The organism is Pseudomonas sp. YuFO8 (assembly GCF_035065025.1).
Classification (GTDB): domain Bacteria; phylum Pseudomonadota; class Gammaproteobacteria; order Pseudomonadales; family Pseudomonadaceae; genus Aquipseudomonas; species Aquipseudomonas putida_AE.
On the sequence record NZ_JAXDEQ010000024.1, the window covers coordinates 1 to 56,330 of the forward strand.

Sequence of the window (56,330 nt, forward strand, 5' to 3'; positions counted from 1 at the left end):
AATCGGTGGCCGCCGCGGACCTGTAGGAGCCCGGCTTGCCGGCGAAGGCGTCCTCCTACAGTTAGGCGCCGCTCAATCCCTTGATCACCAGATCCACATCCCCTTCCAGTTCGGCCACCGGATCAGCAGCATCGACACTCAACACCACCAACCGACTTCCACCCTCGGTGACCGCCGCTTTCACCGCGTCCGACGGCTGCCGATGATGCAACACCACCGCCACGTCGTTGTCCTTGAGCGTCGCCGTCAAGGTCTTCAGTGCCTCAGGTGTCCACTCGGCATCCGGTCGTGCATCCAGCCCTACCAACTCCAGATTGAGCCCGCCAATCAGGTAGCCAAAGTGATCGCTCAAACTCATCACGCTGAGGTTGTCGGCGGCCGCTAGGCGCGCTTCGCTGGCGGCGCTGAGCTTGAGCAAACGCTGTTTCAGCGCCGCCAGGTTCGCCTCGATCGCAGGCTTGGCCGTGGGGGCCAGGCGCACCAGGTCCGCCGCCATCACGTCGGCCATGCGTCCCATGTTGTTGCTGGCCAGCCACGGCTGACTGTTCAAGCCATCGACCTGATTGCCCGGCTGCACGGCAATGCCGGGCAGGGCACCATCCACCGGTCGGGCGGCGTCGACTTCGATGATGCGGATGTTGCTGCGCCGGGAGATCGGGTACAGCGGATCGTCCGGCCACAGTGAACGCAAGCCGATCACCGCATCGGCGTCGGTCGCCAATTTAGCCAGCGCCGGGGCACCACGGCCGGTGAAGTAGGCGGTCTGGCGACTGCCCGGCAGGTTGGCGGGCGCCGCGCGTTCAAGGCTGACGTCAGTGCCTTTGAGCAACACTTCGCCCAGGCCGTAGGTGATGGGCAACGAGGCCAGCACCCGCAGCGGTTTGCTGCCGTCAGCGCCGAAGGTTGTGGTGGCGAGCCCGCACAGGGCGAGGGCCAGGGTCAGTTGTCGCAGAGAAAATGACATTTATCCAAGGTTCCCTTTGAGGCTGGGGACGACGCCGCGCGCGATGGCGGCCAGGGCGAAGGCGATACCGGCCACGAGGATGATCGCGGCACCGGACGGGATCGGCAGGTCGAAGACGATCGGCGCGAGAATCCCGCACAGCGTGCTCACCGTGGCGATCAGCACCGAGCACCAGAAGAAGCCCTTGAGTGACTGGCTGAGCAAGCGTGCGGCCGCGGCCGGTATCACCAACAGCGCGCCGACCAGGATGGCGCCAATGACTTTCACGGCGGCGACGGTGATCAGCGTCACCAGGATCACGAACAGGTAATCCAGGGACTTCACCGCCACCCCGCGCACCGCCGCCAGTTGCGGATTGAAGCTGGCGAGCATGATGCGGTTGTACAGCGGCAAGGCCAGGGCCATGACCAGCGAACCGACGATGGCCAGCACCAGCAGGTCATTGCCGTTGACCGTCAGCACCGAACCGAACAGCACGTTTTCGAGGATGTGCACGTTGATCTTGCCGGCCAGGAGCAGCAGCAAACTGGCACCCAGCGCCAACGACACCGACAGGAACACGCCGATCAAGGTATCCGGCGCCAGGCCCGTGCGGTTGCGCAGGTAGTTGAGCAGGATGCCGAACAACAGGCAGTAGCCGAACAGGCTGCCGTAAGGCCCGGTGTAGGGTTCGCCCAGCAGGATGCCGATGGCCACGCCGGTCAGCGCCGCGTGACCCACCGCTTCGGAGAAAAACGCGAAGCGCTTGACCACCACCAGGGTGCCCAAACCACCCAGCACCGGGCCGATCAGCAAGCCGGCGAGCAGCGCGTTGACCACAAATCCATAGGCCAGCGCCTCAGGCAGATAACCCGACGAGGCCCAGCCCTGGACCATCAAGCGAAAGGCTTCGTAACTCATCAGGCAAGGCTCCGTGGATGGGTCGAAAACAGCGTCAGCAGGCGATCCGGGGTCAGCGCCTGTTGCGGCGTGGCGTCGAACAGCACCCGGCGGTTGAGCCCGGTGACGTGATCGGCCAGGCGCCCGACCGCTTCCAGGTCGTGCTCGATCCACAGCACGGTGATGCCCGCCGCCCGCCAGTCGCCCAGCAAACGTTCGAATACGCGGATGCCGGCTTCATCGAGGGCTGACATCGGTTCGTCCAGCACCAACAGCTGCGGCGCTGGAATCAACCCTTGCGCCAACAACACCCGCTGACGTTCGCCGCCCGACAGCGCACCCATGCGCCGCTTGCGCTTGTCCTGCATGCCGACCCGCTCCAGCGCCTCACCAATCGCCGTTGCGTAATGCTTGCTCAAACCGAGGAACGCCGGACGCCGCTGGCACATCGCAGCCATGAAATCGTCCACGGTCATCGGCAGGCCACGATCGAATTCCAGCGCCTGGGGCACGTAGCCGATCGTCCCCGGCTCGCCCGGCCATTGCAGGCTCAAACGGCCCTGGTGCGGCATCTGCCCGAGCAGGGTCTTGATCAGCGAACTCTTGCCGCCACCGTTGGGGCCGACCAGCGCATGCACGCTACCGGGGCGGACCTGAAAGGTGACTTTGTCGAGGATCGTCGTGCGCCCGAGGGTCAGGCTGACGTCGGCGAAATCCAGGGTCGGCCCCGAAACCTGTGGGAGCGAGCCTGCTCGCGATTGCGCTGTGTCATTCAATGAAGATGTCGCCAGACTGGACGCCTTCGCGAGCAGGCTCGCTCCCACAGGGGATTGCGCATCGGCCAGGAGGGTTTCTTTCGATGTCATGCCCCGGACTCCTGAATCGCCCTCACCACGGTGTTGAGGTTGCCGGTCATTTCCTTTTCATACTTGTCGGCGGTGTATTCGCCGTAGGAAATGTGCGACAGCGGGTACAGCTTCACCCCGGATTCGCGCTGGATGGTGTCGACGTAGGTGGAAGGGAAGTCCATCTCCGAGAAGATCACCTTCACGTCCAGCTCACGCAGCTGGTCGATGGTCTTTTTCAGCTGACTCGGGCTTGGTTCGATGCCGTGTGCCGGCTCAACCACCGCCGTCACCTCCAGGCCGAATTCGCGTAGCAGGTAATCGTAGGCGGCGTGAACCGTGGCCACGCGCAATTCGGCGTTCGGCGCCTCGGTCAACTTGGCCAGGGCGTCGGCGCGCATCTTGCGCAGGCGCTTGCCGTAGGCTCGGGCGTTCTCGGTGTAGGTCTTGGCATTGGCCGGGTCGAGTTTTCCCAGTTCCCGGGCAATATTGTTGACCTGGGCAATCGAGGCGCTGATCGACAGGAAGGTGTGCGGGTTGACCACCTTGCCGGCGCCGCGTGCGGCAACGCCGGTAGCGGCCAGCAGCGGCACGTTTTCGTTGGCCTCGATCACCGGCACGTTCGGCGTTTCACTGGCAGCGATCATGCGGTCGGCGAAATCGTCATGGCCGACGCCATTGAGCACGATCACGTCGAGCCCGCTGATGCGCTTGATGTCCTCGGCCCGTGGTTCGTAGGCGTGGGGGTTGAAGCCGGCGGGAATCAGCGGCACCACTTCGGCCTTGTCGCCGACGATGTTGGCCACGTAGCTGTAATAAGGGTGCAGGGTGATGCCGATGCGCAGGCGCTTGGCCTGGTCGGCGCTGGCCAGGGGTGTCAGCAGGCAGGCCAGCAGGCCGACCAGTGACAGGCGCAGGAAAGAACGTAGCGATGAAGTAGGCATGGGAAAGCGGTCTTCTCTCGGAGGAAGGCGAGGGTTCAGTGTCGGTGCTGGCGGGTCACGCCGGCATCGAATTGCGCGACGATCTGCTGCCAGCCGGCGCCTTCGAGCGTGGCATCGCTGAGGTCGGCGGGGGCCTTGAGGTCGGTGGCGCGGTTGAGCCAGATGTCCGGCGCGTCGTCGTCAGCGCTCAGGCGCATCAGGAACGAGCCGGCCACTGTGGTGCTCTGGCTCTGTCCGAAGTACGCCCTGGCGTCGAGCAACTGCCAGGCATGACCACCGCGGCTGACCGAACTGGCGTCTTGGGCAAAGGGGGCAAAGCCTTCATCGGCGAGGGTTTCAGGTGTCGGCAGGGTCTGTTGTTCCTGGCGCAGCAAGTGAATCTCGTCGAGGGTCACGCGCAGATCGGCGTAGATGCCTTGTTCGGAGGCGCTCAGGTCGCGGCGGGCATCCAGTTGATGACTGTTGACGCTGCTCACCTGCTGCGACTCACCACGCCAGGCGACCACGGAACCTGCCACCGCCAGGATCATCAGGCACAACAGCAATACGTAGAGGGTTTCGTGGCCGGCACCGGCCGGGCGGACGACTTGGGTGGTTGGCGTACTCATGGGCTTTCGATGTCCGCCTGGTCGATTTCGACCACATGGCCCGGGCCCGCGTCGAACAGCACATAGAACTCGGCCCCGGGTTTCTTGAAGGTCAGGGTCGAGTCGGCCCCGAGCTTGCCTGGCACCAGAATGGTTTCGTCGTAGCCGATCACGTCCAGGGTCACGCCCGGTGCGCCACTGCCGTCGGAAAAACCGCCGGTGCACTTGATCTGCTCGGCGTCGATGGCCTTGCATTCGCACATCGGGTTGTGGGCCAGGGCGCTTGCGCTGAAGCCGGCGCAGAGCACCAGCAGCGCGGCGCGCAAAGGACGAAGAGGGTTGATCATGGTTTGCCTCCTTGGGTGGACAGCCAGGCGAGGGTGGCGGGGGAAGCCTGGCTCAGAGGAATGGATGCCTGGTGCATGGAGCCGTCCCAGCCTTCCATGGTGATCCACAGTTCGGCGTCGGCTTTGGTTTTTTCCGGGATCGGCAGCATGGCGCCCATGCGGTACGGGGTGCCGAAGAAAATCACCCCGGCGGCGCGCAGGCTGCGTGGCTTGCCGATGCGCAGGTATGTCGCCTTGACCTGCTCGCGGCAGCTGTCGCACAGCGCGGCGTTGAAGCTTTTCATGTGGCCGGCCGGGCCATCGGGCCGTGGTGCTTCGTTGCGCAGTTCGGCCAGGCGCAGGCTCCAGGGTCCGACCTGGACTTCGCCAATTTCCCGCTCGCCCAGACCCGTGTCACCGCGAAACAGCGCAGCATCGGCGAAGTATTTGGGCATGAAGCCCAGCGGCACCAGCAACAGCAGGACGTTGATGTGGAAACGCCATTTGTGCCAGAGGCGGCTCAGGGTCGAACGGGGTGCTTGAGTGGCGACCTGGCTCATGGGCTGACCTCCGTGGTTTCACGGCTGTTGGCCGTAGCAGGCTCGTTGCGCGGGCGTTTGTTGCTGCGCTTGAGGGCGTTGGCCGTGGCCAGGGCGGTGCGTTTGGTCCAGATCAGCAGGCCGCTGAGCACCATCATGCTCAACAGCAGGCCGAAGAAGCACCAGATCAGCTTGATCCAGATACCGCCGAAATCACCGGTGTGCAGCGGACGCATGGATTCGGTGACGAACTCCAGGCCCGAGCGGTCCGACAGCAGGCGCGTGGCGGCGACTTCGCCGGTGTAGGGGTTGATGTCAGCGGTCTGGAACATCAGCGGGTACCAACTGCGCCCACCCACCGACAGGTAGCTGTAGGCATTGGCCGGCATGCTGACGAAACTCTCGTCGAGCCCCGGGATACGTGCCTTGGCCTCGCGGATCGCCGCTTCCAGGCTGATCATCGGCGTGGGCGACCCATCGGCGGTGAGCGGCACGCTTTCCCGCGGGACCACGGCAGCCACCGGCGCGGTGGAGATGGAAATCTGGTTGTCGAACATGAACGCCTCGATCAGGAACCAGGTACTGGTGACGGAAATCACCGCGATGAACCAGATCGACCAGATGCCGCTGAGACGGTGGAAATCCCCCCAGAAAATCCGCGCGCCATGGCGAATGCGCAGGGTCGGACGCAAAAAACCTTTCCAGAACCGCTTGTACACCACCAGCCCGGTCACCAGGGACGCCAGCATCGGCAGGCTGAGGAACGACACCAGGTACCAGCCCCAGCTGTAGCCGTTGGTGAACGGCACCAGCCACCAGCCATGCAGGGCACGGGTGAAGGCCTGGAAGTTGAACTGCGGCGCGGGGCCCTGGATGGCACCGGTGTAGGGGTTGACGTACACCGTCAGCGCCCGCCCGTCGGGGTAGGTGACGCCGACGTCCAGGGCGAAGTGCGATTCGTCGGGGCGGCTGATGCTGTCGACGATGATGTCGGGCTCGGCCTGCCTGATCGCGGCGACGATCTGGTCGTAATTGAGCCGCGGCGCATCGTCCGCAGGCGCGCTGGCGCGCATTTGCGGGTTGGCCAGCCAGACGATCTCCTGGCTGACCACCGCCAACGTGCCGGTCACGCAGACGATCAGGACGAAAAACCAGATGGGCAGTGCCAGCCAGCTATGGACCAGGAACCAGAGTTTGGAGCGGGATTTCTTCGACATGATCAGGGCGTCTTATATCGATGAAAGGCCTCTGCTACGGGCTTCGCAGCGATGAGGTCAATGGAAGGTCCGGTCGTGGCTTTTGCCTACGCGACAGGACTGCATCTATATAGGACGGATGAGCACCCTAAATCAGGAAGGGAGATATGAAAGAAAATGTTTCGTGTTTCGCCAGGCCATCGTCGCCAGGGGCAAGCCCACTCCCACCGGTTCACAGAAGATCCCCTGTGGGAGCGAGCTTGCTCGCGAAGAGGGCCGCTCAGGCACCGCATATTTCATCCTTGCTGGAACATCTCCTTCGCCCGCTGCTCGATCTGCTCCTGGGTCAGGTCCTCTTTACGCGTGGCCAGGAACCACATATGCCCATAGGGATCCTTCAAGGTCCCGGAGCGGTCACCGTAAAACTGATCCTTGACCTCGGAAACCACGGTGCCGCCAGCGTCGATCGCCTGTTTGTAGGACTTGTCCACATCGGTCACGTACAGGTGCAGGCCCACCGACGGCGAGTTGTCGGGATTGCTCAGCGGCCCTTGATCGCACGGAGTGCCGAGCATGATCGGGCAATCGCCAATGCGCAGTTCGGCGTGGCCGATGCCGCCGTCGGGCATGGACAGGCGCATGACCTCGATGGCGCCGAAGGCCTTTTTGTAGAAATCGATGGCTTCGGCTGCTTTTTGAATGCCCAGGTACGGGGTGATGCTGTGATAACCCTCTGGAATCGGTTTAACGCTCATGATGGGTTCTCCCTTTTCTTGTTGTGGATTGAAGATCGCTCTCCAGCCGAACAATTGTAGGAGCTGCAGGAGGCTGCGATCCTTTGATTTTGATCTTCGGAATGTTTCAAGTTCACAAAAAGATGCTCGCGATGGCCGCGCCGCTATCTCGGCTCAACCCCCGATTCCAGCAACTGCGCCCCTGGCCCACGCTCCCCCAGCACATCGCCAAAATTACGCAACGGACACGCCTCCATCGACAAACACCCGCAACCAATGCAGCCATTCAACTTGTCCCGCAACAAGGTCAACTGATTGATCCGCTCATCCAGCTCCCGGCTCCACTGCGCCGACATCACCTGCCAGTCCGCCGCCGTCGGTGCGCGATTGTCCGGCAGGGCCTTGAGCGCCTCGCCGATCTCCGCCAACGGAATGCCCAGGCGCTGGGCCACCTTGATCAACGCCACCCGCCGCAACATCTCCCGTGGATAACGGCGCTGGTTGCCCTGGTTCCGGTTGCTCTTGATCAATCCCTTGGTTTCATAAAAGTGCAGCGCCGTGACCGCGACGCCGCTGCGGGCCGCCAGTTGGCCGACGCTGAGCTCCTTATGGGAGTTTTGCGAGGTAATCATTTAAAAAATGCCCCTTGACCTTGACTTAACTGGAGGTTTTACCCTGCACGTCTTCGGATCGCAAGATTCGCTTTGCACCTGAGTGGGGACTATCCATGAACGCGCCAGCCAAACATCGCAGCTTCACCCAACTGATCGAATTCGAAATCGAACCGCATCAACAATTGGCGCTGGTGTCGGCGCTGTCGCAGCAGACCGAGCGTCTGGCCCAGCACCACAGCGGCTTTCTGAGTGCCAGCATCCAGGCCAGCGAGGACGGTCGGCGGGTGCTCAATTACCTGCAATGGCAAACCCGTGAGGCGGGGGAGGCGGCGTTTCAGGCGTTTGAAAGCGGCGAACAGGATTTCTGGCAGCTGATCCGCGCCCATCAGGCGAAGGCCGTGACCTTCGGCTCGTTCCAGGTGCTGCACAGCCTGGAACGCAGCCACGATCAGGCGCTGCACTGCAATCTGCCGGGTTAGATCGACAGTTGCTCGGCTAATTGCGCCAGCAGAGCCTGGGACAGCACCAGGGTGCGCGAAGGGCGCCAGGTACCGCCGGAGAGGGCAATGACTTTCAATGGACGCTACATCATATGAAGCCTGCATTGGAAAATCCCGATAGCCACTATCGAGAGCGTTGATTTCTGCTCGGATAAAGGCGCGAGTAGCCTGTGTTCATTGCCCCGAACCTGATGCCAGGACGCCGAAAATGAAACCTCTAATCGCCACTTTCTTGCTGCTCGCGGTCTCCGTACTCGCTGGATGTGCCAGCCATGTTTCCCCGGAATTGCGCCCCTACACCGCTGAAGAAACCCGGGAACTGGCGCTGGAGGCGCTGAATCGTCGCGGCTTGTCCTTCGACGAATACCACGCGAAGAAAGCCGAACTGCTCGGCCAGCCACAGAAGACATTTGGCTTCGACAAACAGGGCGAGATGAACGCCGAGCGAGCTGTACAGCTGCACGGTCGCCCGAGCTGAGCCAAGACTGTACTGCTCGAACTTTCGCCTAACTGTCCATGGGTTTCCCCCAAGGTTCGCGATAGGGTCAATACCTGACTGACCCCGATGGACTGCCACCCATGACACTCTCGTTCGATCTGCTGCTGGGCTTTGCCCTGTTTGCCCTCGTCACCTCGATCACGCCCGGTCCGAACAACACCATGTTGCTGGCCTCCGGGGTGAACTTCGGCTTTCAACGGACCATTCCCCACATGCTGGGCATCACCTGCGGATTCTTCGTGCTGGTCGTGGCAGTAGGGTTCGGGCTGGGCGCGGTGTTCCAGGCTTATCCCGTGCTGTACACGGTGCTGCGTTACGTCGGTGCGGCATACTTGCTGTACCTGGCGTGGAAAATCGCCCATTCCGGCCCCGTCTCCGACAGCGCGAAAGGCGAGGCCAAGCCGATCAGCTACCTGGGCGCCGCCGCTTTCCAGTGGGTCAACCCCAAGGCCTGGATCATGGCGATCGGTGCCATCAGCACCTACACACCCATGCAGGGCTACTTCACCAACGTGATCGTGATTGCGGCGGTGTTCGCCCTGATCAACCTGCCGAGCGTCGGCGTCTGGGCCGCTTGCGGCACGCTGTTGCGCAACGTGCTCAAGGATCGGCGCTGGTTGCGCCTGTTCAACTGGGGCATGGCCGCGCTGCTGGTGGCGTCGCTGTATCCGATCTTGCTCGAAAGCTTTAGCTGACGCATTGCTTCAACCGCTTGCCCGATGCCTGTTAAGCTGGCTTTTCAGGAGCGTTCCGACGCATTTTTAAATGAAGTTGTTCTTCTTTAACGGCATCCGATCAGGTATTGGTAACCTTCTGAAAACCGCACGCAGCTCATGAGGCTGCGTCTTGCCGTTTGCAGTCATGAGCTTCCTGATCCCGGAACACGCTCTGCGAGTCTTTTATGAATAAACGTCCGCTGTATTTCGACTACGCCGCCACCACGCCGGTGGATGAGCGCGTCATCAAGATCATGGTCGAGTGCCTGGGCTTTGAAGGCAACTTCGGCAATCCGGCCTCCAGCTCCCATGCTTTTGGCCAACAGGCCCGGCAAACGGTCGAGCAGGCGCGGCGCCAGGTCGCCGAACTGGTTGGCGCCACGCCCGAACAGATCGTCTGGACCTCGGGCGCCACCGAATCCAACAACCTGGCCCTCAAGGGTGTTGCCCAGGCCCGCGGCGTATCCGGCGGCCACATCATCACCAGCCAGATCGAACACAAGGCCATCCTCGACACCGCGAAACAGTTGCAGGACAGCGGGGTGGCGGTGACGTACCTGGTGCCGGACGCCGATGGCCTGATCAGCGCGCAAGCGGTGCGCGAAGCCATGCGCGAGGATACCTTCCTGGTGTCGCTGATGCTGGTCAACAATGAACTGGGCACGGTCAACGACATCCCGGCCATCGGCCAGGTGGTGCGCGGGCGCAATGCGTTGTTTCATGTCGACGCGGCGCAAGGCGCGGGCAAGGTAGCGATCGACCTGGCGCAGTGGCCGGTGGACCTGATGTCCTTCTCGGCGCACAAGCTCTATGGTCCCAAAGGCATCGGCGCGCTGTATGTCGGCCCGCGTGCGCAGCAGCGCCTGCTGGCGCAGATCCACGGCGGCGGTCACGAAGGCGGCCTGCGTTCCGGTACCCTGGCGACCCACCAGATTGCCGCGATGGGCGCGGCCTTTGCCCTGGCGGCAGCCTCGTTCGATGAAGAAAAAGCCTCGATCGTGCATCTGCGCGAACGCCTGCTCGAGCAATTGCTGAGCATTCCCGGCGTGCGGCTCAATGGCAGCCTGACTCAACGCATCCCGCATACCTTGAGCCTGACCTTCAGTGAAGGCGAGTTCAACTCGGCGGTGTTGCTCGCCTCGATGGCGTTCTCCGCGACCTCGGCCTGTAATTCCGCGAGCAATGCGCCCTCCCATGTGCTGCTGGCCCTGGGGCATGATGCCCGTACGGCGAGTCGCACCATTCGCTTGAGCCTGGGGCGTTTCACCACCGAACAGGATATCGACCAAGCGGTACAGCTGATTAGAACCGCCTGCGCCAGTGCTCCGGCCTTCTGGCAATAGGGTAACAAAGTGCCGACCTTGATCGGCACCGAACAATAATGACGAGTGGTTAGCAGGAGTCACGATGAATACGCAGTTTACGATCACCGGGTCAGTGCCCCAGCGCCTGGCGCAAACCCGCGAGCTGATGAGCCGGGAGGGCATCCATGCCCTGCTGGTGCCGTCCGCCGATCCCCACCTGTCCGAATACCTGCCGGGTTACTGGCAAGGGCGCCAATGGTTGTCGGGTTTCCACGGTTCGGTCGGCACCCTGATCGTTACCGCGGATTTCGCCGGCGTCTGGGCCGACAGCCGTTATTGGGAACAGGCGAGCAAGGAACTCAAGGGCAGCGGCATCGAGCTGGTCAAGCTGCAACCGGGACAACCCGGGCCGCTGGATTGGCTGGCCGAGCAGACCCCGCAAGGCGGCGTGGTCGCGGTCGATGGCGCGGTGATGGCGGTGGCTTCCGCGCGCACATTGGGCAGCAAGCTGGAAGAGCGGGGCGCACGCCTGCGCACCGACATCGACCTGTTGAGCGAAGTCTGGAGCGATCGCCCGAGCCTGCCGAACGAGCCGATCTATCAGCACTTGCCGCCACAGGCTACCGTCAGCCGTGGCGAAAAACTCGCCAAGCTGCGCGAAACCCTGCAGGCACGGGGTGCCGACTGGCATTTCATCGCCACTCTCGATGACATTGCCTGGCTGTTCAACCTGCGCGGCGGCGATGTGTCTTTCAACCCGGTGTTCGTTTCCTTCGCCTTGATCAGCCAGCAGCAGGCAACACTGTTCGTGGCGCTGAGCAAGGTCGATGCGCCGTTGCGTGCGGCCCTGGAACAGGACGGCGTGACCTTGCGCGATTACAGCGAAGTGGCCGAGGCCCTGCGCGCTGTGCCGGCGGGGGCGAGCCTGCTGGTCGACCCGGCGCGGGTCACGGCTGGCCTGCTGGGTAACCTCGACAGCGCTGTCAAACTGCTCGAAGGCCTGAATCCGACCACCCTGGCCAAGTCCCAGAAGAGCCTGGCCGACGCCGAACACATCCGCCAGGCCATGGAGCAGGACGGCGCGGCGCTGTGCGAATTCTTCACCTGGCTCGAATCGGCCTGGGGCCGTGAGCGGATTACCGAACTGACTATCGACGAAAAACTCACCGCAGCGCGCGAACGCCGGCCGGGTTACGTTTCGCTGAGCTTCAACACCATTGCCGCCTTCAACGCGAACGGCGCCATGCCGCATTACCACGCCACCGAAGAAGAGCACGCGGTGATCGAAGGTGACGGCTTGTTGCTGATCGATTCCGGCGGCCAGTACCTGGGTGGTACCACCGACATCACGCGCATGGTTGCGGTCGGCACGCCGACGCAGGAACAGAAACGCGATTGCACTCGGGTGCTCAAGGGCGTGATCGCGCTGTCCCGTGCGCGGTTCCCCAAAGGCATCCTGTCGCCACTGCTGGACGCCATCGCCCGGGCACCGATCTGGGCGGAAAACGTCGACTATGGCCACGGCACCGGTCACGGCGTCGGCTACTTCCTCAACGTTCACGAAGGTCCGCAGGTGATTGCCTACCAGGCTGCACCCGCGCCGCAAACCGCGATGCTGCCAGGCATGATCACCTCGATCGAACCCGGCACCTATCGTCCAGGCCGCTGGGGTGTGCGCATCGAGAACCTGGCGATGAACCGCGAGGCAGGCACCAGCGAATTCGGCGAATTCCTCAGTTTCGAAACCCTGACGCTGTGCCCGATTGACACACGCTGCCTGGAAACCTCGTTGCTGAGCGAGGAAGAAAAGCAGTGGTTCAACGCTTACCACGCCGAAGTGCGCGAGCGTTTGAGCCCGTTGCTCGACGGCGCTGCGCTGGAGTGGTTGAACACCCGTACTGCGGCCATCTGATTGACTTGAGCTCGGGCGCCGTCTCCAGCGCCCGGGCCTCGGGTTTTAACTCAGGGCTTCGATGACAAAATCCAACCGATCCTGGCCAAAAAACAGCTGATCACCGACAAACATGCTCGGTGCGCCGAACACGCCGCGTTGCACGGCTTTTTCAGTGGTTTCCTTGAGGGCATTCTTGACCTCTTCGTCAGCGCTCAGGGCCAGGATTTCTTCCGGGTCGAAACCGTTTTCGCTCAATACTGCCCCGACAGTGGCCGGATCATTGAGGTTGCGACCATCGATCCACAGTGCCTTGAAGAGGCAATCGATGAACGCGGCAAAGCGCTCGGGTTGGCGCAACTGCACACCTGTCACGGCACGCATGAGCACCAGTGTGTTGATCGGGAAGTGCGGGTTGATTTTCAATGGCACGCCATAGCGAATGGCGTAACGATCCAGGTCTATGAACATGTAGCGACCCTTGGCAGGTATGGTCGCCGGGGAAGCGTTGCCGGTGGCTTTGAACACACCGCCGAGCAGGATGGGCACGTAGATCAGCTGGCTGTCGGTCTGCTCACAGATCTTCGGTAGTTGGGTGTACGCCAGGTAGGTGGCGGGGCTGCCCAAGTCGAAATAGAACTCCACGATCTTGCTCATGGTCGATGCACTCTTTTTGTTGTTGTAGGGGAGGGGTTACCAGCGTTCGCTCCAGGGGCGCAGGTCCATTTCGAAGGTCCAGGCGTCGCGGGGCTGGCTGTGCAGGTACCAATAGTTCTCTGCGATGTGTTCGGGGTCGAGAATGCCGTCCTGATCCTTGGTGGCGTACTTCTCGGGGAAACTGTCACGGATGAAATCGGTATCGATGGCGCCGTCGACGACGACGTGGGCGACATGAATATTCATCGGCCCCAGTTCGCGCGCCATGCTTTGTGCCAGCGCACGGATCCCGTGCTTGGCGCCGGCAAACGCCGCAAAACCTGCGGCGCCGCGCAAACCGGCGGTAGCGCCGGTGAACAGGATCGTGCCCCGTTGCCGCTTGGCCATGCGCTTGGCCACTTCCCGGCCATTGAGAAAGCCTGAGAAGCAGGCCATTTCCCAGATCTTGAAATACTTGCGGGCGGTTTCTTCGAGAATGCTGCAAGGCACGTTGGCGCCGATATTGAACACGAACGCTTCGATCGGGCCGATCTCGCTTTCGATCTGCTCGACCAGTGCAACCACATCGTCTTCCTTGCGGGCATCGCAGGCGAAGCCGTGGGCTTCACAGCCGGCTGCATTGATGGCATCGACCAGAGGCTGGAGCTTGTCCGCGCTGCGCCGGGTCACGCAGGCAACAAATCCCTCCTGTGCAAAGCGTTTGGCAATGGCGCCACCCGTGGCATCCCCCGCGCCGACAACCAGTACGACCTTCTTGTTATTCATTGCCTGGATCTCTTTAGTAAACGATCGTTAACTAAACGAACGTTATGCTACGATTCGACAGGCGTCAAGATGATCGAACCAGAGGTAAGGACAATGCGTTATTCAGCCAGTCACAAGCTGGAAACCCGAGAGAAACTGCTGCAAAGCAGCGCGGTGTCGGCCAAGCAATCGGGTTTTTCCACGGTAGGTGTCGATGGTTTGATGAAGGCCATCGGTTTGAGTGGCGGGGCGTTCTATAGTCACTTCGCGTCCAAGGACGAGTTGTTCGCATCCATTGTCGAGCGTGAGCTGCGGCAAAGCCTGGAGCGGCTGGGGGCGGACAAGGATCGCGAAAAATTCGAGCGTTGCCTCAAGCTCTACCTGAGCATGTCTCACGTCGAGCACCCGGAAATCGGTTGTGCATTACCGGCGTTGGGAGCCGAAATTGCCCGCTCGGATCTACTGATCAGGCAGCAGGCCGAGCACTGGATCTGCCAGCTTCAGGAGCGTTGGGCGCAGGTGCTGGAGAGCGACAGCCTGGCCTGGGCGATTCTGTCGCAATGCGTCGGTGCACTGGTGGTGGCGCGAATGCTCGCCACGCCGGAGCTGCAGCGCAAGGTGCTGAAGTCCAGTCATGAGGAGATTGGCCGCCAGCTGGCAGGCCCGAGGGCCTGACAGGATGGCTGCAGATTATTTGCAGATGACGATCATGCTGCGGCTGGTGTAGCCCGCGGGGTTGATCCCGAACAGATAATCACCCGGTTCTTCAACGGCGTCGCCGGATTTGGCAATGACCTTGTAGCTCTTGGGGGCGCACGAGTGGGCGGCGCTGGAGTAGCACTGGTCCCATGAGGACGACAGCCCCGAACAGTTGATATGGATTCCTTTCTTGCCGTGTTTGGTCTGGGGTTTGGCGGTCGCCGCGCAGCCCGCAACTGCAAGAACGGCGATCAGTATCAAAATTCGTTTCATTGCTATCCTTGTAGCGTTCCCGGATCTACCGCCCGGTCTGGCAGTGTTCGCTTTACGCATGAAGCGTTTTGAGGCCCCTGTCCTGAAAAAATCCATTTCTGGCACTGGGTTGCGGGCCTAAACATGGCCTAATTGCGCGGCAATTACCAGAGTCTATGCAAATCCGCCCCTCAATCGGCTGCAACGGCGGGCTTGGCGTTACTGCCCATGGTCATGGTGGCGCCCACGGAAGCCAGGATGATGCACAAGATGGCCATCCACTGTGACAGAGACAGGAATTCCTGCAGGAACAACAGACCGGACAAGGCACCCACCGCCGGCTCGATGCTCATCAATGTGCCGAAGGTCCTGGCCGGCATGCGGGTGAGGGCGACCATTTCCAGCGTATAGGGGAGGGCCGTGGACAGCACGGCAACCCCGAGGGCGATCGGAATCAATGCCGGAGTCAACAGCGCCGCGCCGGCATGCACAATGCCGATCGGGGCGACAAACAGTGCGGCAATCACAACGCCCAGGGCGGCGGTCTGCACGCCGTTGTCGGCACCGGCCTTTTGCCCAAAAAGAATGTACAGCGCCCAGCAGACACCTGCCCCCAATGCGTAACCGGCCCCCAGCAGATCAATGCCTTGCGCCGTTGCGCCCGTCGGTATCAACAGCAGCAGGCCGACAGCGGCCAGGGCGATCCACAGGAAGTCGATGGCGCGGCGTGAAGCATAGATGGCAACGGCCAATGGTCCGGTGAACTCCAGCGCGACCGCGATACCCAGGGGAACCGAGCGCAGGGACATATAGAAGAGGAAGTTCATGCCGCCCAGTGCCATGCCATAGACAATCACGGTGCGCAGTGATTTTGCGGTGAGCCTGGCCCGCCATGGGCGCAGCAGCAACACCATGATCACGCTGGCGAAGGTCAAGCGCAGGGTGGTGGTGCCCTGGGCGCCGATAATGGGGAACATGCTTTTGGCCAGTGAGGCTCCCGACTGAATCGATGCCATGGCTATTAATAGCAGGCCGACCGAAAACAGGGTCGAGGCAAGGCTGCGCGGCTGATCGTTCATTGAGAGGCACCGTCCGAGGTATGGAGCTGAAGTGTTATATTTTGTGTTGAGCAATATACTGCGCAAACGCTGCCGGCGCATCTATATATAAGCAGTGTTTTTGTTCCTCACGATAGATAAAGCAAATCAGTGCTTGACGGCAGATTCTGGAAGCCTATAATTCGCCCCACTTCCGGCGCAGTCGAAACGGAAAACTCCTTGGTAAACAACGAGTTACGTAGTTTTGACGGCAGGTTGCTTCAGTTCATCGAAGCCAAAAGGAAGTTGAAAAAGAGGTGTTGACAGCAGCGTGTAACGCTGTAGAATTCGCCTCCCGCTGACGAGAGATCTGAAGCGCAAGTGGTTGAAGTTGTTAAGGATTCCTTGAAAACTTCTGAAAAATATCACTTGACAGCAAATGAGGCTGCTGTAGAATGCGCGCCTCGGTTGAGACGAAAGATCTTAACCAACCGCTCTTTAACAACTGAATCAAGCAATTCGTGTGGGTGCTTGTGGAGTCAGACTGCTAGTCAACAGATTATCAGCATCACAAGTTACTCCGCGAGAAATCAAAGATGTAACCAACGATTGCTGAGCCAAGTTTAGGGTTTTCTCAAAACCCAAAGATGTTTGAACTGAAGAGTTTGATCATGGCTCAGATTGAACGCTGGCGGCAGGCCTAACACATGCAAGTCGAGCGGATGAAGAGAGCTTGCTCTCTGATTCAGCGGCGGACGGGTGAGTAATGCCTAGGAATCTGCCTGGTAGTGGGGGACAACGTCTCGAAAGGGACGCTAATACCGCATACGTCCTACGGGAGAAAGCAGGGGACCTTCGGGCCTTGCGCTATCAGATGAGCCTAGGTCGGATTAGCTAGTTGGTGAGGTAATGGCTCACCAAGGCGACGATCCGTAACTGGTCTGAGAGGATGATCAGTCACACTGGAACTGAGACACGGTCCAGACTCCTACGGGAGGCAGCAGTGGGGAATATTGGACAATGGGCGAAAGCCTGATCCAGCCATGCCGCGTGTGTGAAGAAGGTCTTCGGATTGTAAAGCACTTTAAGTTGGGAGGAAGGGTTGTAGATTAATACTCTGCAATTTTGACGTTACCGACAGAATAAGCACCGGCTAACTCTGTGCCAGCAGCCGCGGTAATACAGAGGGTGCAAGCGTTAATCGGAATTACTGGGCGTAAAGCGCGCGTAGGTGGTTTGTTAAGTTGGATGTGAAAGCCCCGGGCTCAACCTGGGAACTGCATTCAAAACTGACAAGCTAGAGTATGGTAGAGGGTGGTGGAATTTCCTGTGTAGCGGTGAAATGCGTAGATATAGGAAGGAACACCAGTGGCGAAGGCGACCACCTGGACTGATACTGACACTGAGGTGCGAAAGCGTGGGGAGCAAACAGGATTAGATACCCTGGTAGTCCACGCCGTAAACGATGTCAACTAGCCGTTGGGAGCCTTGAGCTCTTAGTGGCGCAGCTAACGCATTAAGTTGACCGCCTGGGGAGTACGGCCGCAAGGTTAAAACTCAAATGAATTGACGGGGGCCCGCACAAGCGGTGGAGCATGTGGTTTAATTCGAAGCAACGCGAAGAACCTTACCAGGCCTTGACATCCAATGAACTTTCCAGAGATGGATTGGTGCCTTCGGGAACATTGAGACAGGTGCTGCATGGCTGTCGTCAGCTCGTGTCGTGAGATGTTGGGTTAAGTCCCGTAACGAGCGCAACCCTTGTCCTTAGTTACCAGCACGTAATGGTGGGCACTCTAAGGAGACTGCCGGTGACAAACCGGAGGAAGGTGGGGATGACGTCAAGTCATCATGGCCCTTACGGCCTGGGCTACACACGTGCTACAATGGTCGGTACAGAGGGTTGCCAAGCCGCGAGGTGGAGCTAATCCCACAAAACCGATCGTAGTCCGGATCGCAGTCTGCAACTCGACTGCGTGAAGTCGGAATCGCTAGTAATCGCGAATCAGAATGTCGCGGTGAATACGTTCCCGGGCCTTGTACACACCGCCCGTCACACCATGGGAGTGGGTTGCACCAGAAGTAGCTAGTCTAACCTTCGGGAGGACGGTTACCACGGTGTGATTCATGACTGGGGTGAAGTCGTAACAAGGTAGCCGTAGGGGAACCTGCGGCTGGATCACCTCCTTAATCGACGACTCAGCTGCTCCATGAGCTCCCACACGAATTGCTTGATTCATGCGTTTGTAAAAGTGCAGAGCTAAATATTCGCTTCGAATACTTAGCTCTGATCTTTTTCAGAACCGTTCTTTAAAAATTTGGGTATGTGATAGAAAGATAGACTGAACGTTACTTTCACTGGTAACGGATCAGGCTAAGGTAAAATTTGTGAGTTGCTCTTAGAGCACAATCGAATTTTCGGCGAATGTCGTCTTCATAGTATAACCAGATTGCTTGGGGTTATATGGTCAAGTGAAGAAGCGCATACGGTGGATGCCTTGGCAGTCAGAGGCGATGAAAGACGTGGTAGCCTGCGAAAAGCTTCGGGGAGTCGGCAAACAGACTTTGATCCGGAGATGTCTGAATGGGGGAACCCAGCCATCATAAGATGGTTATCTTGTACTGAATACATAGGTGCAAGAGGCGAACCAGGGGAACTGAAACATCTAAGTACCCTGAGGAAAAGAAATCAACCGAGATTCCCTTAGTAGTGGCGAGCGAACGGGGACTAGCCCTTAAGTGGCTTTGAGATTAGCGGAACGCTCTGGAAAGTGCGGCCATAGTGGGTGATAGCCCTGTACGCGAAAATCTCTTAGTCATGAAATCGAGTAGGACGGAGCACGAGAAACTTTGTCTGAATATGGGGGGACCATCCTCCAAGGCTAAATACTACTGACTGACCGATAGTGAACTAGTACCGTGAGGGAAAGGCGAAAAGAACCCCGGAGAGGGGAGTGAAATAGATCCTGAAACCGTATGCGTACAAGCAGTGGGAGCAGACTTTGTTCTGTGACTGCGTACCTTTTGTATAATGGGTCAGCGACTTATTTTCAGTGGCGAGCTTAACCGAATAGGGGAGGCGTAGCGAAAGCGAGTCTTAATAGGGCGTCTAGTCGCTGGGAATAGACCCGAAACCGGGCGATCTATCCATGGGCAGGTTGAAGGTTAGGTAACACTGACTGGAGGACCGAACCGACTACCGTTGAAAAGTTAGCGGATGACCTGTGGATCGGAGTGAAAGGCTAATCAAGCTCGGAGATAGCTGGTTCTCCTCGAAAGCTATTTAGGTAGCGCCTCATGTATCACTGTAGGGGGTAGAGCACTGTTTCGGCTAGGGGGTCATCCCGACTTACCAAACCGATGCAAACTCCGAATACCTACAAGTGCCGAGCATGGGAGACACACGGCGGGTGCTAACGTCCGTCGTGAAAAGGGAAACAACCCAGACCGTCAGCTAAGGTCCCAAAGTTATGGTTAAGTGGGAAACGATGTGGGAAGGCTTAGACAGCTAGGAGGTTGGCTTAGAAGCAGCCACCCTTTAAAGAAAGCGTAATAGCTCACTAGTCGAGTCGGCCTGCGCGGAAGATGTAACGGGGCTCAAACCATACACCGAAGCTACGGGTATCATCTTCGGATGATGCGGTAGAGGAGCGTTCTGTAAGCCTGTGAAGGTGAGTTGAGAAGCTTGCTGGAGGTATCAGAAGTGCGAATGCTGACATGAGTAACGACAATGGGTGTGAAAAACACCCACGCCGAAAGACCAAGGTTTCCTGCGCAACGTTAATCGACGCAGGGTTAGTCGGTCCCTAAGGCGAGGCTGAAAAGCGTAGTCGATGGAAAACAGGTTAATATTCCTGTACTTCTGGTTATTGCGATGGAGGGACGGAGAAGGCTAGGCCAGCTTGGCGTTGGTTGTCCAAGTTTAAGGTGGTAGGCTGGAATCTTAGGTAAATCCGGGATTTCAAGGCCGAGAGCTGATGACGAGTGTTCTTTTAGAACACGAAGTGGTTGATGCCATGCTTCCAAGAAAAGCTTCTAAGCTTCAGGTAACCAGGAACCGTACCCCAAACCGACACAGGTGGTTGGGTAGAGAATACCAAGGCGCTTGAGAGAACTCGGGTGAAGGAACTAGGCAAAATGGCACCGTAACTTCGGGAGAAGGTGCGCCGGTGAGGGTGAAGCATTTACTGCGTAAGCCCACGCCGGTCGAAGATACCAGGCCGCTGCGACTGTTTATTAAAAACACAGCACTCTGCAAACACGAAAGTGGACGTATAGGGTGTGACGCCTGCCCGGTGCCGGAAGGTTAATTGATGGGGTTAGCTAACGCGAAGCTCTTGATCGAAGCCCCGGTAAACGGCGGCCGTAACTATAACGGTCCTAAGGTAGCGAAATTCCTTGTCGGGTAAGTTCCGACCTGCACGAATGGCGTAACGATGGCGGCGCTGTCTCCACCCGAGACTCAGTGAAATTGAAATCGCTGTGAAGATGCAGTGTATCCGCGGCTAGACGGAAAGACCCCGTGAACCTTTACTATAGCTTTGCACTGGACTTTGAATTTGCTTGTGTAGGATAGGTGGGAGGCTTTGAAGCGTGGACGCCAGTTCGCGTGGAGCCATCCTTGAAATACCACCCTGGCAACTTTGAGGTTCTAACTCAGGTCCGTTATCCGGATCGAGGACAGTGTATGGTGGGTAGTTTGACTGGGGCGGTCTCCTCCTAAAGAGTAACGGAGGAGTACGAAGGTGCGCTCAGACCGGTCGGAAATCGGTCGTAGAGTATAAAGGCAAAAGCGCGCTTGACTGCGAGACAGACACGTCGAGCAGGTACGAAAGTAGGTCTTAGTGATCCGGTGGTTCTGTATGGAAGGGCCATCGCTCAACGGATAAAAGGTACTCCGGGGATAACAGGCTGATACCGCCCAAGAGTTCATATCGACGGCGGTGTTTGGCACCTCGATGTCGGCTCATCACATCCTGGGGCTGAAGCCGGTCCCAAGGGTATGGCTGTTCGCCATTTAAAGTGGTACGCGAGCTGGGTTTAGAACGTCGTGAGACAGTTCGGTCCCTATCTGCCGTGGACGTTTGAGATTTGAGAGGGGCTGCTCCTAGTACGAGAGGACCGGAGTGGACGAACCTCTGGTGTTCCGGTTGTCACGCCAGTGGCATTGCCGGGTAGCTATGTTCGGAATAGATAACCGCTGAAAGCATCTAAGCGGGAAACTAGCCTCAAGATGAGATCTCACTGGGACCTTGAGTCCCCTGAAGGGCCGTCGAAGACTACGACGTTGATAGGTTGGGTGTGTAAGCGCTGTGAGGCGTTGAGCTAACCAATACTAATTGCCCGTGAGGCTTGACCATATAACACCCAAGCAATTTGCGAACTCGAGAGAGACCAGATTGCGGTGTGTGAAGACGAAAGAACCGAAAGTTCGAGATACTCACAAAACACCAGCTGTCACATACCCAATTTGCTGAAACGTTGAAAAACGGTTCAGTACCCGAATTTCTTGACGACCATAGAGCGTTGGAACCACCTGATCCCATCCCGAACTCAGAAGTGAAACGATGCATCGCCGATGGTAGTGTGGGGTTTCCCCATGTGAGAGTAGGTCATCGTCAAGATTAAATTCCAAAACCCCTATCTGCGCATGCAGGTAGGGGTTTTGTCTTTCTGGCTCCTCCCCCTGTAGGAGCAATCTCGCTCCCACATCATTCAAGAGATCCCTACTGCTGGCCGATAACCCAGAAGGTCGCAGCGATGCTCATCACGGTTTCAACAGAAATCCCTTGATGGATGATGGCGAACAGCTATCATCTGCGCGCCATAAAGGGCAGTGAAGCTGATCTTGTTCGTGCATTCGCCTTTCGGTTCTTCTTCTTAAATTGCCTGGAAATCTTGGATGCTGTCGTATCACCAAAAGAGTTTTCTGATCGTCGATGATTTCTCGGATTTCCGCAGTTCGGTCAGGTCGATGCTGCGCGAGCTTGGTGTCAAGGATGTGGACACGGCTGACACTGGCGAACAGGCGCTGAAGATGTGTTCGCAGAAATCCTACGATTTCATCCTGCAGGACTTTCACTTGGGCGATGGCAAGAAGAACGGTCAGCAGGTGCTCGAAGACCTGATGATCGACAAACTGATCAGTCACGAAAGTGTATTCGTGATGGTCACCGCTGAAACCAGCCAGGCCATGGTGCTCAGCGCCCTGGAACACGAACCTGATGCGTACCTGACCAAGCCCTTCAACCGTTCCGGCCTGGCCCAGCGCCTGGAGCGACTGGTGCAGCGCAAGACGTTGCTCAAGCCGATACTGCAGGCCCTGGACCGGGGCAAGCCGGTTGAAGTACTCAATGCCTGTATCGCCTTGTGCAAACAGGACATCCGCTATTCGCCGTTGTGCTTGCGCTATCGCGCCGATGCCCTGCGTGACCTCAATCAGAATGAGGTGCTGGAGCGTCTCTACGACGGCATCATTGCCGACCGGCCCTTGCCCTGGGCCTTTGCCGGGCTGGGCAAGTTGCTGTTCAAGCGCGGTCAGGTCACCCAGGCAAAAGCCCTCTACGCAAAAGCGCTGAAAGTGTTCCCGATGATGCCCGCGCTCTATGATGGCATGGCCGAGGTGCTGGTTGCCGAAGGGGATACCAAGGCCGCCCAACGCGTCCTGGAGGAGGCGATTCGCTTGTCACCACTGGCCGTGCGCAGGCAAGCGCAGCTGGGCAAACTGGCCATGACCAATGAAGATTTTGACACGGCGTCCAGAGCCTACCGCCAGGCGGTTGCCCAGGGGGCCCAGTCACGTTTCAAGGATGCGGAAAGCAACCTTGGACTGGCTCACGCATTGATCAGCAAGGGCAGTGAAAAAGGCCTGGATACCCGGACTCGTCTGGAAATCAACACGACCCTGAGTGCTGTGGCCAAGGAAAATCCGTCCGATCCTGGTCTGCAAATCAGGGCGCGATTGATGAAGGCGACCAGTCTGCTGATCAACGACGCCGAAACCGCGGAAAAACTGACCGAACAAGCGATCATGCGGCTCGATGGCATGGAGCAGTTCATGAGTGCCGAAGCGGCGCTGTTGGTGGCCAAACAATTGCAGATGCTGGGTCAGGCGAGTGCGGGCGCTTCGATGTTGAAAAACTGCGCGGAGATCTACGGCGACGATCCTGCGGTGATGAAGGGCATTGCCAAGTTGACCGACGATCCGAGCATCCTAAACTCCGGTAACGTTGCGGCCGATCTCAATCGCCAGGGCGTGCGCGTGTACAAGACCGGTGACCTGGTGCAGGCCCGGGGAATTTTCCGCAAAGCCCTGGCGCTGCAGCCCAAGAACATCAGTATCGCGTTGAACCTCGCGCAAGCGTTGCTGCACGGCACCGATACCACTGCCCCCTCGGCGGAAATGGTGGAATGTCGGGCCTGCCTGAAAATGGTCGGCTTGATGCCGGACACCGACGCGCGTTTTGCGCGTTATAAAAAGCTCAAGAACAAGGCATTTGGCGAATGAACGAGCAGCAACAGGCACTGGATTTCTCGACGGTGATTGCCTCTACCGTACATGACATGAAGAACTCGCTGGCCATGCTGATGCAGGCCCACAGCCAATGCCTGGCGAACTTGCCGGTGTCAGCGCGCCACACCCCGGAGCAGGGTGTGATTGAATTCGAGTTTGCGCACCTCAATGGCATGCTGGTGCAGCTGCTGGGCCTGTACAAACTGGGTGTCAACCAGATGCCCCTGCAGCCGGCCTACCACGAACTCGATGACTTCATCGAAGCGCAACTGGCTTGCCATCAGGACGTGTTCGCCAGTCGCGGTATTGCCGCCACCTTTGAAGTCGATCCCTTGAGCCCCCTGGGTTTCTTCGACCGTGAGCTGATCGCTTCGGTACTGGCCAACACCATCAACAACGCGATCCGTTATGCCCGACATGCGGTGTTGATCAGCGCCAGCGACGAAGCCGGGCAACTGATCTTGACCATCAACGACGACGGTGACGGTTATCCCCCGCAGATGATCGAGCGCCAGGCCGAGTACGTTCAGGGTATCAATCACAGCACTGGCAGCACCGGCCTGGGTCTGTACTTTGCTGGTCGGATCGCCGCGTTGCATCAACGTAACGGCGTAGGCGGACGTACGGAAATCAGCAATGGCGGCCCTCTGGGCGGCGGTGTCTTCAGGCTTTATCTTCCGTAGGAGCTGCCGGAGGCTGCGATCTTTTAAAAAACAGATCAAAAGATCGCAGCCTCCAACAGCTCCTACATATTTGCGTAACGTGCTTGATATTCTGAACACGCGGAGCCTATTTTGTACGAGTTGCCGCTCGCGGCTCGTATAAAAACAAGGATTGCGTCATGACAACCGATGGCCTGGGTTCACTCGCGCAGCGATTGACCGGCATTGATGAGATCGAATGCGTCACGCCGGATTTGAATGGCGTACCACGGGGCAAGGTGATGACTGCCGAAGGCTTCCTCGAAGGACGCCGTCTGCAGTTGGCACGGGGCGTGATGCTGCAATGCATCATGGGCGGATATCCGCCGGCGCGTTTTTACGGTTGCGATGATGGCGACCTCGCACTGGTCCCGGACCCGGCGCAGATCCACCGCCTGCCCTGGAGCAAACACCCTCGGGCATTGGCCATCTGTGATGCGGACGAATTGACGGGCGAAAGTTCCAGCCTTTCCACACGCGGCCAGCTCAAGGCGGTCATCGCGCGTTACGCGGCCATTGGCCTTGCGCCGGTGGTGGCGACCGAGCTCGAGTTTTTTGTCTTTGCGCCCAATACCGATTCGACCCAGCCGTTCCAGCCACCCACTGGCCTGGACGGTCGTCGCGAGGACGGGCATTCGGCGTTCAGTATCAGTTCCAACAATGGCCTGCGGCCGTTCTTCCGCGAGGTCTATGAATGCATGGCGGCGTTGGGCCTGCCCCGCGATACCTTCATGCACGAGATGGGCGTCAGCCAGTTCGAGATCAACCTGCTGCACGGCGATCCCTTGCTGCTGGCCGACCAGACATTCCTGTTCAAGCATTTGCTCAAGGAAGTCGCGCTCAAGCACGGCCTGATCGCGGTTTGCATGGCCAAGCCACTGGCGCATACGCCCGGCAGTTCGATGCACATTCACCAGAGCATCGTCGAGGTCGCTACGGGTCGGAATGTCTTCACCGACGAAAACGGTCAAGCGAGCGCGACCTTCCGTCATTTCATCGGCGGTCAGCAAGCCGGCATGGCGGATTTCACTGCGCTGTTTGCGCCGAACGTGAATTCGTACCAGCGCTTGTACCATCCCTTCGCATCACCGAATAATGCCTGCTGGTCCCATGACAACCGATCGGCCGGATTGCGTATTCCCGCCAGTTCGCCAGTCGCTCGTCGGGTCGAGAACCGCTTGCCGGGGGCTGACGCCAATCCGTATCTGGCAATTGCAGCGAGCCTGGCGTGCGGCTTGTACGGCATCCAGCACCAGCTGGAACCCGACGAGCCGATCCAGGGGGAGTTCGAGGTGCCGGATAAACTTTCATTACCCTGTACCTTGCATGCAGCGCTCGAGCGTCTGAAACGTAGCCAGTTGGCAATGGAACTGTTCGGCAAGGAGTTCATCGAAGGCTACATCGCTTCGAAGACCATGGAACTGACCAGTTTCCAGGATGAAATCACTCCCTGGGAGCGGCGCGTCCTGGCCGCCCAGGCCTGACGAAATATCGACACCGGGCTATCGTTTGAATAGCCCGTCACTCACTGCAAGGAGCCGCTCGTTGCGCCAAATCTGGAAGTCCTTTCGAGCGCTTTACTTCGCTTCGCTGATGATGTTGATCGGCTCAGGCCTGTTGAGTACTTACCTGGCGTTGCGCCTGGCTGCCGATCATGTCGACAGCCTGTGGGTCGGTGCATTGATGGCCGCCAACTATTTCGGCCTGGTGCTGGGCGGCAAGATCGGCCATCGGTTGATTGCGCGGGTCGGGCATATACGAGCCTACTCGGCCTGTGCCGGGATCGTCGGCGCGGCGGTGCTGGGCCATGGCCTGGTAAACTGGTTGCCGGCGTGGCTGTTCCTGCGGGTGATCGTCGGTCTTGGCATGATGTGCCAGTACATGGTCATCGAGAGCTGGCTGAACGAGCAGGCCGAAGCCAAGCAGCGCGGACTGGTGTTCAGCGGCTACATGATCGCCTCCTACCTGGGGTTGGTGCTGGGTCAGTTGATCCTGGTCATGCACCCGGGGCTGGGCCTGGAACTGCTGATGCTGGTGGCCCTGTGTTTCACCCTCTGCCTGGTACCGGTGGCCCTGACCCGGCGGATTCACCCGGCGCCCTTGCATCCCGCGCCGATGGAGCCGCGGTTCTTTATCAAGCGCGTGCCGCAGTCATTGAGTACCGTCCTGGGGGCAGGGCTGATCGTCGGCTCGTTCTACGGTCTGGCGCCGCTGTACGCCTCTCAGCAAGGGTTGTCGACGGAGCAGGTCGGCCTGTTCATGGGTAGCTGCATTTTTGCCGGGTTGGTGGTGCAGTGGCCGTTGGGATGGTTGTCCGATCGCTATGACCGGGCGCTGTTGATCCGCTGCTTTGCATTCAGCCTGGCGTTGGCCGCCTTGCCGCTGGCGATCATGGAGCGGGTGCCGCTGGAAGTCCTGTTCATCGCCGGGTTCCTCTGTTCGTTGGTGCAGTTCTGCCTCTATCCGTTGGCCGTGGCCTTCTCCAATGACCATGTCGAGGGCGATCGACGGGTATCGCTGACGGCGATGTTGCTGGTGACCTACGGCGTGGGCGCCAGTATCGGGCCGCTGGTGGCGGGTGTGCTGATGAAGTTGTTCGGCAGCCAGATGCTCTATGCGTTCTTCAGTTTCTTTGCGTTGGTGCTGGTGTGGCGAATTCGTCCGAAAGCGGTGACCAACCTGCATCAGGTGGACGACGCACCGCTGCATCACGTCGCCATGCCGGACAGTATGTCGAGTTCGCCACTGGTGGCGGCACTCGATCCGAGGGTGGATGAGCAGGTGGTGCAGGACCAGATGCAGAATCCGATTGCACCAGAGCCTGGTTCCGAACCAGAACCGGAACCGGGAACCGATCAGCCGCCGCAAGAACCGGATTCGGGCAGGGAGCAGAGTTTTACCGAAGCCAGGCCATGACATTCAGGTAAAAAAAACGGGCAGTCACCGCAAGGGGCTGCCCGTTTTTGCCTTGAGAGCTTTGTCTCAGAAGTCGTCTTTGTCGAAGCGCCGCGCTTCGCGTTGCAGCTGGTAGACGAAGCGCTCGACCTGACGCTGCACCAGCCCGCTCATGTTGTGGAAGCGAACGCCGGCAAAGGTGGTGTTGATCTTTTCTTCGAAGTGCAGGTAGCGCAGTTCGACCGGCGCGGTCATTTTACCGAAGGGCAGGTCGGCGTTGAATCGGTCGTAGACCTGACCCAGTTGCAGGCTGCCGGTGATGTCGCCCTCGAAGCGCAACTTGCAGCCGGTGGCGGAAATGTCCAGCAGCTTGCCACTGATCGATGCCTTGAGTTTTTCACCGTCCAGATTGACGTTGACCAGTTGGGCCAGTTTCAACGCGGCCCGGAAGGCATTGCGGCGCTGGTGGTAAACGACCTCATCGGGCAGGGTGCCACGGTAGCAACGGCTGCCGTTGGATTCGTCGATGGTCAGCGGGCCATTGCTTTCCCATGCGATGCGCACGCCTTCATGAAATCCTTCGACCTTGAAAGGTTCGCCGGCCAGCAGGAAGCGTTCGCCATCTCGGGGAATCATTTCGTCCAGGGCAATCATGTTGCGTTCGCGGTCCAGGTCCACCAGATAACTCTGGAAGCGCTGGCTGCGCTCGTGGAACGTGATGATCAGCGGGTCATGGCTGTCTAGCAGCTGGCGCAAATTGCCGGAGATTTCCAGGGGCGTGCTGAGCACCTTGGGTGGCTGCGGCGCATCTTCCGCGTTTAAGGCATTGGACACGGTTAATCAATCTCCAGACAAATTTTGACTACGGCGTGCGGCATTTTGCCAGTATGTTTCGCGTCTTGATAGAGCGTGCTTATCGACAGGCTCAAGCCTGACTGAGCGGACGTGGTTTCACAAGCCTGGAGAATGATCCACTGGCGTCATAGAGCGCGGGTTGTTCACCGCCATTAAGGATTCTCAGCTGGGTAGCCGTGGCAGCCTGCTGTGCCAGGATCGATTGTCCATTGTTGGCGTTGGCGGCGTGGCATTGAGCCAGAAGGTCGGTCAACACATCACTTTGCGCCAGCAGCGCTTCGCCAACGCTCGATTGGCTGGCCAGTTGCTCCAGGCCGCTGCGATTGGCTGGCAGGTTGAGACTGGCGAGAAGCTCACTGCGTTTGCGGCCATGCTGTTCGAGCTCGATGATCATTGCCTGCTTCTGCGCCAGAATCTCTTCCAGCAACTGCATGTCGCGGCCATGCAGGGCGAGGGATTCGGTGCGCAGTAACTCCAGCAAGCGTTGCGCTGGAGCAAGGTCGTCGGTGATCAGTTGCAGTAAATTAGTGTCGTGCATGGCTGGCCTTGGGGTTTAAGCGTCCAAAAGCCTGGCGCGGGCCGAGGCTTAGCGCTGGGCTTCGAAGTTGAGCAGTTTGCTGGCTACACGGTTGCTGTCGACTTTATAGCTGCCATCGGCGATGGCTGCTTTCAACTCGGCCACTCGGGACTTGTCGACGGCAGGCTGATCGCGCAGCGTATCGGTGATCTTCTGCAACTGTTGCGCCTCATTGCTCAGATGTACCGATTCGCCGCTTTTGACGGTATTGGCCTGTTCGGCCGGGGTATTGGGCTCGGCAGACTTGCCGGTTTCGGCAGTTTCCTTGGCGGTGGTACGTGTACTGCCCGTGAGTGACGAGGAGCTGTTCAATCGGCTGAAATCGATGACCATGGTAAAAAACCTCTGGGAATTTGGACGCTTGCCATGTTTTCGGCCGTTTCCTGAAAAACTTTAGGCTCATTTATCAAAATGAGCTTGCGCGCGCCAGCGCTTGCCGTGCCTGGCACACAGTTTAGGGAAGCGTCGAGGTCGGCGCCACTTCTTCACCCCCAGTGAGCCCTACATGGACACTTCCACCTGGCCCGGCGCGATGATCTGCGCCTTGATGACCCGTTTGGAATTGAGGTTCTTGACTCGAATCTGTTCGCTCAGGCCGCCACCGGCCAATGCCTCGCCGGGCATGCGCACGCTGAGCGTACCGCTGCGGGCGGTAATCACCACCTGGTCACCCTTGCGTATGACTTCCGCCTGTTCGATGTGCACCAGGCTGATGACCTGATCATTGACCATTGGTCGGGTAAGTCGTTGCCCGATGGCCTGGTCCACGTCCGTCAGGTAACCCTGGTTGAGCAGGCTGATATCGCGCTCACGCAGCATGACGTCCTGCGGTTCGACAATGCCGGCACGACGCAGGGGCCGGGTGGTGGTGACGACCTCGCGAAACAGGCGTACTTGAGCGGGTACGAACACGGTCCAGGGGGATGTTCCTTCGCAGCGAACCTTGACCGTTACGCGGCCCAAAGGCTTGGCTGGACTCTCCAGGGTGGCTGTCAATTCCTTGTCGCACATGGGCATGCGCAGGCGCGGATCGAGCGGGTTCACCTGGATTTCGTAGCGACCCTGGGTTTGACTCGTCGCCAGATAGTCCTCTACGGTGAATTCAAGAAAGCCCTGGGTGACGCCGATAAGCATGTCAGGCAAGGTAACCGCGTCAGCAAGGGCAGGGCTGCCAGCGTTGAACAGGCAAACAGCCGACAACATCCCGAGCCATTGGCGGCAGGGAGTGGTCAGGCGGCGGAAAAATGTCGGTTCTGTGTTCATGACAGATAAAAAGCAAGCGCCGTGCCGTTTAGTGCAGAAGGCGCGTCGCAACAACACTTGGCGTTGGCGTAGGAGTCAGGCATGGCTGGTGTAATGGATTCGGTAAACCAGCGCACGCAACTGGTGGGGCAGAATCGCCTTGAGTTGCTGTTGTTCCGTCTCGACGGCCAGCAGCTGTATGGGATCAACGTGTTCAAGGTGCGGGAGGTGTTGCAATGCCCCAAGCTGACGTTGATGCCCAAGTCCAGTCCTGTCGTGTGTGGCGTGGCGAATATTCGGGGGGCGACCATTCCGATCCTTGATCTGGCGATGGCGACCGGTTCCGGTGGCTTGAAGGACAAGGGCAACCCTTTCGTGATCATCACGGAGTACAACACCAAGACCCAGGGATTCCTGGTGCGCTCGGTGGAACGCATCGTCAACATGAATTGGGAGGAGATTCATCCGCCACCCAAGGGCACGGGGCGCGATCACTACCTGACGGCGGTGACTCGGGTCGACAACCAGTTGGTCGAAATCATCGACGTCGAGAAGGTGCTGGCGGAAGTAGCGCCGACCCCGGAAGCGATTTCAGCCGGGGTGGTGGATGTCGAGACCCAGCACAAGGCGCTCTCCTTGCGCGTGCTGACGGTCGATGACTCGTCGGTGGCGCGCAAGCAGGTCACCCGTTGCCTGCAAACGGTCGGTGTTGAAGTGGTGGCGTTGAACGACGGCCGGCAAGCGCTGGATTACCTGCGCAAACTGGTCGACGAGGGCAAGCGGCCGGAAGAGGAATTCCTGATGATGATTTCCGACATCGAGATGCCGGAAATGGACGGGTACACCCTCACGGCCGAGATCCGCAACGACCCGCGCATGCAAAAGCTTCATATCATCCTGCATACTTCGTTGTCAGGTGTGTTCAATCAGGCGATGGTGAGGAAGGTCGGTGCCGATGACTTCCTGGCCAAGTTCCGTCCTGATGACCTGGCATCCCGGGTAGTCGACCGGATCAAGGCAGCAGACATCAGCTAGGGGCGTTCGGCCCCCGGCAGTCACACGATTTTAGAGGCGGCAGCATTGTCTACGGGTAATTTGGATTTCGAACAGTTCCGGGTGTTCCTGGAAAAAGCCTGTGGCATTTTGCTCGGTGAAAACAAGCAGTATCTGGTCTCCAGCCGTCTCAACAAACTGATGGAGCAGCAGGGCATCAAGTCCCTGGGTGAACTGGTCCAGCGCATCCAGACCCAGCCGCGCAGCGGATTGCGCGAGATGGTCGTGGATGCGATGACGACCAACGAAACCTTGTGGTTTCGGGACACCTATCCGTTTGAAGTATTGAAGAACAAGGTGCTGCCTGAAGCGATCAAGGCCAGTCCCGGCCAGCGTCTGCGGATCTGGTCGGCGGCGTGCTCGTCGGGTCAGGAACCGTATTCGCTGTCGATGTCCATTGATGAGTTCGAGCGGTTCAATCCAGGGCAGTTGAGGATGGGCGTGCAGATTGTGGCCACCGACCTGTCGGGCACCATGTTGAACAACTGCAAGACGGGCGAGTACGACAGCCTGGCCATAGGTCGCGGCCTGTCTCCCGAACGCCTGCAGCGTTATTTCGACCCGAAAGGGCCGGGGCGCTGGGCGATCAAGGCGCCAATCAAGAGCCGGGTCGAGTTTCGTTCGTTCAACCTGCTGGACAGCTACGCGAGCCTTGGCAAGTTCGACATCGTGTTCTGTCGCAACGTGCTGATCTACTTCTCCGCCGAAGTGAAGAAGGACATCCTGTTGCGTATTCACAGCACGTTGAAGCCCGGCGGTTATCTGTTCCTCGGTGCTTCAGAAGCGTTGAACGGATTGCCGGATCATTACCAGATGGTCCAGTGCAGCCCGGGGATTATTTACCAGGCGAAATGAATCGTTGGTGTTGCAAAAATAACGGGAGTCCTCAGGGCCTCCCGTTTTTTGTCCCTGATGATTTCTCACAGGCACCGCATGACCTCTGTGGGAGCGAGCTTGCTCGCGATGGCGTCATGTCAGTCGACATCAATGCGAACTGTCACACCGTCATCACGAGCAAGCTCGCTCCCACAGGGTAGGTTGGCGTCTTCGTAAGCAGAGGCAAGCGGCAGAAAAGCGGCATCCAGCGGAAGCCGGTTGCCGCTTTTCTGTCGTTGCCGCCGGGGCCAATGCCAGCAAAGCCCCGGTTTACGGGGTTTTCTGGATTGGCATGACGCTTGCTATGTCCATCCTACGAAAAATCAGGTCACCCAAAGGTTTCCCGACATGAGCATCAGCTTCGATAAAGCGCTCGGTATTCACGAAAAGGCCCTGGGCTTCCGCGCCCAGCGTGCCGAAGTCCTGGCCAACAACATTGCCAACGCCGACACCCCGAACTACAAGGCGCGGGACCTGGAGTTCTCGAAAGTACTCGAGGCGCAGAACGACAAGGCCAAAAACGGCACCTTCGCCCTGAACATGACCAACAACCGTCATATCGAAGCCCAGGGCTTGGGCAATGGCGACGAGTCGCTGATGTACCGCACGCCGATGCAACCGTCGATCGACCAGAACACCGTGGACGCCCAGCTGGAACAGTCGAACTACGCGGAAAACTCGGTCAACTTCCAGGCCAGCTTCACCCTGCTCAACAGCAAATTCAAAGGGCTGGTGTCAGCCCTGCGCGGAGAGTAAGTCATGTCCCTGTCCAGTGTTTTCAACATTGCCGGTAGCGGCATGAGTGCCCAGACCACGCGCTTGAACACCGTGGCCTCGAACATCGCCAACGCCGAGACTGTCTCCTCGAGCATCGACCAGACCTACCGTGCGCGTCACCCGGTGTTCGCCACCATGTTCCAGGGCGGCCAGGCTGGTGGCAGCGATTCTCTGTTCCAGAACCAGGACGCGGCCGGTCAAGGCGTTCAGGTGCTGGGCGTGGTCGAAGACCAGAGCAACCTTGAAGCACGCTATGAGCCGAACCATCCGGCCGCCGATGCCAAGGGCTATGTCTACTACCCGAACGTCAACGTGGTGGAAGAAATGGCTGACATGATTTCCGCGAGCCGTTCGTTCCAGACCAACGCCGAAATGATGAATACCGCCAAGACCATGATGCAGAAGGTCCTGACCCTCGGTCAGTGATAAGGGGCGACTCAGATGAGTGTTACCGATACCACCAGTGGTTTGAATATCAACGATATCCTGGCCAACTCCGCGGTAAAGACCAAGACAGACGATAGTCTGGCGTCAGCGGCGGGTAGCGCTTCGGGTAAAAAGGCCTTGGGCAAGGATGCGTTCCTGCAATTGCTGGTCACGCAATTGAAAAACCAGAATCCGCTGGAACCGCAGGACAACGGCGAGTTCGTGGCGCAGTTGGCACAATTCAGTAGCCTTGAAGGCATCACCACGCTCAACGGTACCGTGAGCGGCATTGCTGGCGCCTTCGGCTCATCACAGGCATTGCAAGCTTCGTCACTGGTTGGCCGTTCGGTCATTGCGCCGGGCGACAAGGCAGTGGTCGATACAACGAAGGGCATGACCGGGGCGGTCGTGTTGCCTCAATCCGTAGCCTCGGCCACGGTGAAAGTTACCGACAAGGATGGCAAGGTCGTTCGCACTATCGAGCTGACTGATCAGAAGGCCGGCAATGCCAGCTTCACCTGGGATGGCAAGGACGATGCCGGTAACGTGGCCCCGGTGGGGACTTACACCTTTGCCGCAGCGACCACCATCGATGAACAGAGCGTTGCGCTGATCACCAACCTGCCAGCAACCGTCACCAGCGTGACTCTCAGCCAGACCGGCGGTGAATTGATGCTCAATCTGGCTGGGCTGGGCAGTATCGCCCTGTCCAAAGTGCAAACCATTGGTATATAGAGCCGACTAACCCGGCACAACGGAGTGGACTATGTCTTTCAACATCGGCCTTAGCGGTCTCTATGCCGCCAACAAGCAACTGGACGTAACCGGTAACAACATCGCCAACGTCGCAACCGTCGGATTCAAATCGTCCCGTGCGGAATTTTCGGACGTGTACTCGTCCACCAAACTGGGCACAGGTAACAAGACCGTCGGCAGCGGTGTGCGCCTGGCCAACGTTTCCCAGCAATTTACCCAGGGCGATGTCAGCAGCGGCACTGGCAGCGTGCTGGACGTGGGCATCAACGGTTCGGGCTTTTTCGTACTGAACAACAACGGTTCGTTATCCTATACCCGTGCCGGTACGTTCAAGGTCGACAAGGACGGCTACGTCACCAACACCGATTATTCGGCGCGAGTGCAGGGTTACGGTGTGGATGCCGACGGCAAGATCATCAACGGCGTGTTGACCGACCTGCGTATCGATACGTCGAACCTGGCGCCGAAAGCCACCACGACCGTATCGTCGACGATCAACTTGAACTCTACGTCCGATGTGATCGACGTCGTGGCAAACCCGTTCGACCCGAGCAAGACGGCATCCTACAGCAAGCAGTTCACTACCCCGGTTTTCGACACCCAGGGCAACCAGCATTCGATGGACCAGTACATGGTCAAGACTGGTCCGAATACCTGGAGCACCTACACCCTGATTGATGGTCGAAATCCTGATGGCAGCGACCCGAAGACGACCCCTCCGGTGGCTTCCGTCATGGCGTTCGATACTAGCGGCAAGCTGGTTTCGGTTACCACTCCGGGTACTCCTCCAGTCGTCAGCCCTGATCTGAAGATCACCAACTGGGTTCCGGGCAAAGTGACCAATGGTGTCTGGGCAGCCAACGGCGCATCCGCCGACCCGGCGGGCCTGACCATCGCCATGGGCAGCACCTCCCAGTTCAACGCCGATACCGCGCGTTCCATTCCGGCACAAAACGGCTACGCCACTGGCGAGATCACCAACCTGACCATCGACGGCAGCGGCGTCATGCTGGCCAACTTCAGTAACTACCAGACCAAGCCGATCGGTCAGTTCGCATTGGCCAGTTTCACCAACGAGCAAGGTCTGCAGCCAGTGGGCGGCTCCAGTTGGAAAGAAACCTACAGTTCGGGTATTCCGGGCTACGATGCTCCGCAAACCGGGAGTTTGGGTGAAATCCACTCCAACTCCCTGGAGGAGTCCAACGTCAACGTGACCAACGAACTGGTCGACCTGATCAAGGCGCAGAGCAACTACCAGGCGAACGCCAAGACCATCTCGACCCAGAGCACCATCATGCAGACCATCATTCAGATGGCTTGATGCGGGGTGGTTGAAAGCCTGCACAAGGAGCCCCTCGCAAGAGGGGTTTTTTTTTGGTGCGCCAGGCATGGCGCGTTGCGCGCAAGCGCAACCAGCTTGGCTGTGGTGGCCACGCTGGTGACTTGGAGGTGAAAGTCCTCTACACACCCGGCAAGGGGAAGTGTTAGCCAGAGGCAAGGGTGTCGCGGGCGACTGCGAATCTGAAGGAAGCCCGAGGCAAAATGCTGGCCTGACGAACAGGAAGCGGATTAGGCGGTGCAGCGGGGTAAGGTAGCCAAAATTGCCAAAGCCCAATACTTGCACGGAACGCTGTGACGTATATCCGACAGGCATAAGCAGGAAGGTCGCGCGAATTACCCTGGGAGATCTGCACGTTTGCCACTGTGCTACCGAGCGTCGAGAGGCGACGGGATGAGCGTGCAGAAGTCAGCCGAAGCCGTAGTAATCGCCGAAACCGGGTCGATGAAGGGCCGAACAGGTTATGCCGCCAGTAGGCGTCAGAGTCTCGTCGAATGCTGAAACGCAGAATATTCTCCAAGAGAAAACTGTTACCCCAGGTCCCGGACGGTATCCGAGGATGACGGCTGACAGGGCGCAAGCATCGACGGCGTCTGTGACGTGGACGAACGCGGAGCCGGACACGCTGATGGCGCGGGTGCTTGCACCCGCCAATCTCAAGCGTGCGTATCAACGCGTAGTCAGCAACAAGGGCGCGCCGGGTGCCGATGGCATGACGGTCGACGAATTGGCGGGCTACGTGAAACAGTATTGGCCGATCCTCAAGGCTCGGTTGCTGGCCGACGAGTATCACCCGCAAGGTGTACGCGCCGTCGAAATCCCCAAACCCAAAGGCGGAACAAGACAGCTGGGAATCCCCTGCGTCGTGGATCGCCTGATCCAACAGGCCCTGCTGCAACAGCTCACGCCGATCTTCGATCCGTTGTTCTCGGACTACAGCTACGGTTTTCGTCCGGGCAGAAGCGCTCATCAAGCCATCGAAACAGCCCGTGCCCACGTGGCAGCGGGTCACCGCTGGTGCGTGGAACTGGATCTGGAGAAGTTCTTTGATCGGGTCAACCACGATGTATTGATGGCCTACATCGAGCGTCAAATCGAAGACAAACGTGTGCTCACGCTGATCCGTCGCTACCTCGAAGCGGGGACGATGTCAGGTGGTCTTGCCAGCCGACGGCAGGAAGGGACGCCGCAAGGCGGCCCGCTCTCGCCGTTGCTGTCGAACATCCTGCTCAACGAACTCGATCGCGAATTGGAGCGACGGGGCCATCGCTTCGTGCGCTACGCCGACGATGCGAACATTTATGTGCGCAGTCGCCGTGCGGGCGAACGAGTGATGGCCGGCGTGGAGCGGCTCCTGAACCAGCGCCTTAAATTGACGCTGAACCGGGACAAGAGCCGGGTAGCCGGATCCTGGATGTGCGATTACCTGGGTTACGGGATGAGCTGGCATCAGCAGCCGAGACTGAGAGTAGCTTTGATGAGCCTGGGACGCTTGCGCGACCGGCTTAGAGACCTGCTGCGCGGAGCGCAGGGCTGCAAGATGGCGAGCGTCATCGAGCGGATCAACCCTGTACTGCGCGGGTGGGCTGGTTACTTCAAGCTCAGTCAAAGCAAGCGACCCCTTGAGGAGTTGGACGGCTGGGTGCGCCACAAACTGCGCTGCATGCTCTGGCGCCAATGGCAGCAGCCCTCAACCAGGGCGCGTAACCTGATGCGTCTGGGGATCGACGAAGGACGCGCTCGTAGATCGGCGTCCAATGGGCAGGGCCCTTGGTGGAACTCGGGAGCGTCACATATGAATCAGGCGCTGCCGAAGAAACTCTGGGATCGACTCGGTTTGGTCTCGATACTGGATACGATAAACCGGCTTAGCCGTGTAACCTGAACCGCCGTATACGGAACCGTACGTACGGTGGTGTGAGAGGACGGCGGATGTAAATCCGCCTCCTACTCGATGATCAAAAGATCGCAGCCTCGCTTCGCGAGACAGCTCCTACAGGGATCGAGGCTGCGATCTTTTTCATGGGCAAAAGAAAACCCCCGACAAGCCAGGGGCCTGTCGGGGGTTTGGTGTTACCGGTTCAGCTTATTGGCAAGCTTCGCAATCCGGCTCGTCGATGGCGCAAGCCTTCGGCACTGGAGCTGGACCTGCTGGAGCTGCCAGGACCGAATCATCACCGTGGTTGCCGCCGCTGGAAACAGCGTTCAGCTTACCGGTGTTGATGGTCGACTTCTCGGTGCTGGTCGCGGCCAGGGCACGGAGGTAGTAAGTGGTTTTCAGACCACGGTACCAGGCCATGCGGTAGGTCACGTCCAGCTTCTTGCCCGAAGCACCGGCGATGTACAGGTTCAGCGACTGAGCCTGGTCGATCCACTTCTGACGACGGCTGGCCGCGTCAACGATCCACTTGGTGTCCACTTCGAAGGCAGTCGCGTAGAGCTCCTTGAGTTCTTGCGGGATGCGCTCGATCTGCTGCACCGAACCGTCGTAGTACTTCAGGTCGTTGATCATGACCGAGTCCCACAGACCGCGAGCCTTCAGGTCGCGAACCAGGTACGGGTTGATCACGGTGAATTCGCCCGACAGGTTCGATTTCACATACAGGTTCTGGTAGGTCGGTTCGATCGACTGCGAAACGCCAGTGATGTTGGCGATGGTCGCGGTCGGTGCGATGGCCATGATGTTCGAGTTACGGATACCTTTCTGTACACGGGCGCGAACCGGTGCCCAGTCCAGGGATTCCTTCAGGTCGACATCGATGTACTTCTGGCCACGGGCTTCGATCAGGATTTGTTGCGAATCCAGTGGCAGGATGCCCTTGGACCACAGCGAACCCTGGAACGTCTCGTAGGCGCCACGCTCGTCAGCCAGGTCGCAGGATGCCTGGATCGCGTAGTAGCTGACCGCTTCCATCGACTTGTCGGCGAACTCGACGGCTGCGTCGGAACCGTAAGGAATGTGCTGCAGGTACAAGGCGTCCTGGAAGCCCATGATGCCCAGGCCGACCGGACGGTGCTTGAAGTTGGAGTTCTTCGCTTGTGGCACCGAGTAGTAGTTGATGTCGATAACGTTATCGAGCATGCGCACGGCGGTGTTCACGGTGCGTTCCAGCTTGGCGGTGTCCAACTTGCCGTTGACGATGTGGTTCGGCAAGTTGATCGAGCCCAGGTTGCAAACGGCGATCTCGTCCTTGTTGGTGTTCAAGGTGATCTCGGTGCACAGGTTCGAGCTGTGGACCACGCCGACGTGCTGCTGCGGGCTGCGCAGGTTGCACGGGTCCTTGAAGGTCAGCCATGGGTGGCCGGTTTCGAACAGCATGGACAGCATCTTGCGCCACAGGTCCTTGGCCTGGATGGTCTTGAACAGCTTGACCTTGCCCGGGTACTCGGTCAGCGCTTCGTAGTACTCGTAGCGCTCTTCGAAAGCCTTGCCGGTCAGGTCGTGCAGGTCCGGTACTTCGGACGGCGAGAACAGGGTCCACTTGCCGTCATCGAAGACGCGCTTCATGAACAGGTCAGGGATCCAGTTGGCGGTGTTCATGTCGTGGGTACGACGGCGGTCATCACCGGTGTTCTTGCGGAGTTCGATGAACTCCTCGATGTCCATGTGCCAGGTTTCCAGGTAGGCACACACAGCGCCTTTGCGCTTGCCACCCTGGTTGACGGCAACGGCGGTGTCGTTCACCACTTTCAGGAACGGTACGACGCCCTGGGACTTGCCGTTGGTGCCCTTGATGTACGAACCCAGTGCACGCACCGGCGTCCAGTCGTTACCCAGGCCACCCGCGAATTTCGACAGCATGGCGTTGTCGTGGATCGCGTGGTAGATGCCCGACAGGTCATCCGGCACGGTGGTCAGGTAGCAGCTCGACAGCTGTGGACGCAGGGTACCGGCGTTGAACAGGGTCGGGGTCGAAGACATGTAGTCAAAGGACGACAACAGGTTGTAGAACTCGATCGCACGGTCTTCTTTCTGTTTCTCTTCGATCGCCAGGCCCATGGCCACGCGCATGAAGAAGATCTGCGGCAGTTCGAAACGCACGCCATCCTTGTGGATGAAGTAACGGTCGTACAGGGTTTGCAGGCCCAGGTAGGTGAACTGCTGGTCGCGCTCGTGGTTGATCGCCTTGCCCAGTTTTTCCAGGTCGAAGTCGGCCAGGACCGGGTTCAGCAATTCGAATTCGATACCCTTGGCGATGTAGGCAGGCAGGGCCTTGGCGTACAGGTCGACCATCTCGTGGTGGGTCGCGCTCTCGGCGACGCCGAGGAAGCCCAGGCCTTCGGCACGCAGGGTGTCCATCAGCAGGCGGGCGGTCACGAACGAGTAGTTCGGCTCACGCTCGACCAGGGTACGGGCGGTCATCACCAAGGCGGTGTTGACGTCGGTCAGGGCCACGCCGTCGTACAGGTTCTTCAGGGTTTCGCGCTGGATCAGGTCGCCGTCGACTTCTTCCAGGCCTTCGCACGCTTCGGTGACGATGGTGTTCAGGCGGCCCATGTCCAGCGGTGCCAGGCTGCCGTCGGCGCGGGTGATGCGGATCGACGGGTGAGCGTCGACAGCGGCTTCGACCGGAGCGTGGGCGGCGCGTTCTTTCGAGCGACCGTCACGGTAGATCACGTAGTCGCGGGCCACTTTCTGCTCGCCGGCACGCATCAGGGCCAGTTCGACCTGGTCCTGGATTTCTTCGATGTGGATGGTGCCGCCCGATGGCATGCGACGCTTGAAGGTGGCAGTGACCTGTTCGGTCAGGCGCGCCACGGTGTCGTGGATGCGCGACGAAGCGGCAGCGGTGCCGCCCTCAACTGCGAGAAACGCTTTGGTGATGGCGACGGTGATCTTGTCATCGGTGTAAGGAACGACAGTGCCGTTACGCTTGATCACGCGCAATTGACCAGGCGCGGTGGCGGACAGATCCGAATTCGAATCAGCGGCCTGCGGCAAGGTACCCTGCGGGTTCTCGCGAGTTGTGTCGGTTTGCATGGGGGTGTCTCCACATTCTCTATGTTTGTTTGGGCACCTTTACGGTGCCCACCGTTCTGTCCTGAAGCACTACAACCGACGTGGGTGTCGGGCATAACAACTTCGGGACAGTAGGAAAAAGGCTAATGAGGCCGTCCGTGCCGAAGTTCAGGTGCGAGCCTTTGCTCGATACCGCATTCCTTTCCAAGTGTCAGTAATGACTGCAACACCCGTACCGTTTTCACCATTTTGGGTCGAAATACAGTAGCCATCCGCACGCGCGGTTTGGTCTTCGAAAAATACGTTTGGTTCAACCGGAAAGACGCATGAAAAGCGCTTGAAATTGCTGTCCGGTTTGTGTTTGGTTTTTAGCTTAAAACCCTACATGTAGGGATTTTATAACGCGCTGGCTACAAGATAATGCGTTTTGGGGGGCGAATGCAACGTGCTGCCTGTGGATAAACTGTGCGTAAATTGTGTGTGAAAGAGGGAACCGGCGTGTAGGCCGCGACCTAGCTGGATTGAAGCTTTTTTCAGTGATTTTTAACGAACGAAAATGACTGATCAGGTTTTTAAGGGCGCGAACCCTATCACAAAAAACCTGGGTGTCCGAACGCATTTACCGGCTTGTGTTCTGCGTGGGCGACGTTTATACAATCGGTCAGCATGTATGCAATTTATCCACCCCTATCATTACAAAAAGACGGGCGGATCCTTCCTTATGAGCGTTCTGGCAAGTAGAGGTCACCGGTGGAGCAAGAAGCCTGGCAGGTATTGATTGTGGAGGACGATCAGCGTCTGGCCGAACTGACGCGCGATTACCTGCAAGCCAATGGCCTGAGTGTCTCGATTGAAGGCAATGGTGCCTTGGCGGCGGCCCGCATCATCAAGGAACAACCGGACCTGGTGATTCTCGACCTGATGCTGCCGGGCGAAGACGGCCTGAGCATATGCCGCAAGGTTCGCGACCGGTATGACGGCCCGATCCTGATGCTCACCGCGCGCACCGACGACACCGACCAGATCCTCGGCCTGGACCTGGGGGCCGACGACTACGTGTGCAAGCCGGTGCGCCCGCGTTTGCTGCTGGCGCGCATCCAGGCCTTGCTGCGCCGCAGTGAAGCGCCGGAGGTCGTCCCGGAAAAACAACGGCGCCTGCAGTTCGGCCCGCTGGTGGTGGATAACGCATTGCGCGAAGCCTGGCTGCACGACAACGGCATCGAACTGACCAGCGCCGAGTTCGATTTGCTTTGGCTGCTGGTGGCCAACGCGGGGCGCATCCTGTCCCGGGAAGAAATCTTCACCGCGTTGCGCGGCATCGGCTATGACGGCCAGGACCGCTCCATTGACGTGCGCATCTCGCGCATCCGCCCGAAGATCGGTGATGACCCGGACCATCCGCGGCTGATCAAGACCGTGCGCAGCAAAGGCTACCTGTTTGTCCCCGAGGCCTGCGTAGACCCGACCCTGTGAACTCGATCTTCCTGCGGATCTACGGCGGCATGTGTGCCGCGCTGATACTGGTGGCGGTGCTCGGTGTGCTGGCTTTGCACCTGCTCAATGAGGTGCGCGGCGAGCAGTACCGCGAACGCCTGGCTCACGGCACGTTTTCGCTGATGGCCGACAACCTGCAACCGATGAACCAGACCGAACGCCGCCGGGCCCTGTTGGTGTGGGAGCGGCTGCTGGGGATTCCGCTCGCGCTGAAAACCTTTGCCCAGACCGACCTCGACCTCACCCAGCGCACCCGGGTATTGCGCGGCCAGGCCCTGGTGGAGCAGACCGGCCCGCATGCGGCCAGGGTTTATCGACTGGTCAGCGACCAGGAGCAGCTTGTTCTCACCGGTGAAGTCCAGCAGATCAGCGAACAACTCGCCCGGGCGACTATCTATCTGCTGGCAGACGAACTGGTGCGCTACCCGGTGGGCGAGCAACCGGTGCGTCTGGCGCAATTGAAACAGGACAAGGGGTTTGGCTTCGATTTGCGCCTGGTCACGGTCGAAGACGCCGACATGGACGAAGACCAGAGCCGTCGGGTGTCCGAGGGTGACACCGTGATGGCGCTGGGCAAGGAGGGCGATTCGATCCGGGTGTTCGCCGGCATGGTCGGCACGCCCTGGGTGCTGGAAATCGGCCCGTTGTACCAGATGAATCCTTATCCGCCGGAGTGGCTGGTGCTGATTGCCGCACTGGGGCTGAGCCTGATCGGTTTGATCGTCTACCTGCTGGTGCGGCAACTGGAGCGCCGCTTGCGCGGGCTGGAAGCGGCGGCCACGCGGATCGCCAAGGGCAGCCTGGAAACCCGTGTGCCGGCGCGGGGTGCAGACTCGGTAGGGCGACTGGCGTCGGCGTTCAACGGCATGGCCGAGCACCTGCAACAGCTGCTGGCCATTCAGCGAGAGCTGGTGCGTGCCGTGTCCCACGAATTGCGCACGCCGGTGGCCCGCCTGCGGTTTGGCCTGGAAATGATCGGCTCGGCCAAGACCCCGCAAGACCTGGAAAAATACTGCGAAGGCATGGACCACGATATCGAGGACCTCGACCGCCTGGTCGACGAGATGCTGACTTACGCGCGGCTGGAGCAAGGCTCGCCAGCCCTGAATTTTCAGCGTATCGATCTGGATGCCTTGGTCAATCAGGTGATCGATGAGCTGGCGCCCTTGCGCGCCGAGGTCACGGTGCAGCGAGGGTTGTGCCTGTCGGCCGCCGACTGCGACGACGCCTGGGTCGAGGCCGAGCCGCGCTACCTGCACCGGGCGCTGCAGAATCTGGTGACCAATGCCATGCGCCACGCTCAATCGCGAGTCACCATCAGCTATCAGGTGGGGCAGCAACGTTGTCGGGTGGATGTCGAAGATGACGGGCCGGGTGTGCCGGAAATGGCCTGGGAGAAAATTTTCACGCCATTCCTGCGCCTCGACGACAGCCGCACCCGGGCCTCGGGCGGCCATGGCTTGGGATTGTCGATCGTGCGGCGGATCATCCATTGGCACGACGGTCGGGCGTTGATCGGCAAGAGCAAAAGCCTGGGCGGCGCATGTTTCAGCCTGAGCTGGCCGCGCAATCAGGAGAAACGCTGAGACCCCGCGCCCCAAATCCCCTGTAGGAGCTGGCTTGCCAGCGAAGAGGGCCTGACAAACAGCAAATATCTTTCAGGCCTTGATACTGACCAGACTCAACAACTGCCCATCCTTGACCCCGAACTGCGCCTCCAGCTCGGTGCCGTTACGCCATTCACCGGACAGGTCCGTCAGCAACCGCAACCGCACCTCACCTGACTCGGTCCACTCCAGCACCTCGGCGTGTTCAAAGTAGAAACGTTGCCGCACGATCGGGTAGAGCGCCTTGAACAGGCTCTCCTTCACTGAAAACGTCAGGGTGACCAGCAACGCGAGCTGATCGCGATGACCGGCGGCCATGCGCTGCAGTTCCGCCGGGGTGAGTATTTCCCCGGCCAGCCGTTCGGCACGTTCGGCATTGAGCAGGTTTTCCATGTCCATCCCCAACCCGCGCCAATGGCTTTTCTTCGCCACGATCGCCGCGGCCCGACCGGTGCTGTGGGTGATCGAACCGGTAATGTGCGCAGGCCAGACAGGCGCCCGGTCATCGCCGATGGCCGGGCTGAAGTTCAGGCCTTCCAGTTGTTGCAGGGCTGCGCGGGCGCAGATCCGCCCGGCGAGAAATTCTGCCTGGCGTTTGGCGACCGAGCGCTGAATGCTCGCGGGCGCCTCGATGGCGCTGCGCTGGAAATCATCGCTGAGCAGTTGCGACGTATCGAAGTGGGTACTCAACAGCACCGCATCGGGCAGCACCAGCGGCAGCGGCCAATGGGTGTCGAGGGGCGTGCAGAAGACGGGCAGGGCGGGGACAGGATTCATGTCGGGCATTTTGCCGGGTTGCCTTGATGCTGGGTAGTCCTGGGGGATTTCCTGCTGGAAAATCATCAAAACAGCTGGGTGGATATGGTTCAGCTCAGGTTAAGCGCGCGTTCAGGGTGAGTTCAGGGCGGCGTGAGTAGTCTTGCTCCGTAGCCAAAACAACACGAACTCAAGCACGAACTTATGAGGAGCTTCACCCATGACTGGAATCAAAAAACTGCTGCTGGCATTCACCGTTTTCGGCGCGAGCACTGCCGCATTCGGTGCCAACGACAATTTCGCCAGCCTTACTTATGGGCAGACCAGCGACAAGATCAAAAAGTCCAGCGCCTTGAACGATAATCTCAACCGTCCGAACGCCGACGGCGTGATTGCCAAGGACCACACCTGGGGCTTGCGTGTGGGGCAGCAAAACAGCCAAGGCCGTTACTACGCCACGTACGATAACGTGTCGGGCTCGCACAATGGCATTAAACTGCGTCAGGAGAACCTGTTGGGCAGCTACGATCTGTTCCATCCCTTGGGTGCTGACACCAGGCTATTCGGCGGTGCCTCCGCCGGGTTGACCAAATTGACCCAGGAGTCATCAGGCTTCAGTCGCGACACCAACTTCGGTTACACCATTGGCGCACAGGCAGGCATTCTGCAACAGGTTTCGCAAAACACTTCAGTTGAACTGGGGTACCGTTACCTGCGCAGCAACGCCAGCACCGAAATGAGCGCACAAGGTGGTAGCAAGCAGGGATCGCTGAGTTTGAATAGCAGCGCACAGACCTACCTTTCAGCCAACTATGCTTTCTGAAAAGCGTGTGCAGCAGGCTGCGCCGGATCAATCCAGGAGATTGTTCCGGCGCAGCCTGTTAGTCATGGAGGTGCGTCGATCGTGCCTCCGGGGTATTTGATTTGCCTGGGAGAGCGACATGAAATTGCTGGTTGTCGAGGATGAAGCGCTGTTGCGTCATCACTTGCAAACCCGCCTGACGGACAGCGGCCATGTGGTCGAGTCCGTGGCCAACGCCGTCGATGCGCTGTATCAGACCGAGCAGTTCAACCACGACCTGGCGGTGATCGATCTCGGCTTGCCGGGCATGGGCGGGCTGGATCTGATCCGTCAGTTGCGCTCGCAAGGCAAGACCTTCCCGATCCTGATCCTCACTGCACGCGGTAACTGGCAGGACAAGGTTGAAGGCCTTGCTGCCGGTGCCGATGACTATGTGGTCAAGCCCTTCCAGTTTGAAGAACTGGAAGCTCGGCTGAATGCCTTGTTGCGCCGCTCCAGCGGATTTACCCAGTCAACGATCGTTGCCGGGCCGCTGCTGCTGGACCTTAATCGCAAGCAGGCGTCCCTTGAGGAGCAACCACTGGCATTGACCGCGTATGAGTACCGGATTCTCGAGTATCTGATGCGCCATCATCAGCAGGTGGTCCCCAAGGACCGTTTGATGGAGCAGCTTTACCCGGACGATGACGAGCGCGATCCGAACGTGATCGAAGTGCTGGTCGGCCGTCTGCGTCGAAAACTTGAAGGTCCGTCCGGTTTCAAGCCAATCGAAACGGTGCGTGGCCTGGGCTATCTGTTCACTGAGCGTTGCACTTGATCGGTTCTCTTCGCGTTCGCCTGATGCTCGCCGCCACGATCCTCGCAGTATTGTTCATGCTGGCGTTGCTGCCGGCGATGCAGGGAGCGTTCAGCCTGGCGCTGCAGGACGCCATCGAGCAGCGACTGGCGTCGGACGTCACCACGTTGATCTCTGCTGCACGGGTCGAGGACGACCGCTTGCTGATGCCAGAACAGTTGCCCGACGAGCGCTTCAACCTGGCCGATGGCAACTTGCTCGGTTACATCTATAACCGCGAAGGTCAGTTAGTCTGGCGCTCGAAAGACACCCTGGTAAAGAACATCAATTACAAGCCGCGTTACGACGGGCGCGGTAATGAATTTGCCAGGATTCGCCAGGACACGGGCCAGGAATTCTTCGTCTATGACGTCGAGGTCAAACTGCTCGGCGGCAAAAACGCGGCGTTCAGCTTCGTCGCGTTGCAACCGGCGCGTGAATACGATGCTACGCTCGGCGGCCTGCGGGAAAACCTTTACCTGGGTTTCGGCGCGGCATTACTGGTGCTTCTGGCATTGCTATGGGGCGGCTTGTCCTGGGGGTTGCAGGCGTTGCGCCGGCTGAGCCAGGAACTGGACGAGATCGAAAGCGGCACCCGTGAAAGCCTGAGCGAGCAACACCCACGTGAACTGCTGCGCCTGACCGGCTCTTTAAACCGATTGCTGCACAGCGAGCGTGAACAGCGTAGCCGTTATCGCGATTCCCTCGACGATCTGGCCCATAGCCTGAAAACCCCATTGGCGGTATTGCAGGGGGTCAGCGAAGGCATGGCGCAACGCCCTGAGGAGAGGGATCAGGCCTGGGTGCTGCAGACCCAGATCGAGCGCATGAGCCAACAGATCGGTTACCAATTGCAACGCGCCAGCCTGCGCAAGAGCGGACTGGTGCGCCATCAGGTACGCCTGCAACCGGTGTTGCAGAGCCTTTGCGATACGCTGGACAAGGTCTATCGCGACAAACAGGTACAGGTTACCTTCGATTTGCCGCCGCAGTGTCTGGTCCCTATCGAGCAGGGCGCCTTGCTGGAAATGCTTGGCAATCTGCTGGAGAACGCCTATCGACTGTGCCTGAGCGAAGTGCGCATCAGCATGCATACCCTCGATGGTATCGAGATATGCGTAGAAGACGATGGCCCAGGCGTCCCGCTTGATCAGCGCACGCGGATCCTGCAGCGCGGTGAACGCCTGGACCGTCAGCATCCAGGACAGGGTATTGGCCTGGCGGTGGTCAAGGACATCATCGAAAGCTATAGCGCAAAACTCACCCTGGGCGACTCGCCCTTGGGCGGTGCCGCCTTCCGTATTCATTTTCCGCTGGCGTGATCTTGTAGGAGCCGGCTTGCTGGCGATGGCGATCGTACAGACGCTATCGCCAGCAAGCCGGCTCCTACAAATCCCTGGCCCGGTAAGCCCCCGGCGTCAGCCCGGTCCACTTCTTGAATGCCCGGTGAAACGCCGAGGGCTCGGAAAACCCCAATTGCTCGGCGATCTGTTGCAAGGGCAAGTCGTTGCGGCCCAGGTGATAAATGGCAATGTCGCGGCGTAGCTGGTCCTTGAGTTCCTGAAAGCTGGTGTTTTCTTCACGCAGATGCCGACGTAGCGTTTGCGGGCTGATATGCAGGTGCTCAGCCACGGCCTCCAGGTCCGGCCAGGGGGAGCGGTCGCGACTGAGCAGGCGTCGCAACTGGCTGCTCAGGCTATGGCCGTCGTCCGGGCGCGATAACAGATCGGCAGGCGAGCGTTCAAGGAACTGCTTGAGCGTGCGTTCGTCCTGTAGCAGTGGCATGTTCAGGTAGCGGCCGTGGAACAGCAGGCTGCTCTGTTGTGCCGAAAACTCGAGCGGGCACGAGAACAGCAGCTCGTATTCGGCGCCATGTTCCGGTCGCGGGTAGCTGAACGTGGCGTGCTCCAGTCGAATACGCTGGCCGATCAACCAGCTGGCGAAGCGATGCCAGATCACCAATAGACATTCGCTGAGGAAATGTTCCGGGTCCCAGAGTTGCGAATCGTCCAGACTCAGTCGAATCATTTCGTCTTCGCGGGTCAGCGTCAGGCGCGGGGCGTCCGGGAATAGGCTATAAAACAATAATCCGCGATGCAGTGCCTTATCCAGATTGCGGCAATGGATCACGGCATGACACATCATCGCGAAGCTGCCGGGCTTGCTGATGCCCCGGCCGAAACCCAGGTATTCGTCGTCCAGCGCGAGCCATAGTGCCTGTATCAGCCGGGTGAACTGTTCTGGAGGGATGCGCGCTCGAGGCTCGTCGAGCAGCTCGGGGCTGATCCCCACTTGCTGCAGCAGTATCGAATAATCGTAGCCACGCCGTTGCGCGCCACCGAGGGCGGCACGGGCGAAATGACTGGCAATGGTGCGTTCGCGCATAGAGGCAAGTCCGTCCATAGAACGACGGATGGTAGCCGCGCTGCATGGGCATGAACAAGGCGGATATCCGCCAGATTACAGGATGTGATTCGACGGCTGGGCGGAAATCCGCCACTGCGCAGTCGTCGTGTGTTGACCCGCACCAACCTGCAACCCTTGATGCCATAAGGCTTTCAGGCTTTTCCTACAAGGTGGCACGAGCCTTGCGATAGAACCCGTAGATGCCTGCCGTCGCGCAGCTCGAAAAAACAAATCCCTCCAGTGCAGGAGGGTTCGCAATTGAGTTGGGGTGGGCAACAGTCGGATGTTGTCGCCGCGCACTCTTGAGGAACTTTGCAATGACGACTCGTCAGCCACTGTACAAATCCCTGTATTTCCAGGTGATCGTTGCAATTGTCATCGGTATTTTGCTCGGTCACTTCTATCCACAGCTCGGTGTGGCCGTAAAACCGCTGGGTGACGGGTTCATCAAGCTGATCAAGATGATCATCGCGCCGATCATCTTCTGTACCGTCGTCAGCGGTATCGCTGGCATGCAGGACATGAAGTCGGTCGGCAAGACCGGCGGTTACGCATTGCTGTACTTCGAGATCGTTTCGACCATCGCGCTGCTGGTGGGCCTGGTGGTGGTCAACATCGTCCAGCCGGGTAACGGCATGCACATCGACGTGACCACCCTGGATGCCTCCAAGGTTGCCCAGTATGTCGCTGCTGGCGCTGACCAAAGCGTCATCGGCTTCCTGCTCAATGTGATTCCGTCCACCATCGTCGGCGCATTCGCCACGGGTGACATCCTGCAAGTGCTGATGTTCTCGGTGATCTTCGGTTTCGCCCTGCATCGCCTGGGTGCCTACGGCAGGCCGCTGCTGGACTTCATCGATCGTTTCGCCCACGTGATGTTCAACATCATCAACATGATCATGAAGCTCGCGCCGATCGGTGCCTTCGGTGCCATGGCCTTCACCATTGGTGCCTACGGTGTCGGCTCGCTGGTGCAACTGGGTCAGTTGATGGCCTGCTTCTACATCACTTGCCTGCTGTTCATCCTGATCGTGCTGGGTTCGATTGCCCGCCTGCACGGCTTCAGCGTGCTGAAGATGATCCGCTACATCCGTGAAGAACTGTTGATCGTGCTGGGTACTTCCTCTTCGGAGTCGGTGCTGCCGCGCATGCTGATCAAGATGGAGCGTCTGGGGGCGCAGAAGTCCGTGGTTGGCCTGGTGATCCCGACCGGCTACTCGTTCAACCTCGACGGTACGGCGATCTACCTGACCATGGCGGCTGTGTTCATTGCCCAGGCCACCGACACCCACATGGACATCACCCACCAGATCACCTTGCTGGTGGTGTTGCTGCTGTCTTCCAAGGGGGCTGCGGGCGTTACCGGTTCGGGCTTCATCGTACTGGCGGCGACCCTGTCCGCCGTTGGCCACCTGCCGGTTGCCGGCCTGGCGCTGATCCTGGGTATCGACCGCTTCATGTCCGAAGCCCGTGCACTGACCAACCTGGTCGGTAACGCCGTTGCCACCATCGTCGTGGCGAAGTGGGTCAAGGAACTGGACACCGACGTGCTGCAATCCGAGCTGGCGTCTGGCGGTCGCGGCATTGCCGACGAGCCTAAAGACGATGTTCTGGGCCACGTCGAAGAGGTAGCCCCGACCAACGCCAGGTAAGTCTTGTTGAATGAAAAACCCGCTTCGGCGGGTTTTTTCATGCCCGGGATTTGAGCACAACGGTCATTGCATGTGGCGCATAAGGTGATTGCTGCAAAGCGCTTGTCTGCCTAGGCTGGGGCATCATCCAGGGAGAATTCTCATGCTCGGTCCACTGGCATCACTCAAGGTTCTGGATTTCTCGACACTGCTGCCGGGTCCGTTCGCTTCGCTATTGCTGGCGGACATGGGCGCCGAGGTGCTGCGCATCGAATCACCCACCCGCATGGACCTGCTGCGCGTGCTGCCGCCCCACGATCAGGGCGTTTCGGCCAGCCATGCCTACCTCAATCGCAACAAACGCAGCCTGGCCCTGGATCTCAAGCAGCCCGAAGCGCTGGAAGTGATCACGCAATTGCTGCAGGACTACGACATCGTGCTGGAGCAGTTCCGCCCCGGCGTCATGGAGCGATTGGGGCTGGGCTATGAGGCCCTGAAAGCGATCAATCCCCGGCTGATCTATGTTTCGATCACCGGTTACGGTCAGACCGGCCCCTACAAGGACCGCGCCGGCCATGACATCAACTACCTTGCCCTGGCCGGGCTTGCGAGCTACAGCGGACGCGCCGACAGTGGCCCGCTGCCGCTGGGCATGCAGGTGGCAGACATCGCCGGTGGCTCGCTGCACGGGGTCATCGGCCTGCTGGCGGCCGTGATCGCACGCCAGTACAGCGGGCAGGGCCAGCATCTGGACGTGAGCATGACCGATTGCGCGTTCAGCCTGAACGCCATGGCGGGTGCCGGGTACCTGGCTTGTGGGATCGAACCGGGTCGGGAAGACCAGGTGCTCAATGGCGGCAGCTTCTATGACTATTACCGCTCCCAGGATGGGCGCTGGTTGTCGGTGGGCAGCCTGGAACCGGGGTTCATGAAACAGTTGTGTGTGGCGCTCGGGCTGGAGGAGTGGGCGAGCCTGGGGTTATCTGCGCAGCCTGCACAGCAACGCCAGCTCAAGGAGGCGTTGAAGACTGAGTTCGAAAAGCATGACTTCGCCGAGTTGTGCGCACTGTTCGCCGAGCTCGATGCGTGTGTCGAGCCGGTCTTGAGCCTGGGTGAGGCGGTGCGGCATCCGCAGTTGCAGGCGCGGGAACTGGTGGCTGAAGTGCCGCGGGGGGATGGTTCGAGTCAGGCGCAGATGGCTTGTCCATTGAAGTTTTCAAGCGGGTTGCCGGAGCCCAGGCATATTGGCGCGGCGCTGGGGCAGCATACCGATCAGGTGTTGGGGGAGTTGGGGTTTGGTGTAGAGCGGATTGAGGAACTTCGGCGTGCCAAGGTAATTCTCTAGCGCCTGTCAGGCCGCCATCGCCAGCAGGCTGGCTCCCACAATGGATCTTCCCCTGTGGGAGCCAGCCTGCTGGCGAAGAGGTCGACCCAGACACCACAAATCTCACTACTCGATGCGCATTTCCCCACTGAACACCAAGGTGTTGCGACACCGCCGACACAAATACCGCCGCCCCTGCCGCACCAAACCATGACGCTGCGCCGAGAACGGGAAATCGCTGTCGGCGCACGGGCACTTGTAGATGTAGCGGGTGACGCTGCGGCGTTTGACGTCGTAGGTGTGGCAACGGTTGGGGGGCAATTCGTACACGCCGCGCATGATCAGTTGCCACTCTTCGCCATGGGGCTGGATGCGGTCACCGAACAGTTGATGGGCGATCAGGTGCGCGACCTCGTGGGCGACGGTCTGCTTGAGAAAATCTTCGGTGTTTTCCCGGTACAGCTGCGGATTGAAACGCAGCAGGTTCTCGTGCAGGTGCGCGACACCGGCTTTTTGCCCGCGCAGCTTGAAGCTCACCACAGGACGTTTGAAAGGTCGTTTGAAAAAGGATTCGGCTTGTTGAAAACAGTCTTCGACGCGGGTATTGAGTTGCTCGGGCATGCTTGATGGATCTCCAGAGCAGTCCAGTATGCCGCAAGCCCGGTGCCTTGCGAATCTGCGAAGCGCCGAATGGTCTTCGGCGCTCTTGTGGCGCGGGCATTAAAAGGCCGCCTTGCGGCGGCCTGTGTCGGCAGATCTGATTTTTTTGTGGTGAGTGTTAATTGGTATAGACCGGCCCCACGCCGAGTCCCCAGACAATCACGGTGAACGCCATGATGGCGACCAGCACCACCAGGCCTACGGCGAGCACCGAACTTGAAAACAGAAAGCCCTCGTCAGATGGAATGTTCATGAAGGTTGGCAGCCCCACATACAGCAGGTAGACCGTGTAGCAGATGGCCGCAGTGCCAACGACCATCCCCAGCCACAGGTGGGGGTACAGGGCCGCCAGGCCGCCGATGAACAGCGGTGTAGCGGTATAGGTTGCGAACGCGATGCAGCGTGCCAGGCTCGGATTGGCGTCATAGGTGCGGGCCATCCAGTGGATGAACGCACCCATTACCGCTACGCCGCCAAGCATCGCCAGGTACGACATGACTGTCATCCATAGTGCGCTTTCCACGGTCAGCATCACCGGGGGGCGATTGCCGATGACCCAGCCCACCTGCGTAGTCCCGATAAAGGCCGATACCGCCGGTATCGCCGCCAGGATCAGCGTGTGGGTCAGGTACATGTGGCTGATACTTTCTTCCTGATCGCCACGAATCTCTTTCCATTCTTGGTCAGGGTGGGTGAAGAGCCCCACTACGTGATGGATCATGCCAGTCACTCCTCTTGTTTTTACCGTCGCCCCCCAGTGGAGCGCCCTACGGGCCAATGTGGCCAAGTAAGTAATAGGTCTGTATGTGATTGCGACCTTATGACGCAGTATAGGAAGGTCTTAACCCCACAGGGGGTAGGGCTTAGAGCAAATTGCGCTGTAAAGCACCCGGGTAATCGCTGTTGCATCTGTAGGGCACGCGATCCGTCGGGGTACTTCGTTCCTGATGGGTTTTTGCGTAAAATGCGCGCCTTTCGTCACACCTCACGGATTTCGCGTCATGGGCACTCTTACGGTCAACCAGAACAAACTGCAAAAGCGCCTTCGCCGACAGGCCGGTGAGGCGGTCGCCGATTTCAACATGATTGAAGACGGTGACAAGGTCATGGTCTGCCTGTCCGGCGGCAAGGACAGCTACACCATGCTTGATGTGCTGATGCACTTGCAGAAGGTCGCGCCGATCAAGTTCGAGATCGTGGCCGTGAACATGGACCAGAAACAGCCGGGTTTCCCCGAGCATGTGCTGCCGGCCTACCTCAAGGAACTGGGGATCGAGTACCACATCGTCGAGAAAGACACCTACTCGGTGGTCAAGGAGCTGATCCCGGAAGGCAAGACCACCTGCTCCCTGTGCTCGCGCCTGCGTCGCGGTACGCTCTACACCTTTGCCGACGAAATTGGCGCGACCAAGATGGCTCTCGGCCATCACCGCGACGACATCGTCGAGACGTTCTTCCTGAACATGTTCTTCAACGGTTCGCTCAAGGCCATGCCGCCGAAATTGCGCGCCGATGACGGGCGCAACGTGGTGATCCGCCCGTTGGCCTACTGCAACGAGAAGGACATCCAGGCCTACTCGGACCTCAAGCAGTTCCCGATCATCCCGTGCAACCTCTGTGGCTCCCAGGAAAACCTGCAGCGCCAGGTGGTCAAGGAAATGCTGCAGGATTGGGAGCGCAAGACCCCCGGCCGTACCGAAAGCATTTTCCGCAGCCTGCAGAACGTGATCCCGTCGCAACTGGCGGACCGCAACCTGTTCGACTTCACCAGCCTCAAGATCGACGAAAGCGCCGCTTCGCGTTTCGTCAATGTGGTCAACCTCTAAACCCGATTACTGTGGGAGCCAGCCTGCTGGCGATGGCGGAGTGTCAGGCGCTTCATTGTTGTCTGACACCGCTTCATCGCCAGCAGGCTGGCTCCCACAGGTTTTGTCACCAGTTGGCAGTTCATTTTTCAATCCTCAGGAGAGGGCATGCGCGATTACAAGTGGCTGAACGAATACTGTCTGAACCGCTTCGGTTCGGCCGCTGAACTGGAAGCCCATCTGCCCCTGCCCAAGACCCCGGCGCAATTGCGCAAGATCAGCGATGACCGCTACCTCTCGACCATGGCATTGCGGGTCTTCCGCGCCGGGCTCAAGCACAGCCTGGTGGACGCCAAGTGGCCAGCCTTCGAAGAAGTGTTTTTCAGATTCGACCCGGAAAAAGTCGTGCTGATGAGCGCCGAACACCTGGAACGGCTGATGCAGGACACGCGGATCATCCGCCATCTGGGCAAGCTCAAGAGCGTGCCGCGCAATGCGCAGTTCATTCTCGACGTGGCCCATGAAAAGGGCAGCTTCGGCGCGCTGATTGCCGATTGGCCAGTGACCGATATCGTCGGGCTCTGGACCTTCCTGAAAAAACGCGGCCATCAGTTGGGCGGCCTGTCAGCGCCGCGATTCTTGCGCATGGTCGGCAAGGACACCTTTGTGCCGAGCTATGACGTGGTGGCGGCGTTGAATGCGCAGAAGATCGTCGACAAGGTGCCGACCAGCTTGCGCGACCTGGCGTTGGTGCAGGAAGTGTTCAACCAGTGGCATGAGGAAAGTGGCGGGCGGCCGATGAGCCAGATCTCGATGATGCTGGCTTACACCGTCAATCATTGAGACCGCGTGGCTCCAATCGCCAGCAGGCTGGCTCCCACATTGGATCTGTGCAGGACACAAGTCCCCTGTGGGAGCCAGCCTGCTGGCGATTGCATTCTGTCAGGCGACGGAGATCTCGCCCTCGCCAGCCAACTTGCGGTTCAACTGATACCGCCACCGCACATACAACAGTGCCGAACAGAACACCGCCAGGCTTGCGGCCATCTCCAGCACACCGAAGAACTGCCGGTTCGGGTCATAGGCGGCCAATGCGCCCTTGATGAAATACAGGTTCACCACAAAGCACATCCATGAATGCCCCCGGGCATTGCCGACAATCATCCCCGGCGCGAGCAGCAACAACGGCACCAGCTCGATCAGCAGAATCACCCACGGCCGCGCACCGTGCAGGTCAGCGACCATCAGGTAGTAAACGCAGAGCAATCCCACCAGGCCAAGGAAACACAGCAGGCTGATGACGCGCATGACCCGAACCCGTGGCTCAAGCCATTCGATAGCGGGCAGGACCTTCGGCTTCTTGGCCACCCTCAACCCTCCAGTTTCTGAGCAGTCTTGGCCAAGCGCATACCGAGTGCGCGACACAACGCCACTTCGTGGGTATCCAGGCCGCTTTTGCCATCGGCACCGGCATGATGGCTGGCGCCGTACGGCGTGCCGCCGCCCTGGGTTTCCAGGAGTGCCGACTCGCTGTAGGGCAGGCCGGTGATCAGCATGCCGTGGTGCAACAACGGCAGCATCATCGACAGCAGGGTGGTTTCCTGCCCGCCATGCAGACTTGCGGTGGAGGTGAACACACCGGCAGGCTTGCCGACCAGGGCGCCGGTCAGCCACAGGTTGCTGGTGCCGTCGAGGAAGTACTTGAGCGGCGCCGCCATGTTGCCGAAGCGGGTCGGACTGCCCAGCGCCAGGCCTGCGCAGTTCTTCAGGTCATCGAGGCTGGCGTAGAGCGCGCCTTCGTCCGGGATATCCGGGGACACGGCTTCGCATTCGGTGGAAATCGCCGGTACCGTACGCAGTCGGGCTTCAAGGCCGGCCTGTTCGACGCCACGGGCAATCTGCCGGGCCATTTCATTGGTCGAACCGCTGCGGCTGTAATACAGCACCAGAATGTACGGCGCACTCACGGCAACAGCTCCAGGACCTGCTCTGGCGGACGGCCGATGATGGCCTTGTCGCCGACTTCGAGGATCGGTCGCTCCATCAGTTTCGGGTGGGCGGCGATGGCGGCGATCAACTGCGCCTCGCTCAGGCTGCTGTCGGCCAGGTTCAGGGTCTTGTATTCGTCTTCGCCGGTGCGCAGCAGTTGCCGCGCACTGATCCCGAGTTTGCCCAGCAAGCTCTGGATTTGCGTGGCGTCCAGCGGCGTTTCCAGGTAGCGGACCACCGTCGGGGTCAGGCCGCGGGCTTGCAGCAGTTCGAGCGCACCGCGGGATTTCGAGCAGCGCGGGTTGTGATAAAGCGTCAGATCGGTCATGAGCGGGTCGCATCTTGCGTAAGGTGGCGGCTATTCTAACTGGGCAGCGCTTAATCCTGAACCTTGGCAGGCGACGGGTCGCAGGCGCTTTCAATTTTTGACAAGGAACACGACATGACAAGGCGACTGGCAGCGGCATTGACGATTATCGGGGCGTTGATGCTGGGGGGCTGCGGTAACGACTACGGGATCGATCAGAACGGACAGAAGGTCGCCGCCGAGCGTCTGGACGGCAAATGGCTGGTGATCAATTACTGGGCCGAATGGTGCGGCCCGTGCCGGACCGAGATTCCGGAATTGAACACCTTGGCCGAGCAGCTCAAGGACAAGAGGATTGGCGTGTTCGGGGTCAACTTCGACAACGTGCAGGGCGAAGAGCTGAAAAGTGCCAGCGAGAAACTCGGAATCAAGTTCACCGTGCTGGCGCAGGACCCTTCCGAGTTGTTCGAACTGCCGCGCAGCGAGGCGTTGCCGGTGACCTACATCATCGATAACAAGGGCAAGGTGCGGGAGCAGTTGATGGGCGAGCAGACGGCGGCGGGGGTGGTGGCCAAGCTCGAAGCATTACAGGCGAAAAATTAGGCGGGTGGCAACGACAAACCGTGTAGGAGCTGGCTTGCCAGCGAAGAGGCCCGACAGTCCAGCGAAATGGTCAAAGACGCCTTCGCCGGCAAGCCGGCTCCTACAGGTTCAGAGGGATCAACCCTCTTCCAGCCACCAGCGCAGCGGCTTGCCTTCGGCAGGCCAGAAACGCATCTGGTCGATCGACGAGACGTCCCAGCGCTGCACGCCTTCC

The 56,330-nt window shown here is 59.3% G+C and carries 54 protein-coding genes, 3 rRNA genes and 1 pseudogene (1 of these 58 running past the window's edge); 30 read left to right on the top strand and 28 right to left on the bottom strand.

The genetic code is table 11. The features are described 5' to 3' along the window. Positions 1–61 precede the first annotated feature (61 nt). The 10 genes from SOP95_RS20405 to soxR all read right to left on the bottom strand — a co-directional run bounded on the left by SOP95_RS20405 (position 62) and on the right by soxR (position 7,646). A complete protein-coding gene (locus SOP95_RS20405; RefSeq protein WP_323608111.1) occupies positions 62–964 on the bottom strand; it encodes a metal ABC transporter solute-binding protein, Zn/Mn family in 903 nt (300 codons plus the stop codon). Beyond that, a complete protein-coding gene (locus SOP95_RS20410) occupies positions 965–1,864 on the bottom strand; it encodes a metal ABC transporter permease (protein WP_323608112.1) in 900 nt (299 codons plus the stop codon). It lies immediately after the preceding gene. Then, complete coding sequence (locus SOP95_RS20415) at positions 1,864–2,709, bottom strand: metal ABC transporter ATP-binding protein (RefSeq protein ID WP_323608113.1); 846 nt, start codon at positions 2,707–2,709, stop codon at positions 1,864–1,866. The genes SOP95_RS20410 and SOP95_RS20415 overlap by 1 nt, the downstream gene beginning before the upstream one ends. After that, positions 2,706–3,632, bottom strand: coding sequence for a metal ABC transporter substrate-binding protein (locus SOP95_RS20420; RefSeq protein ID WP_274073266.1), 927 nt, complete (start codon positions 3,630–3,632; stop codon positions 2,706–2,708). The genes SOP95_RS20415 and SOP95_RS20420 overlap by 4 nt, the downstream gene beginning before the upstream one ends. A gap of 35 nt (positions 3,633–3,667) precedes the next feature. Then, positions 3,668–4,240 carry a DUF6162 family protein gene (locus SOP95_RS20425; RefSeq protein WP_323608114.1) on the bottom strand — a complete coding sequence of 191 codons (573 nt, stop codon included), beginning with the start codon at positions 4,238–4,240 and terminating at the stop codon, positions 3,668–3,670. After that, positions 4,237–4,566, bottom strand: a complete 330-nt coding sequence (locus SOP95_RS20430; RefSeq protein WP_274073268.1) for a hypothetical protein — start codon at positions 4,564–4,566, stop codon at positions 4,237–4,239. The genes SOP95_RS20425 and SOP95_RS20430 overlap by 4 nt, the downstream gene beginning before the upstream one ends. After that, entirely contained in the window at positions 4,563–5,105 is a 543-nt protein-coding gene (locus SOP95_RS20435; protein ID WP_274073269.1) for a thiamine pyrophosphate-binding protein, read from the bottom strand. The genes SOP95_RS20430 and SOP95_RS20435 overlap by 4 nt, the downstream gene beginning before the upstream one ends. Further along, complete coding sequence (locus SOP95_RS20440) at positions 5,102–6,301, bottom strand: PepSY-associated TM helix domain-containing protein (RefSeq protein ID WP_274073270.1); 1,200 nt, start codon at positions 6,299–6,301, stop codon at positions 5,102–5,104. The genes SOP95_RS20435 and SOP95_RS20440 overlap by 4 nt, the downstream gene beginning before the upstream one ends. Positions 6,302–6,576: 275 nt before the next feature. After that, positions 6,577–7,035 (bottom strand): VOC family protein, encoded by a 459-nt coding sequence (locus SOP95_RS20445; RefSeq protein WP_274073271.1) that lies wholly within the window; start codon positions 7,033–7,035, stop codon positions 6,577–6,579. Between the two features lie 143 nt (positions 7,036–7,178). Beyond that, positions 7,179–7,646, bottom strand: a complete 468-nt coding sequence (gene soxR / locus SOP95_RS20450; protein ID WP_323608115.1) for a redox-sensitive transcriptional activator SoxR — start codon at positions 7,644–7,646, stop codon at positions 7,179–7,181. A 95-nt stretch (positions 7,647–7,741) separates the two neighbouring features. On the opposite strand from soxR, the gene SOP95_RS20455 reads away from it, so the two are divergent. After that, a complete protein-coding gene (locus SOP95_RS20455) occupies positions 7,742–8,107 on the top strand; it encodes an antibiotic biosynthesis monooxygenase (RefSeq protein ID WP_274073273.1) in 366 nt (121 codons plus the stop codon). Here SOP95_RS20455 and SOP95_RS20460 read toward each other — a convergent pair. Next, positions 8,107–8,205 (bottom strand): annotated as a pseudogene (locus SOP95_RS20460) (FMN reductase); the annotation flags it as partial. The gene SOP95_RS20455 and the pseudogene SOP95_RS20460 overlap by 1 nt on opposite strands. A 131-nt stretch (positions 8,206–8,336) precedes the next feature. On the opposite strand from SOP95_RS20460, the gene SOP95_RS20465 reads away from it, so the two are divergent. From SOP95_RS20465 to SOP95_RS20480, 4 genes are all read left to right on the top strand, one after another. Continuing rightward, positions 8,337–8,606 (top strand): hypothetical protein, encoded by a 270-nt coding sequence (locus SOP95_RS20465; protein WP_274073274.1) that lies wholly within the window; start codon positions 8,337–8,339, stop codon positions 8,604–8,606. 101 nt (positions 8,607–8,707) lie between these two features. Beyond that, on the top strand, positions 8,708–9,322 hold the full coding sequence (locus tag SOP95_RS20470; protein WP_274073275.1) for a LysE family translocator: 615 nt from the start codon (positions 8,708–8,710) through the stop codon (positions 9,320–9,322). 206 nt (positions 9,323–9,528) lie between these two features. Further along, on the top strand, positions 9,529–10,686 hold the full coding sequence (locus SOP95_RS20475) for an aminotransferase class V-fold PLP-dependent enzyme (protein ID WP_274073276.1): 1,158 nt from the start codon (positions 9,529–9,531) through the stop codon (positions 10,684–10,686). Positions 10,687–10,750: 64 nt separating this feature from the next. Continuing rightward, positions 10,751–12,559 (top strand): aminopeptidase P family protein, encoded by a 1,809-nt coding sequence (locus tag SOP95_RS20480; protein WP_323608116.1) that lies wholly within the window; start codon positions 10,751–10,753, stop codon positions 12,557–12,559. 45 nt (positions 12,560–12,604) lie between these two features. On the opposite strand, the gene SOP95_RS20485 is transcribed toward SOP95_RS20480, so the two are convergent. After that, positions 12,605–13,195 carry a 2-hydroxychromene-2-carboxylate isomerase gene (locus tag SOP95_RS20485; protein WP_323608117.1) on the bottom strand — a complete coding sequence of 197 codons (591 nt, stop codon included), beginning with the start codon at positions 13,193–13,195 and terminating at the stop codon, positions 12,605–12,607. A 36-nt stretch (positions 13,196–13,231) separates the two neighbouring features. After that, positions 13,232–13,960: an SDR family oxidoreductase gene (locus tag SOP95_RS20490; RefSeq protein ID WP_323608118.1), complete on the bottom strand. Its 729-nt coding sequence runs from the start codon at positions 13,958–13,960 to the stop codon at positions 13,232–13,234. A gap of 93 nt (positions 13,961–14,053) precedes the next feature. Between SOP95_RS20490 and SOP95_RS20495 the strand changes: the two genes are divergently transcribed. Further along, positions 14,054–14,614 carry a TetR/AcrR family transcriptional regulator gene (locus tag SOP95_RS20495; protein WP_323608120.1) on the top strand — a complete coding sequence of 187 codons (561 nt, stop codon included), beginning with the start codon at positions 14,054–14,056 and terminating at the stop codon, positions 14,612–14,614. Positions 14,615–14,629: 15 nt separating this feature from the next. Here the strand turns inward: SOP95_RS20495 and SOP95_RS20500 are convergent, their stop codons facing one another. Both SOP95_RS20500 and rhtA read right to left on the bottom strand, forming a co-directional pair. After that, positions 14,630–14,911, bottom strand: a complete 282-nt coding sequence (locus SOP95_RS20500) for a hypothetical protein (protein WP_274073281.1) — start codon at positions 14,909–14,911, stop codon at positions 14,630–14,632. 170 nt (positions 14,912–15,081) lie between these two features. After that, positions 15,082–15,969, bottom strand: a complete 888-nt coding sequence (gene rhtA, locus SOP95_RS20505; RefSeq protein ID WP_323608121.1) for a threonine/homoserine exporter RhtA — start codon at positions 15,967–15,969, stop codon at positions 15,082–15,084. A 611-nt stretch (positions 15,970–16,580) separates the two neighbouring features. Between rhtA and SOP95_RS20510 the strand changes: the two genes are divergently transcribed. From SOP95_RS20510 to SOP95_RS20540, 7 genes are all read left to right on the top strand, one after another. Continuing rightward, positions 16,581–18,117, top strand: a 16S ribosomal RNA gene (locus SOP95_RS20510). 276 nt (positions 18,118–18,393) lie between these two features. Then, positions 18,394–21,287: ribosomal RNA gene (locus SOP95_RS20515) — 23S ribosomal RNA — on the top strand. 148 nt (positions 21,288–21,435) lie between these two features. Further along, positions 21,436–21,551 (top strand): 5S ribosomal RNA (gene rrf / locus SOP95_RS20520). Together the 16S, 23S and 5S rRNA genes form the textbook arrangement of a ribosomal RNA operon. 278 nt (positions 21,552–21,829) lie before the next feature. Next, entirely contained in the window at positions 21,830–23,434 is a 1,605-nt protein-coding gene (locus tag SOP95_RS20525; RefSeq protein ID WP_323608122.1) for a response regulator, read from the top strand. Then, positions 23,431–24,123, top strand: a complete 693-nt coding sequence (locus SOP95_RS20530; RefSeq protein ID WP_323608123.1) for a sensor histidine kinase — start codon at positions 23,431–23,433, stop codon at positions 24,121–24,123. Before SOP95_RS20525 ends, SOP95_RS20530 begins: the two co-directional genes overlap by 4 nt. A gap of 260 nt (positions 24,124–24,383) precedes the next feature. Continuing rightward, positions 24,384–25,625: a glutamine synthetase family protein gene (locus tag SOP95_RS20535; RefSeq protein WP_274078113.1), complete on the top strand. Its 1,242-nt coding sequence runs from the start codon at positions 24,384–24,386 to the stop codon at positions 25,623–25,625. A 61-nt stretch (positions 25,626–25,686) separates the two neighbouring features. After that, the gene (locus SOP95_RS20540) at positions 25,687–27,057 is read left to right on the top strand and encodes an MFS transporter (protein WP_274078110.1); all 1,371 of its coding nucleotides are present in this window, start codon (positions 25,687–25,689) and stop codon (positions 27,055–27,057) included. A gap of 66 nt (positions 27,058–27,123) precedes the next feature. Here SOP95_RS20540 and SOP95_RS20545 read toward each other — a convergent pair whose 3' ends face one another. The 4 genes from SOP95_RS20545 to flgA form a co-directional block, all read right to left on the bottom strand. Further along, on the bottom strand, positions 27,124–27,870 hold the full coding sequence (locus SOP95_RS20545) for a flagellar brake protein (RefSeq protein WP_274078109.1): 747 nt from the start codon (positions 27,868–27,870) through the stop codon (positions 27,124–27,126). Between the two features lie 91 nt (positions 27,871–27,961). Beyond that, on the bottom strand, positions 27,962–28,429 hold the full coding sequence (locus SOP95_RS20550) for a flagella synthesis protein FlgN (protein WP_274078108.1): 468 nt from the start codon (positions 28,427–28,429) through the stop codon (positions 27,962–27,964). Positions 28,430–28,477: 48 nt separating this feature from the next. Next, positions 28,478–28,801 carry a flagellar biosynthesis anti-sigma factor FlgM gene (gene flgM, locus SOP95_RS20555; RefSeq protein ID WP_274078107.1) on the bottom strand — a complete coding sequence of 108 codons (324 nt, stop codon included), beginning with the start codon at positions 28,799–28,801 and terminating at the stop codon, positions 28,478–28,480. A 168-nt stretch (positions 28,802–28,969) separates the two neighbouring features. Next, positions 28,970–29,731, bottom strand: coding sequence for a flagellar basal body P-ring formation chaperone FlgA (gene flgA / locus SOP95_RS20560; RefSeq protein ID WP_323608124.1), 762 nt, complete (start codon positions 29,729–29,731; stop codon positions 28,970–28,972). An 81-nt stretch (positions 29,732–29,812) separates the two neighbouring features. Between flgA and SOP95_RS20565 the strand changes: the two genes are divergently transcribed. The 7 genes from SOP95_RS20565 (at position 29,813) to ltrA (ending at position 36,822) form a co-directional block, all read left to right on the top strand. Next, entirely contained in the window at positions 29,813–30,745 is a 933-nt protein-coding gene (locus tag SOP95_RS20565; protein WP_274078105.1) for a chemotaxis protein CheV, read from the top strand. 45 nt (positions 30,746–30,790) lie between these two features. Continuing rightward, positions 30,791–31,618 carry a protein-glutamate O-methyltransferase CheR gene (cheR, locus tag SOP95_RS20570; RefSeq protein ID WP_046817752.1) on the top strand — a complete coding sequence of 276 codons (828 nt, stop codon included), beginning with the start codon at positions 30,791–30,793 and terminating at the stop codon, positions 31,616–31,618. Between the two features lie 369 nt (positions 31,619–31,987). Further along, positions 31,988–32,395, top strand: a complete 408-nt coding sequence (gene flgB, locus SOP95_RS20575; RefSeq protein ID WP_274078104.1) for a flagellar basal body rod protein FlgB — start codon at positions 31,988–31,990, stop codon at positions 32,393–32,395. A gap of 3 nt (positions 32,396–32,398) precedes the next feature. Beyond that, positions 32,399–32,842, top strand: coding sequence for a flagellar basal body rod protein FlgC (gene flgC / locus SOP95_RS20580; protein WP_042607186.1), 444 nt, complete (start codon positions 32,399–32,401; stop codon positions 32,840–32,842). Between the two features lie 15 nt (positions 32,843–32,857). Then, complete coding sequence (gene flgD / locus SOP95_RS20585) at positions 32,858–33,577, top strand: flagellar hook assembly protein FlgD (RefSeq protein ID WP_274078103.1); 720 nt, start codon at positions 32,858–32,860, stop codon at positions 33,575–33,577. A gap of 31 nt (positions 33,578–33,608) precedes the next feature. After that, positions 33,609–34,919, top strand: a complete 1,311-nt coding sequence (gene flgE, locus SOP95_RS20590; RefSeq protein ID WP_323608125.1) for a flagellar hook protein FlgE — start codon at positions 33,609–33,611, stop codon at positions 34,917–34,919. A gap of 481 nt (positions 34,920–35,400) precedes the next feature. Continuing rightward, on the top strand, positions 35,401–36,822 hold the full coding sequence (ltrA, locus tag SOP95_RS20595) for a group II intron reverse transcriptase/maturase (protein WP_323608126.1): 1,422 nt from the start codon (positions 35,401–35,403) through the stop codon (positions 36,820–36,822). A gap of 201 nt (positions 36,823–37,023) precedes the next feature. Here ltrA and SOP95_RS20600 read toward each other — a convergent pair whose 3' ends face one another. Continuing rightward, entirely contained in the window at positions 37,024–39,918 is a 2,895-nt protein-coding gene (locus SOP95_RS20600) for a ribonucleoside-diphosphate reductase subunit alpha (RefSeq protein ID WP_274072896.1), read from the bottom strand. A 729-nt stretch (positions 39,919–40,647) separates the two neighbouring features. On the opposite strand from SOP95_RS20600, the gene SOP95_RS20605 reads away from it, so the two are divergent. Together SOP95_RS20605 and SOP95_RS20610 are read left to right on the top strand one after the other, a co-directional pair. Further along, entirely contained in the window at positions 40,648–41,370 is a 723-nt protein-coding gene (locus SOP95_RS20605; protein WP_323608127.1) for a winged helix-turn-helix domain-containing protein, read from the top strand. Then, positions 41,367–42,977: an ATP-binding protein gene (locus SOP95_RS20610; protein ID WP_274072898.1), complete on the top strand. Its 1,611-nt coding sequence runs from the start codon at positions 41,367–41,369 to the stop codon at positions 42,975–42,977. The genes SOP95_RS20605 and SOP95_RS20610 overlap by 4 nt, the downstream gene beginning before the upstream one ends. A gap of 72 nt (positions 42,978–43,049) precedes the next feature. Here SOP95_RS20610 and SOP95_RS20615 read toward each other — a convergent pair whose 3' ends face one another. Beyond that, a complete protein-coding gene (locus tag SOP95_RS20615) occupies positions 43,050–43,775 on the bottom strand; it encodes a 4'-phosphopantetheinyl transferase family protein (RefSeq protein ID WP_323608128.1) in 726 nt (241 codons plus the stop codon). Between the two features lie 199 nt (positions 43,776–43,974). Between SOP95_RS20615 and SOP95_RS20620 the strand changes: the two genes are divergently transcribed. The 3 genes from SOP95_RS20620 to SOP95_RS20630 all read left to right on the top strand — a co-directional run bounded on the left by SOP95_RS20620 (position 43,975) and on the right by SOP95_RS20630 (position 46,713). After that, positions 43,975–44,577: a hypothetical protein gene (locus SOP95_RS20620; protein WP_274072900.1), complete on the top strand. Its 603-nt coding sequence runs from the start codon at positions 43,975–43,977 to the stop codon at positions 44,575–44,577. Between the two features lie 118 nt (positions 44,578–44,695). Continuing rightward, positions 44,696–45,373 carry a response regulator transcription factor gene (locus SOP95_RS20625; RefSeq protein ID WP_274072901.1) on the top strand — a complete coding sequence of 226 codons (678 nt, stop codon included), beginning with the start codon at positions 44,696–44,698 and terminating at the stop codon, positions 45,371–45,373. Next, positions 45,370–46,713 (top strand): ATP-binding protein, encoded by a 1,344-nt coding sequence (locus SOP95_RS20630; RefSeq protein ID WP_274072902.1) that lies wholly within the window; start codon positions 45,370–45,372, stop codon positions 46,711–46,713. The genes SOP95_RS20625 and SOP95_RS20630 overlap by 4 nt, the downstream gene beginning before the upstream one ends. Positions 46,714–46,777: 64 nt before the next feature. Here SOP95_RS20630 and SOP95_RS20635 read toward each other — a convergent pair whose 3' ends face one another. After that, entirely contained in the window at positions 46,778–47,776 is a 999-nt protein-coding gene (locus SOP95_RS20635; RefSeq protein WP_323608129.1) for an AraC family transcriptional regulator, read from the bottom strand. Between the two features lie 338 nt (positions 47,777–48,114). Between SOP95_RS20635 and SOP95_RS20640 the strand changes: the two genes are divergently transcribed. Both SOP95_RS20640 and SOP95_RS20645 read left to right on the top strand, forming a co-directional pair. Then, positions 48,115–49,449 (top strand): dicarboxylate/amino acid:cation symporter, encoded by a 1,335-nt coding sequence (locus SOP95_RS20640; RefSeq protein WP_323608130.1) that lies wholly within the window; start codon positions 48,115–48,117, stop codon positions 49,447–49,449. Between the two features lie 142 nt (positions 49,450–49,591). Further along, positions 49,592–50,773, top strand: coding sequence for a CaiB/BaiF CoA transferase family protein (locus tag SOP95_RS20645; RefSeq protein WP_323608131.1), 1,182 nt, complete (start codon positions 49,592–49,594; stop codon positions 50,771–50,773). A gap of 105 nt (positions 50,774–50,878) precedes the next feature. Here the strand turns inward: SOP95_RS20645 and SOP95_RS20650 are convergent, their stop codons facing one another. Further along, complete coding sequence (locus tag SOP95_RS20650) at positions 50,879–51,373, bottom strand: SprT family zinc-dependent metalloprotease (protein ID WP_274072906.1); 495 nt, start codon at positions 51,371–51,373, stop codon at positions 50,879–50,881. A gap of 157 nt (positions 51,374–51,530) precedes the next feature. After that, positions 51,531–52,133 (bottom strand): Yip1 family protein, encoded by a 603-nt coding sequence (locus SOP95_RS20655; protein ID WP_008054814.1) that lies wholly within the window; start codon positions 52,131–52,133, stop codon positions 51,531–51,533. 280 nt (positions 52,134–52,413) lie between these two features. Here SOP95_RS20655 and ttcA point away from each other — a divergent pair, with 280 nt between their 5' ends. Both ttcA and SOP95_RS20665 read left to right on the top strand, forming a co-directional pair. Then, positions 52,414–53,238 carry a tRNA 2-thiocytidine(32) synthetase TtcA gene (ttcA, locus tag SOP95_RS20660; protein WP_090324525.1) on the top strand — a complete coding sequence of 275 codons (825 nt, stop codon included), beginning with the start codon at positions 52,414–52,416 and terminating at the stop codon, positions 53,236–53,238. A 147-nt stretch (positions 53,239–53,385) separates the two neighbouring features. Beyond that, positions 53,386–54,060, top strand: coding sequence for a DNA-3-methyladenine glycosylase I (locus SOP95_RS20665; protein ID WP_323608132.1), 675 nt, complete (start codon positions 53,386–53,388; stop codon positions 54,058–54,060). A gap of 99 nt (positions 54,061–54,159) precedes the next feature. Here the strand turns inward: SOP95_RS20665 and SOP95_RS20670 are convergent, their stop codons facing one another. From SOP95_RS20670 to arsC, 3 genes are read right to left on the bottom strand one after another with little or no spacing between them, the layout of a single operon-like run. Then, on the bottom strand, positions 54,160–54,585 hold the full coding sequence (locus tag SOP95_RS20670) for a DUF2069 domain-containing protein (protein ID WP_274072908.1): 426 nt from the start codon (positions 54,583–54,585) through the stop codon (positions 54,160–54,162). A 2-nt stretch (positions 54,586–54,587) separates the two neighbouring features. After that, positions 54,588–55,184: an NAD(P)H:quinone oxidoreductase gene (gene wrbA, locus SOP95_RS20675; protein WP_273919074.1), complete on the bottom strand. Its 597-nt coding sequence runs from the start codon at positions 55,182–55,184 to the stop codon at positions 54,588–54,590. Next, positions 55,181–55,534, bottom strand: a complete 354-nt coding sequence (gene arsC / locus SOP95_RS20680; protein WP_323608133.1) for an arsenate reductase (glutaredoxin) — start codon at positions 55,532–55,534, stop codon at positions 55,181–55,183. Before arsC ends, wrbA begins: the two co-directional genes overlap by 4 nt. Before the next feature lie 114 nt (positions 55,535–55,648). Here arsC and SOP95_RS20685 point away from each other — a divergent pair, with 114 nt between their 5' ends. Next, positions 55,649–56,116 carry a TlpA disulfide reductase family protein gene (locus tag SOP95_RS20685; protein ID WP_323608134.1) on the top strand — a complete coding sequence of 156 codons (468 nt, stop codon included), beginning with the start codon at positions 55,649–55,651 and terminating at the stop codon, positions 56,114–56,116. A 117-nt stretch (positions 56,117–56,233) separates the two neighbouring features. On the opposite strand, the gene SOP95_RS20690 is transcribed toward SOP95_RS20685, so the two are convergent. Continuing rightward, positions 56,234–56,330: the 3' portion of an META domain-containing protein gene (locus tag SOP95_RS20690; protein ID WP_274072911.1), read on the bottom strand. It continues 308 nt past the right edge of the window; the window shows 97 of its 405 coding nt (coding positions 309–405); its start codon lies off the right edge, out of view; it ends in the stop codon at positions 56,234–56,236.

Bases quoted from the DNA above. Each gene is read 5' to 3' on its own strand.
- SOP95_RS20475 (WP_274073276.1), top strand. From the start codon at position 9,529: ATGAATAAACGTCCGCTGTATTTCGACTACGCCGCCACCACGCCGGTG.
- SOP95_RS20550 (WP_274078108.1), bottom strand. From the start codon at position 28,429: ATGCACGACACTAATTTACTGCAACTGATCACCGACGACCTTGCTCCA.
- SOP95_RS20625 (WP_274072901.1), top strand. From the start codon at position 44,696: ATGAAATTGCTGGTTGTCGAGGATGAAGCGCTGTTGCGTCATCACTTG.
- SOP95_RS20620 (WP_274072900.1), top strand. From the start codon at position 43,975: ATGACTGGAATCAAAAAACTGCTGCTGGCATTCACCGTTTTCGGCGCG.
- SOP95_RS20405 (WP_323608111.1), bottom strand. From the start codon at position 964: ATGTCATTTTCTCTGCGACAACTGACCCTGGCCCTCGCCCTGTGCGGG.
- SOP95_RS20430 (WP_274073268.1), bottom strand. From the start codon at position 4,566: ATGATCAACCCTCTTCGTCCTTTGCGCGCCGCGCTGCTGGTGCTCTGC.
- SOP95_RS20600 (WP_274072896.1), bottom strand. From the start codon at position 39,918: ATGCAAACCGACACAACTCGCGAGAACCCGCAGGGTACCTTGCCGCAG.
- SOP95_RS20635 (WP_323608129.1), bottom strand. From the start codon at position 47,776: ATGCGCGAACGCACCATTGCCAGTCATTTCGCCCGTGCCGCCCTCGGT.
- SOP95_RS20490 (WP_323608118.1), bottom strand. From the start codon at position 13,960: ATGAATAACAAGAAGGTCGTACTGGTTGTCGGCGCGGGGGATGCCACG.
- SOP95_RS20480 (WP_323608116.1), top strand. From the start codon at position 10,751: ATGAATACGCAGTTTACGATCACCGGGTCAGTGCCCCAGCGCCTGGCG.
- SOP95_RS20535 (WP_274078113.1), top strand. From the start codon at position 24,384: ATGACTGCCGAAGGCTTCCTCGAAGGACGCCGTCTGCAGTTGGCACGG.
- SOP95_RS20415 (WP_323608113.1), bottom strand. From the start codon at position 2,709: ATGACATCGAAAGAAACCCTCCTGGCCGATGCGCAATCCCCTGTGGGA.
- SOP95_RS20495 (WP_323608120.1), top strand. From the start codon at position 14,054: ATGCGTTATTCAGCCAGTCACAAGCTGGAAACCCGAGAGAAACTGCTG.
- SOP95_RS20440 (WP_274073270.1), bottom strand. From the start codon at position 6,301: ATGTCGAAGAAATCCCGCTCCAAACTCTGGTTCCTGGTCCATAGCTGG.
- flgM (WP_274078107.1), bottom strand. From the start codon at position 28,801: ATGGTCATCGATTTCAGCCGATTGAACAGCTCCTCGTCACTCACGGGC.
- ttcA (WP_090324525.1), top strand. From the start codon at position 52,414: ATGGGCACTCTTACGGTCAACCAGAACAAACTGCAAAAGCGCCTTCGC.
- flgC (WP_042607186.1), top strand. From the start codon at position 32,399: ATGTCCCTGTCCAGTGTTTTCAACATTGCCGGTAGCGGCATGAGTGCC.
- arsC (WP_323608133.1), bottom strand. From the start codon at position 55,534: ATGACCGATCTGACGCTTTATCACAACCCGCGCTGCTCGAAATCCCGC.
- flgA (WP_323608124.1), bottom strand. From the start codon at position 29,731: ATGAACACAGAACCGACATTTTTCCGCCGCCTGACCACTCCCTGCCGC.
- SOP95_RS20640 (WP_323608130.1), top strand. From the start codon at position 48,115: ATGACGACTCGTCAGCCACTGTACAAATCCCTGTATTTCCAGGTGATC.
- SOP95_RS20525 (WP_323608122.1), top strand. From the start codon at position 21,830: ATGCTGTCGTATCACCAAAAGAGTTTTCTGATCGTCGATGATTTCTCG.
- SOP95_RS20455 (WP_274073273.1), top strand. From the start codon at position 7,742: ATGAACGCGCCAGCCAAACATCGCAGCTTCACCCAACTGATCGAATTC.
- flgB (WP_274078104.1), top strand. From the start codon at position 31,988: ATGAGCATCAGCTTCGATAAAGCGCTCGGTATTCACGAAAAGGCCCTG.
- SOP95_RS20410 (WP_323608112.1), bottom strand. From the start codon at position 1,864: ATGAGTTACGAAGCCTTTCGCTTGATGGTCCAGGGCTGGGCCTCGTCG.
- SOP95_RS20435 (WP_274073269.1), bottom strand. From the start codon at position 5,105: ATGAGCCAGGTCGCCACTCAAGCACCCCGTTCGACCCTGAGCCGCCTC.
- soxR (WP_323608115.1), bottom strand. From the start codon at position 7,646: ATGATTACCTCGCAAAACTCCCATAAGGAGCTCAGCGTCGGCCAACTG.
- SOP95_RS20470 (WP_274073275.1), top strand. From the start codon at position 8,708: ATGACACTCTCGTTCGATCTGCTGCTGGGCTTTGCCCTGTTTGCCCTC.
- SOP95_RS20685 (WP_323608134.1), top strand. From the start codon at position 55,649: ATGACAAGGCGACTGGCAGCGGCATTGACGATTATCGGGGCGTTGATG.
- SOP95_RS20655 (WP_008054814.1), bottom strand. From the start codon at position 52,133: ATGATCCATCACGTAGTGGGGCTCTTCACCCACCCTGACCAAGAATGG.
- SOP95_RS20465 (WP_274073274.1), top strand. From the start codon at position 8,337: ATGAAACCTCTAATCGCCACTTTCTTGCTGCTCGCGGTCTCCGTACTC.
- SOP95_RS20500 (WP_274073281.1), bottom strand. From the start codon at position 14,911: ATGAAACGAATTTTGATACTGATCGCCGTTCTTGCAGTTGCGGGCTGC.
- SOP95_RS20420 (WP_274073266.1), bottom strand. From the start codon at position 3,632: ATGCCTACTTCATCGCTACGTTCTTTCCTGCGCCTGTCACTGGTCGGC.
- SOP95_RS20645 (WP_323608131.1), top strand. From the start codon at position 49,592: ATGCTCGGTCCACTGGCATCACTCAAGGTTCTGGATTTCTCGACACTG.
- flgD (WP_274078103.1), top strand. From the start codon at position 32,858: ATGAGTGTTACCGATACCACCAGTGGTTTGAATATCAACGATATCCTG.
- SOP95_RS20485 (WP_323608117.1), bottom strand. From the start codon at position 13,195: ATGAGCAAGATCGTGGAGTTCTATTTCGACTTGGGCAGCCCCGCCACC.
- SOP95_RS20530 (WP_323608123.1), top strand. From the start codon at position 23,431: ATGAACGAGCAGCAACAGGCACTGGATTTCTCGACGGTGATTGCCTCT.
- SOP95_RS20425 (WP_323608114.1), bottom strand. From the start codon at position 4,240: ATGAGTACGCCAACCACCCAAGTCGTCCGCCCGGCCGGTGCCGGCCAC.
- rhtA (WP_323608121.1), bottom strand. From the start codon at position 15,969: ATGAACGATCAGCCGCGCAGCCTTGCCTCGACCCTGTTTTCGGTCGGC.
- SOP95_RS20445 (WP_274073271.1), bottom strand. From the start codon at position 7,035: ATGAGCGTTAAACCGATTCCAGAGGGTTATCACAGCATCACCCCGTAC.
- flgE (WP_323608125.1), top strand. From the start codon at position 33,609: ATGTCTTTCAACATCGGCCTTAGCGGTCTCTATGCCGCCAACAAGCAA.
- SOP95_RS20615 (WP_323608128.1), bottom strand. From the start codon at position 43,775: ATGAATCCTGTCCCCGCCCTGCCCGTCTTCTGCACGCCCCTCGACACC.
- SOP95_RS20665 (WP_323608132.1), top strand. From the start codon at position 53,386: ATGCGCGATTACAAGTGGCTGAACGAATACTGTCTGAACCGCTTCGGT.
- ltrA (WP_323608126.1), top strand. From the start codon at position 35,401: ATGCCGCCAGTAGGCGTCAGAGTCTCGTCGAATGCTGAAACGCAGAAT.
- SOP95_RS20650 (WP_274072906.1), bottom strand. From the start codon at position 51,373: ATGCCCGAGCAACTCAATACCCGCGTCGAAGACTGTTTTCAACAAGCC.
- SOP95_RS20565 (WP_274078105.1), top strand. From the start codon at position 29,813: ATGGCTGGTGTAATGGATTCGGTAAACCAGCGCACGCAACTGGTGGGG.